At 73.2% G+C, this 55951-nt stretch carries 52 protein-coding genes; 26 read left to right on the forward strand and 26 right to left on the reverse strand.

Features of this window, described 5'->3' with window-relative positions; all coding sequences use genetic code 11:
• Positions 1 to 141: 141 nt before the first annotated feature.
• From AAH979_RS02650 to AAH979_RS02665, 4 genes are all read left to right on the forward strand, one after another.
• Positions 142 to 1140 (forward strand): sugar kinase, encoded by a 999-nt coding sequence (locus tag AAH979_RS02650; protein WP_346256359.1) that lies wholly within the window; start codon positions 142 to 144, stop codon positions 1138 to 1140.
• A gap of 14 nt (positions 1141 to 1154) precedes the next feature.
• The gene (locus AAH979_RS02655; protein ID WP_346256360.1) at positions 1155 to 1907 is read left to right on the forward strand and encodes an IclR family transcriptional regulator; all 753 of its coding nucleotides are present in this window, start codon (positions 1155 to 1157) and stop codon (positions 1905 to 1907) included.
• Positions 1904 to 2530 (forward strand): bifunctional 4-hydroxy-2-oxoglutarate aldolase/2-dehydro-3-deoxy-phosphogluconate aldolase, encoded by a 627-nt coding sequence (locus AAH979_RS02660; protein ID WP_346256361.1) that lies wholly within the window; start codon positions 1904 to 1906, stop codon positions 2528 to 2530. Before AAH979_RS02655 ends, AAH979_RS02660 begins: the two co-directional genes overlap by 4 nt.
• Positions 2531 to 2629: 99 nt before the next feature.
• Positions 2630 to 3727 carry a CapA family protein gene (locus AAH979_RS02665; RefSeq protein ID WP_346256362.1) on the forward strand — a complete coding sequence of 366 codons (1098 nt, stop codon included), beginning with the start codon at positions 2630 to 2632 and terminating at the stop codon, positions 3725 to 3727.
• A gap of 18 nt (positions 3728 to 3745) precedes the next feature.
• Here AAH979_RS02665 and AAH979_RS02670 read toward each other — a convergent pair whose 3' ends face one another.
• The 4 genes from AAH979_RS02670 to AAH979_RS02685 form a co-directional block, all read right to left on the reverse strand.
• On the reverse strand, positions 3746 to 4828 hold the full coding sequence (locus tag AAH979_RS02670; protein WP_346256577.1) for an ABC transporter permease: 1083 nt from the start codon (positions 4826 to 4828) through the stop codon (positions 3746 to 3748).
• 59 nt (positions 4829 to 4887) lie between these two features.
• Positions 4888 to 5772 carry an ATP-binding cassette domain-containing protein gene (locus AAH979_RS02675; protein ID WP_346256363.1) on the reverse strand — a complete coding sequence of 295 codons (885 nt, stop codon included), beginning with the start codon at positions 5770 to 5772 and terminating at the stop codon, positions 4888 to 4890.
• 169 nt (positions 5773 to 5941) lie between these two features.
• Entirely contained in the window at positions 5942 to 6673 is a 732-nt protein-coding gene (locus tag AAH979_RS02680; protein ID WP_346256364.1) for a response regulator transcription factor, read from the reverse strand.
• Between the two features lie 73 nt (positions 6674 to 6746).
• The gene (locus tag AAH979_RS02685) at positions 6747 to 7970 is read right to left on the reverse strand and encodes a sensor histidine kinase (RefSeq protein WP_346256578.1); all 1224 of its coding nucleotides are present in this window, start codon (positions 7968 to 7970) and stop codon (positions 6747 to 6749) included.
• A gap of 348 nt (positions 7971 to 8318) precedes the next feature.
• Here AAH979_RS02685 and AAH979_RS02690 point away from each other — a divergent pair, with 348 nt between their 5' ends.
• From AAH979_RS02690 to AAH979_RS02700, 3 genes are all read left to right on the forward strand, one after another.
• Positions 8319 to 9419 (forward strand): LLM class flavin-dependent oxidoreductase, encoded by a 1101-nt coding sequence (locus tag AAH979_RS02690; RefSeq protein WP_346256365.1) that lies wholly within the window; start codon positions 8319 to 8321, stop codon positions 9417 to 9419.
• Positions 9416 to 10030, forward strand: coding sequence for an FMN reductase (locus AAH979_RS02695; RefSeq protein ID WP_346256366.1), 615 nt, complete (start codon positions 9416 to 9418; stop codon positions 10028 to 10030). Before AAH979_RS02690 ends, AAH979_RS02695 begins: the two co-directional genes overlap by 4 nt.
• A 100-nt stretch (positions 10031 to 10130) precedes the next feature.
• Entirely contained in the window at positions 10131 to 10598 is a 468-nt protein-coding gene (locus AAH979_RS02700) for a hypothetical protein (RefSeq protein ID WP_346256367.1), read from the forward strand.
• 65 nt (positions 10599 to 10663) lie between these two features.
• Here AAH979_RS02700 and AAH979_RS02705 read toward each other — a convergent pair whose 3' ends face one another.
• The 3 genes from AAH979_RS02705 to AAH979_RS02715 all read right to left on the reverse strand — a co-directional run bounded on the left by AAH979_RS02705 (position 10664) and on the right by AAH979_RS02715 (position 13136).
• On the reverse strand, positions 10664 to 11503 hold the full coding sequence (locus AAH979_RS02705; protein WP_346256368.1) for an aldo/keto reductase: 840 nt from the start codon (positions 11501 to 11503) through the stop codon (positions 10664 to 10666).
• A 125-nt stretch (positions 11504 to 11628) separates the two neighbouring features.
• Positions 11629 to 12618 carry a xanthine dehydrogenase family protein subunit M gene (locus AAH979_RS02710; protein WP_346256369.1) on the reverse strand — a complete coding sequence of 330 codons (990 nt, stop codon included), beginning with the start codon at positions 12616 to 12618 and terminating at the stop codon, positions 11629 to 11631.
• Positions 12615 to 13136, reverse strand: coding sequence for a 2Fe-2S iron-sulfur cluster-binding protein (locus AAH979_RS02715; protein WP_346256370.1), 522 nt, complete (start codon positions 13134 to 13136; stop codon positions 12615 to 12617). Before AAH979_RS02715 ends, AAH979_RS02710 begins: the two co-directional genes overlap by 4 nt.
• A gap of 210 nt (positions 13137 to 13346) precedes the next feature.
• Between AAH979_RS02715 and AAH979_RS02720 the strand changes: the two genes are divergently transcribed.
• From AAH979_RS02720 to AAH979_RS02730, 3 genes are all read left to right on the forward strand, one after another.
• On the forward strand, positions 13347 to 16679 hold the full coding sequence (locus AAH979_RS02720) for a BTAD domain-containing putative transcriptional regulator (protein ID WP_346256371.1): 3333 nt from the start codon (positions 13347 to 13349) through the stop codon (positions 16677 to 16679).
• Positions 16680 to 16793: 114 nt separating this feature from the next.
• The gene (locus AAH979_RS02725; protein WP_346256372.1) at positions 16794 to 17777 is read left to right on the forward strand and encodes an ATP-binding cassette domain-containing protein; all 984 of its coding nucleotides are present in this window, start codon (positions 16794 to 16796) and stop codon (positions 17775 to 17777) included.
• A gap of 58 nt (positions 17778 to 17835) precedes the next feature.
• A complete protein-coding gene (locus AAH979_RS02730) occupies positions 17836 to 18711 on the forward strand; it encodes an ABC transporter permease (protein ID WP_346256373.1) in 876 nt (291 codons plus the stop codon).
• 170 nt (positions 18712 to 18881) lie between these two features.
• Here the strand turns inward: AAH979_RS02730 and AAH979_RS02735 are convergent, their stop codons facing one another.
• Entirely contained in the window at positions 18882 to 19460 is a 579-nt protein-coding gene (locus tag AAH979_RS02735) for a TetR/AcrR family transcriptional regulator (RefSeq protein WP_346256374.1), read from the reverse strand.
• Between the two features lie 91 nt (positions 19461 to 19551).
• Between AAH979_RS02735 and AAH979_RS02740 the strand changes: the two genes are divergently transcribed.
• The 3 genes from AAH979_RS02740 to AAH979_RS02750 all read left to right on the forward strand — a co-directional run bounded on the left by AAH979_RS02740 (position 19552) and on the right by AAH979_RS02750 (position 22572).
• Positions 19552 to 20253 carry an SDR family oxidoreductase gene (locus tag AAH979_RS02740; RefSeq protein WP_346256375.1) on the forward strand — a complete coding sequence of 234 codons (702 nt, stop codon included), beginning with the start codon at positions 19552 to 19554 and terminating at the stop codon, positions 20251 to 20253.
• A gap of 134 nt (positions 20254 to 20387) precedes the next feature.
• Positions 20388 to 21443 carry an SPFH domain-containing protein gene (locus AAH979_RS02745; protein ID WP_346256376.1) on the forward strand — a complete coding sequence of 352 codons (1056 nt, stop codon included), beginning with the start codon at positions 20388 to 20390 and terminating at the stop codon, positions 21441 to 21443.
• Positions 21444 to 21612: 169 nt separating this feature from the next.
• Positions 21613 to 22572 (forward strand): hypothetical protein, encoded by a 960-nt coding sequence (locus tag AAH979_RS02750; protein WP_346256377.1) that lies wholly within the window; start codon positions 21613 to 21615, stop codon positions 22570 to 22572.
• A gap of 17 nt (positions 22573 to 22589) precedes the next feature.
• Here AAH979_RS02750 and fmdA read toward each other — a convergent pair whose 3' ends face one another.
• The 3 genes from fmdA to AAH979_RS02765 form a co-directional block, all read right to left on the reverse strand.
• Positions 22590 to 23843 carry a formamidase gene (fmdA, locus tag AAH979_RS02755; RefSeq protein WP_346256378.1) on the reverse strand — a complete coding sequence of 418 codons (1254 nt, stop codon included), beginning with the start codon at positions 23841 to 23843 and terminating at the stop codon, positions 22590 to 22592.
• Positions 23844 to 23863: 20 nt separating this feature from the next.
• On the reverse strand, positions 23864 to 24145 hold the full coding sequence (locus AAH979_RS02760) for a zinc ribbon domain-containing protein (protein ID WP_346256379.1): 282 nt from the start codon (positions 24143 to 24145) through the stop codon (positions 23864 to 23866).
• 100 nt (positions 24146 to 24245) lie between these two features.
• Positions 24246 to 24530: a DUF427 domain-containing protein gene (locus tag AAH979_RS02765; protein ID WP_346256380.1), complete on the reverse strand. Its 285-nt coding sequence runs from the start codon at positions 24528 to 24530 to the stop codon at positions 24246 to 24248.
• A 153-nt stretch (positions 24531 to 24683) separates the two neighbouring features.
• Between AAH979_RS02765 and AAH979_RS02770 the strand changes: the two genes are divergently transcribed.
• The 4 genes from AAH979_RS02770 to AAH979_RS02785 all read left to right on the forward strand — a co-directional run bounded on the left by AAH979_RS02770 (position 24684) and on the right by AAH979_RS02785 (position 29910).
• Positions 24684 to 25805, forward strand: coding sequence for a sensor histidine kinase (locus AAH979_RS02770; protein WP_346256381.1), 1122 nt, complete (start codon positions 24684 to 24686; stop codon positions 25803 to 25805).
• A gap of 226 nt (positions 25806 to 26031) precedes the next feature.
• Complete coding sequence (locus tag AAH979_RS02775) at positions 26032 to 26754, forward strand: response regulator transcription factor (protein ID WP_346256382.1); 723 nt, start codon at positions 26032 to 26034, stop codon at positions 26752 to 26754.
• Between the two features lie 128 nt (positions 26755 to 26882).
• Complete coding sequence (locus tag AAH979_RS02780) at positions 26883 to 28979, forward strand: MMPL family transporter (protein WP_346256383.1); 2097 nt, start codon at positions 26883 to 26885, stop codon at positions 28977 to 28979.
• A 190-nt stretch (positions 28980 to 29169) separates the two neighbouring features.
• Positions 29170 to 29910, forward strand: a complete 741-nt coding sequence (locus AAH979_RS02785; RefSeq protein WP_346256384.1) for a D-Ala-D-Ala carboxypeptidase family metallohydrolase — start codon at positions 29170 to 29172, stop codon at positions 29908 to 29910.
• Between the two features lie 103 nt (positions 29911 to 30013).
• Here AAH979_RS02785 and AAH979_RS02790 read toward each other — a convergent pair whose 3' ends face one another.
• The 8 genes from AAH979_RS02790 to AAH979_RS02825 all read right to left on the reverse strand — a co-directional run bounded on the left by AAH979_RS02790 (position 30014) and on the right by AAH979_RS02825 (position 36810).
• Positions 30014 to 31240 (reverse strand): HAMP domain-containing sensor histidine kinase, encoded by a 1227-nt coding sequence (locus AAH979_RS02790; RefSeq protein WP_346256385.1) that lies wholly within the window; start codon positions 31238 to 31240, stop codon positions 30014 to 30016.
• A gap of 77 nt (positions 31241 to 31317) precedes the next feature.
• Entirely contained in the window at positions 31318 to 31998 is a 681-nt protein-coding gene (locus tag AAH979_RS02795) for a response regulator transcription factor (protein ID WP_346256386.1), read from the reverse strand.
• A 9-nt stretch (positions 31999 to 32007) separates the two neighbouring features.
• Positions 32008 to 32916 (reverse strand): trypsin-like peptidase domain-containing protein, encoded by a 909-nt coding sequence (locus AAH979_RS02800; protein WP_346256387.1) that lies wholly within the window; start codon positions 32914 to 32916, stop codon positions 32008 to 32010.
• A 39-nt stretch (positions 32917 to 32955) separates the two neighbouring features.
• Positions 32956 to 33915: a VWA domain-containing protein gene (locus AAH979_RS02805; protein WP_346256388.1), complete on the reverse strand. Its 960-nt coding sequence runs from the start codon at positions 33913 to 33915 to the stop codon at positions 32956 to 32958.
• A gap of 13 nt (positions 33916 to 33928) precedes the next feature.
• Positions 33929 to 34954 (reverse strand): DUF58 domain-containing protein, encoded by a 1026-nt coding sequence (locus AAH979_RS02810; RefSeq protein ID WP_346256389.1) that lies wholly within the window; start codon positions 34952 to 34954, stop codon positions 33929 to 33931.
• A gap of 88 nt (positions 34955 to 35042) precedes the next feature.
• The gene (locus AAH979_RS02815; protein ID WP_346256390.1) at positions 35043 to 36098 is read right to left on the reverse strand and encodes an AAA family ATPase; all 1056 of its coding nucleotides are present in this window, start codon (positions 36096 to 36098) and stop codon (positions 35043 to 35045) included.
• Positions 36099 to 36108: 10 nt separating this feature from the next.
• Positions 36109 to 36333: a hypothetical protein gene (locus AAH979_RS02820; RefSeq protein ID WP_346256391.1), complete on the reverse strand. Its 225-nt coding sequence runs from the start codon at positions 36331 to 36333 to the stop codon at positions 36109 to 36111.
• A 225-nt stretch (positions 36334 to 36558) separates the two neighbouring features.
• On the reverse strand, positions 36559 to 36810 hold the full coding sequence (locus AAH979_RS02825) for a flavin reductase (protein ID WP_346256392.1): 252 nt from the start codon (positions 36808 to 36810) through the stop codon (positions 36559 to 36561).
• Positions 36811 to 37250: 440 nt separating this feature from the next.
• Here AAH979_RS02825 and AAH979_RS02830 point away from each other — a divergent pair, with 440 nt between their 5' ends.
• Positions 37251 to 38147 carry a helix-turn-helix transcriptional regulator gene (locus AAH979_RS02830; protein WP_346256393.1) on the forward strand — a complete coding sequence of 299 codons (897 nt, stop codon included), beginning with the start codon at positions 37251 to 37253 and terminating at the stop codon, positions 38145 to 38147.
• 144 nt (positions 38148 to 38291) lie between these two features.
• Positions 38292 to 39578, forward strand: coding sequence for a lipase (locus AAH979_RS02835; RefSeq protein ID WP_346256394.1), 1287 nt, complete (start codon positions 38292 to 38294; stop codon positions 39576 to 39578).
• Positions 39579 to 39597: 19 nt separating this feature from the next.
• Here the strand turns inward: AAH979_RS02835 and AAH979_RS02840 are convergent, their stop codons facing one another.
• On the reverse strand, positions 39598 to 40197 hold the full coding sequence (locus AAH979_RS02840) for a TetR/AcrR family transcriptional regulator (RefSeq protein ID WP_346256395.1): 600 nt from the start codon (positions 40195 to 40197) through the stop codon (positions 39598 to 39600).
• Positions 40198 to 40249: 52 nt separating this feature from the next.
• Here AAH979_RS02840 and AAH979_RS02845 point away from each other — a divergent pair, with 52 nt between their 5' ends.
• Positions 40250 to 40699, forward strand: a complete 450-nt coding sequence (locus AAH979_RS02845; protein ID WP_346256396.1) for an SRPBCC family protein — start codon at positions 40250 to 40252, stop codon at positions 40697 to 40699.
• 85 nt (positions 40700 to 40784) lie between these two features.
• Here the strand turns inward: AAH979_RS02845 and AAH979_RS02850 are convergent, their stop codons facing one another.
• Complete coding sequence (locus tag AAH979_RS02850; RefSeq protein WP_346256397.1) at positions 40785 to 43829, reverse strand: BTAD domain-containing putative transcriptional regulator; 3045 nt, start codon at positions 43827 to 43829, stop codon at positions 40785 to 40787.
• Positions 43830 to 44134: 305 nt separating this feature from the next.
• Here AAH979_RS02850 and htpG point away from each other — a divergent pair, with 305 nt between their 5' ends.
• Together htpG and AAH979_RS02860 are read left to right on the forward strand one after the other, a co-directional pair.
• Complete coding sequence (htpG, locus tag AAH979_RS02855; protein ID WP_346256398.1) at positions 44135 to 46048, forward strand: molecular chaperone HtpG; 1914 nt, start codon at positions 44135 to 44137, stop codon at positions 46046 to 46048.
• A gap of 76 nt (positions 46049 to 46124) precedes the next feature.
• Complete coding sequence (locus tag AAH979_RS02860; RefSeq protein ID WP_346256399.1) at positions 46125 to 47078, forward strand: diacylglycerol kinase family protein; 954 nt, start codon at positions 46125 to 46127, stop codon at positions 47076 to 47078.
• Between the two features lie 21 nt (positions 47079 to 47099).
• Here the strand turns inward: AAH979_RS02860 and AAH979_RS02865 are convergent, their stop codons facing one another.
• Positions 47100 to 47846: an HAD family hydrolase gene (locus AAH979_RS02865; RefSeq protein ID WP_346256400.1), complete on the reverse strand. Its 747-nt coding sequence runs from the start codon at positions 47844 to 47846 to the stop codon at positions 47100 to 47102.
• 121 nt (positions 47847 to 47967) lie between these two features.
• Between AAH979_RS02865 and smpB the strand changes: the two genes are divergently transcribed.
• Positions 47968 to 48501 (forward strand): SsrA-binding protein SmpB, encoded by a 534-nt coding sequence (gene smpB / locus AAH979_RS02870; RefSeq protein ID WP_318396552.1) that lies wholly within the window; start codon positions 47968 to 47970, stop codon positions 48499 to 48501.
• 64 nt (positions 48502 to 48565) lie between these two features.
• On the opposite strand, the gene AAH979_RS02875 is transcribed toward smpB, so the two are convergent.
• Positions 48566 to 49051, reverse strand: coding sequence for an FBP domain-containing protein (locus tag AAH979_RS02875; RefSeq protein WP_346256401.1), 486 nt, complete (start codon positions 49049 to 49051; stop codon positions 48566 to 48568).
• 60 nt (positions 49052 to 49111) lie between these two features.
• On the opposite strand from AAH979_RS02875, the gene AAH979_RS02880 reads away from it, so the two are divergent.
• Together AAH979_RS02880 and AAH979_RS02885 are read left to right on the forward strand one after the other, a co-directional pair.
• Positions 49112 to 49687, forward strand: a complete 576-nt coding sequence (locus tag AAH979_RS02880) for a WHG domain-containing protein (protein WP_346256402.1) — start codon at positions 49112 to 49114, stop codon at positions 49685 to 49687.
• A 163-nt stretch (positions 49688 to 49850) separates the two neighbouring features.
• Positions 49851 to 51227: an SGNH/GDSL hydrolase family protein gene (locus AAH979_RS02885; protein ID WP_346256403.1), complete on the forward strand. Its 1377-nt coding sequence runs from the start codon at positions 49851 to 49853 to the stop codon at positions 51225 to 51227.
• Between the two features lie 10 nt (positions 51228 to 51237).
• On the opposite strand, the gene AAH979_RS02890 is transcribed toward AAH979_RS02885, so the two are convergent.
• Both AAH979_RS02890 and AAH979_RS02895 read right to left on the reverse strand, forming a co-directional pair.
• Complete coding sequence (locus AAH979_RS02890) at positions 51238 to 52254, reverse strand: phosphotransferase (RefSeq protein WP_346256404.1); 1017 nt, start codon at positions 52252 to 52254, stop codon at positions 51238 to 51240.
• A gap of 274 nt (positions 52255 to 52528) precedes the next feature.
• The gene (locus AAH979_RS02895; protein WP_346256405.1) at positions 52529 to 53338 is read right to left on the reverse strand and encodes an alpha/beta hydrolase; all 810 of its coding nucleotides are present in this window, start codon (positions 53336 to 53338) and stop codon (positions 52529 to 52531) included.
• A 480-nt stretch (positions 53339 to 53818) separates the two neighbouring features.
• Between AAH979_RS02895 and AAH979_RS02900 the strand changes: the two genes are divergently transcribed.
• Positions 53819 to 54124 (forward strand): hypothetical protein, encoded by a 306-nt coding sequence (locus AAH979_RS02900; RefSeq protein WP_346256406.1) that lies wholly within the window; start codon positions 53819 to 53821, stop codon positions 54122 to 54124.
• Between the two features lie 12 nt (positions 54125 to 54136).
• Here AAH979_RS02900 and AAH979_RS02905 read toward each other — a convergent pair whose 3' ends face one another.
• Positions 54137 to 55951 (reverse strand): hypothetical protein, encoded by a 1815-nt coding sequence (locus AAH979_RS02905; protein WP_346256407.1) that lies wholly within the window; start codon positions 55949 to 55951, stop codon positions 54137 to 54139.

Consider the following 55951-nt stretch of genomic DNA (forward strand, 5'->3'; position numbering starts at 1 on the left):
CCGGGCAGTGTTCATGGCCACTCGTCGGCGCTCCATCCGCTCCGGCTGTCGCGGTGCCGCGGTCGCTGATCTAGCCTATGTCCAGCGGTGGGTGCAGATGATGAGGCGGCAGTTGCAACATATGCAACGGAGGGGAATGCGGTGAGCCCGGTCACGACGACCGACGCCGAGCCGGCGACGGTGCTCGACGCGGTGTGCGTCGGCGAGACGATGGTGATGGTGACCCCGACCCCCGGCGGGCGGCTGGACGCCGAGTCGACCTTCGTGCTCCGGGCCGGCGGCGCCGAGTCCAACGTCGCGATGTTCCTCGCCGCGCTGGGCCACCGGGCCGGCTGGGCCAGCCGGGTCGGTGCCGACCCGCTCGGCGAGCTGGTCGTCGGGCAGGTCCGGGCGACCGGGGTGGACACCTCGCTGGTCGAGGTCGACCCGACCCGGCCGACCGCCGTCTACCTCAAGGACCCCGGCCCGGACGGCACGAAGGTCTACTACTACCGGCGCGGTTCCGCCGCCGCCAGCATGGATCCGGGGTACGCGGCCCGGGTCGACGCGGTGCCGGCGGCCGTACTGCACCTCAGCGGCGTGACCCCGGCGCTCTCGGAGAGCTGCCGCGCGCTGGTCGAGCGGCTGATCAGCGCGCGACCGGCGGGACGGCGGCTGGTCTCCTTCGACGTCAACCACCGGCCCGCACTCTGGCCCGACCTCTCCACCGCCGCGACCGAGCTGCTCCGGCTGGCCCAGGCCGCCGACGTGGTCTTCGTCGGGCTGGACGAGGCGGCGCGGCTCTGGGACGTCAAGGAGCCGGAGGACGTCCGTGCCCTGGTCGACCGGCCCGGGACCCTGGTGGTGAAGAACGGTGCGGTGGAGGCGGTCGCGTTCTCCGCCGACGGGGTGACCGTCGAGCCGGCCCGGCCGGTCGAGGTGGTGGAGCCGGTCGGTGCCGGCGACGCGTTCGCCGCCGGTTGGCTCTCCGGCGCGCTGCGCGGCCTCGCCCCCGCCGCCCGGCTGCGGCTCGGGCACCTGGTCGCCGGTGCCGCGCTCGGCTCCGTCTCGGACTTCGCCGAACTGCCACCGGTGCCGACGATCTGCGCGGTGCTGGACATCACGCCGGACGACTGGCACCGGCCCACCGGACCGGCCTGAGCCGGGGAGTCGAGATGTCCCAGACCGTCGAGCGCGCACTGCGCATCATCGAACTCTTCGCCGAGCGACCCCGCTCGCTCGGCGAGCTCGCCGACGACCTCGGGGTGCACAAGTCGACCGCGCTGCGGCTGGTGCAGACCCTCGAACGGGGCGGGTTCGCCCGCCCGGTCGACGGCCGCTACACGATCGGATTCCGGATGGTGGCGATCGCGCAGCACGCGGTGGAACAGCTCGACCTGCACCCGGTCGCCCACCCGCACCTGGTCCGGCTCGGCGACCGGTACGGCCACACCGTGCACCTCGCCCAACTCGTCGACGACGAAATCGTCTATGTGGCCAAGGTGGATGGTCGCGGCGCGCTGCGGATGCGGTCCCGGGTCGGCCAGCCGGTCGACCCGCACACCTCGGGAGTTGGCAAGGCGATCCTGGCCCACCTCGACGAGCCGGCCCGGGAACGTTTCCTGGCCCGGCTGACGTACCCCCGGCACACCGACACCTCGATCACCGACCCGGCCGAGTTCCGGGCGGAGCTGGCCCGGATCGCCGAGCGCGGCTGGGCCGAGGACGACGGCGAGTTCGAGGACTTCGTGAGCTGTGTCGCCGTACCGGTCCGGGATGCCCGGGGCCGGGTGGCCGGCGCGGTGTCGATCACCGCGTTGCGCGCCCTGGCCCCGCTGGAGCGCCTCCGCGAACACCTGCCGGAGCTGACCGGAACCTGCGCCGCGATCTCCCGGGACCTCGGCTGGACCGGAGAACACCGATCATGAACGGAGCGACCGTGCCCAACCCCTCGACGACCTTCTTCGACAGCCTCTTCGCCAGCCAGCCGGTGATGGCGATCCTCCGTGGCTTCGACCCGGACCGGACCGTCGAACTCTGCCAGCGGGCCTGGGACGCCGGCATCGACGTGGTCGAGGTACCGGTGCAGAGCCCGGACGCGCTGCCCGCGCTGCACGCCGCCATCGCCGCCGGCCGGGAGCGGGACCGGCCGGTCGGCGCCGGCACGGTGCTCACCCCGGAACAGGTCCACACGGTGTACGAGGCCGGCGCGGTCTTCACCGTCGCCCCCGGGTACGACCCGGAGGTGGCCGCCGAGTGCTCCCGGCTCGGCCTCGCCCACCTGCCCGGAGTCGCCACCTCCTCGGAGATCGGCCAGGCGCTGCGCACCGGGCACACCTGGCTCAAGGCGTTTCCGGCCAGCGAACTCGGCACCGGCTGGCTGCGGGCCCAGCACGGCCCGTTCCCGGCGGTGAAGTTCGTCGCCACCGGTGGGCTGGACGCCGACAACGCCGACGACTTCCTCGCGGCCGGTGCCCGGGTGGTGGCGGTCGGGTCCGCGTTGCAGGACTCCCGCCAACTCGACCTGCTCGGCCGGCTCGTCCGGCGGTAACCCCCGGACGAGGGCGTCGACCGAGCGGGGAACGTCGACACGCCGTCCGTGACCGGTCGCCGGGCGGCGGGCCGGCCCGCCGCCGCGTACCCTCGCCGGATGGGCGGCGGCGCGGTGCGGGCGTGGCGGGCGATGCTGGCGGCGGTCACGGCCGGGGCCGTCCTGGCCGGATGCTCGGCGCAGCCGGACACCGGTCCGGCGACACCCGGGACCTCGGCGAGCGCACCCGCTCCGGCGCCGACCAGCCCGGCGGCGGCACCGACCCCGGCCGCGCCGGTCGAGCTGCGGCTGGCGTTCGCCGGTGACGTCCACTTCACCGGGCGTACGCTGCGGCTGCTCGACGAGCCGGCGACGGCGTTCGGCCGGATCGCGTCGACCCTGCGGGACGCCGACCTGACCCTGCTGAACCTGGAGACGGCGGTGACCGGTCGGGGCACCCCGCAGCCGAAGCGTTTCCACTTCCGGGCGCCGAAGAGCGCCTACCCGGCGCTGCGGGCCGCCGGGGTGGACGCCGCCTCGGTCGCCAACAACCACGTACTGGACTACGGGCAGGTAGGGCTCCGGGACACCCTCGACGCGGCGGCGGAGGCGGATTTCCCGGTCTTCGGCGCGGGCCGCGACGCCGACGCGGCGTACGCGCCCTGGCTGACCACGGTGCGCGGGGTGCGGATCGCCGTACTCGGCATGTCGCAGGTGCACGAGCTGGCCGGGCAGTGGAAGCCGACCGCGACCCGGCCCGGGGTGGCGATGGCGTTCGACACCGCCCGGGCCACCGCAGCCGTACGGGCCGCCCGGGAGCAGGCCGACCTGGTGATCGTCTTCATGCACTGGGGGATCGAGGGGAACTCCTGCCCGAGCGGCGAGATGAAGAGCTTCGCCGGCCGGATGTCCCGGGCCGGCGCCGACATCGTGCTCGGTACGCACGCGCACACCCTGCTCGGCGACGGCTGGCTCGGCCGGACGTACCTGCACTACGGGCTCGGCAACTTCCTCTGGTACGGCGACTCCAAGAGCACCGACTCCGGAGTACTCCGGCTCACCGTCCGGGGCCGTACGGTGATCCGCAACGAGTTCCTGCCCGCCACGGTCTCCCGGACCGGCCAGCCGGTACTCGTCTCCGGCGCCGCCCGGGAGCGGATCGAGGACCGGATCGCCGCGGCGAGGCGCTGTTCCGGCCTCGCCGCGAAACGATCCTGATCCCGGCCGACGGGGTGCTCAGGAGACCCGGGTCTCCCGCTCCCGCCACGCGGCCCGCACCGAGGTCTTCCCGTTGGTACGCAGCAGCGACCCCTCGTAGAGCCGGGCGGCGAGCGTGATGCAGAGCGCGGCGGCGCCGAGCAGGAGCAGCAGCGCCAGCACCGGCTCCCAGCCGGCGGCGTCGCCGAAGAAGAGCCGCAGCGGCATCGCGGTCGGCGCCGAGAACGGCACGTAGGAGAGCGCCGTCATCGCCGTCGGGTTGCCGTTGAGGAAGATCACCAGGAAGAACGGCACCATGATCACCAACTGGGCCGGGCCGGACGCCCCGCTGATGTCCTCCTGTCGGCTGACCAGCGCGCCGGTGACCGCCCAGAGCGAGGCCAGCAGCACGAAACCGACCACGAAGAACGGGATGAACCAGGCGATCGCCGGACCGAGCTGCCCCAGCAGGCCGGTGTCGCCGCCGACGGCCTGCATGGAGACCACCGCGACCAGCGCGATCAGCACCACCTGGCCGAGCGCGAGCGCGCCGTTGCCGAGCACCTTGCCGGCGAGCAGGGCCCGGACCGGCACCGCCGCCACCAGGATCTCCACGATGCGGGTCTGTTTCTCCTCGGTGACGCTCTGCGCGATCTGTACGCCGAAGGTGATGGAGAGGAAGAAGAAGACCATCGAGAAGGACATCGGCACCAGGAAGGCCAGCACCGGGTCGACCGCGTCCGGGTCGAGGAGCTGCACCGGGGGAGCGCTGCTCAGCGCCCGGACCACCGAGTCCGGCGTACGGTCCATCGCCAGCACCCGGATGCCGCCGGCCCCGTCCCCCGGCACCACGGCGGCGTCCACGTCGCCGTCCCGGACGAGTTGCTCCGCCTGCGCGACGTCGGTGGCGGCCACCACCTCCATGCCGGCCCGGTCCAGCAGGCCGCCGGCGTCGCCGGTGCCGACCACGGCCACCGTCGAGCTGCCGTTGCCGAAGAGCGCCGGCAGCACCGTGGCGCCCGCCGCGATCACCAGGAAGAGGACGGTACTGATCAGGAACGTCCGGTCCCGGAGCTTGACCGTGATCTCCCGGCCGGCGACCAGCTTTGTGGCGCTCCACAGCGAGGTGCCGGTGGCGGTCGGTCCGGCCTGCTGCCGGTCGCGGGACGGTGCGAGCGTCGTCACTGGGTTACCTCCCGGAAGATCTCGGCGAGCGAGGGGACGATGGGGCCGAAGGCGCGTACCGGGCCCCGGGCGAGGGCCGCCCGCAGCACCGCCTGGTCGTCGGCGGGATCGGCGAGTTCGATCACGACCCGTGCGCCGTCGAGGTCCACGATGGAGATTCCGGGCAGGTCGCGGACCCAGCCGGCGTCGGCGTCGAGGACGAGCTGGTAGCGCGGGGTCGCGTACCTGGTGCGGAGTTCGGTGCGGCTGCCGGCGGCGCGTACCGCCCCGGCGGCGATGATCACCAGGTCGTCGCAGAGCCGCTCCACCACGTCGAGCTGGTGGCTGGAGAAGAGCACCGGTACCCCTCGGGCGGCGCGCTCCCGCAGCACCCCGGCGATCACCTCGACGGCGATCGGGTCGAGCCCGGAGAAGGGCTCGTCCAGGATCAGCACCTCGGGGTCGTGTACCAGCGCCGCCGCGATCTGGGCCCGCTGCTGGTTGCCGAGGGAGAGCTTCTCCAGCGGATCGCCGGCCCGCTCGGCCAGACCAATCCGGTCCAGCAGCTCGTCGACGCTGCGCCGGGCGGCCGGCGCGGTCAGCCCGTAGAGCCGGCCGAGGTAGACGAGCTGTTCCCGGACTTTCATCTTCGGGTACAGGCCGCGTTCCTCGGGCATGTAGCCGAAGCGCTGCCGGACGGCCCGGCTGACCGGCTCACCGTGCCAGGTCACCGTGCCGGAGTCGGCGGCGAGCAGGCCGAGGATGATCCGCATCGAGGTGGTCTTGCCGGCACCGTTGGCCCCGACGAACCCGGTCATCCGGCCCGGGACCACCTCGAACGAGATGTCGTCGAGCACTCTCCGGCCGCCGAACGACCGATCGACGGACGCCACGCGCAGCATCCGGCCTCCTTCACCAGGTCTTCCGCCGGCGCACCCGCACCGGCGGGGACGAGGTTAGTCCGGCGGGACTCCGCTGACGTCCGTCGCGCGGCGGAACCGCAAGGATGATCCACTTACCGCCTGGTGCGCCGCCGGGATGAGCCGGCACCGCGCCCGGCGGCCGGGCCGGTCAGCCGCCGGCACCGCCCGGGGTCACCACCCCGTGCTCGTACGCGAAAACCACCGCCTGGGTACGGTCGCGCAGCCCGAGCTTCATCAGTACCCGGGAGACGTGCGTCTTCACGGTCGCCTCGCCGAGCAGCAGCCGCTCGGCGATCTCGGCGTTGGAGGCGCCCCCGGCGAGCTGCACCAGCACCTCCCGTTCCCGCTCGGTCAGCTCGGCCAGCCGGCGCCGGTCCAGGTCGGACGGTCCGCCGCCCGCGCCGGGCCGGCCGGCGGTCGGGGCGACCGCTCCGGCCGGGGTGGCGAAGGTCGCGATCACCCGACGGGTGATCTGCGGAGCGAGCAGCGCGTCGCCCCGGGCGAGGATCCGCACCGCCTCGACCAGATCCTCCGGTGAGCCGTTCTTCAGCAGGAATCCGCTGGCCCCGGCCTGGAGCGCGGCGAACAGGTAGTCGTCCCGGTCGAACGTGGTCAGGATCAGCACCGCCGGCCCGTCCGCCCCGGTGGCCGCCACGATCTGCCGGGTCGCCGCCAACCCGTCCAGGTGCGGCATCTCCACGTCCAGCAGGACGACGTCGGGCCGCTCGGCCAGGGCGAGTTCGACGGCCCGGCGGCCGTCCGCCGCCTCGCCGACCACCTCGAAGTCCTCCTCCGTCTCCAGGATGATCCGCAGGCCGGCCCGGACCAGGTGCTGGTCGTCGGCGAGGAGGACCCGGATCGGGGTGTTCGGCTCCGTCATGACCACTGCTCCGCTCGCTCGTCGTCCCGTCGAGCCGCCGGGGCGGGCCGGCCGGGGCCGGCGCTGCGCCCGGTCACGCCGTCGCCGTCGCGGGGGAGGCGTCGGCGGCACCGGCCGGGGCGATCGGGAACCGGGCCCGTACCCGGAAACCGCCGTCGGCCCGGGCGCCCACCTCCAGGCTGCCGTCGTGCGCGGCGACCCGTTCCCGCATGCCGATCAGGCCGAGCCCACCGCCCCCAGCGGACCGGCCCGGTACGGCGGCCAGCCCGGTACGGCCGTCGTCGGTCACCTCCACCTCGACCTCCCGGCGCAGGTACCGGATCCGTACGTCGACCGCGCTGGCCCGGGCGTGCTTGATGGTGTTCGTCATCGCCTCCTGGACCACCCGGTAGCCGGCCAGCGAGACCGACTCCGGCACCGGCACCGGCGTACCGTAGATCTTGTACTCGACGGCGAGCCCGGCGTCCCGGGCCCCCTGGAGCAGGCTGTCGACCTGCTCCAGCCCGTAGCCGAGGGCCCCGTCGGCGGCGCCCGCGTCGCGGAGCACCCCGAGCATCCGGCGCAACTCGTCGACGGCGGTACGCGCGCTCTGCTCCACCGCGGCGAGCGCGGTCTTGGCCTTGTCCGGGTCCTTGTCCATGACCCGCCGGCTCGCGCTGGCCTGCACGCCCATCACCGAGACGTGGTGGGCGACGACGTCGTGCAGCTCGCGGGCGATGCGTACCCGTTCCTGGTTGACCGCCCGCTCGGCGTTCTCGGCCCGGGACCGGCGCAGCTCCTCGGCCTGCACCTCCAGCTCGTGCTGCCGCAGCGCGGAGGTCCAGGTGCGGTTGCCGAGCAGGTAGGCGAGCAGGAAGAAGGCGCCGTTGAACAGCACGGTGGTGATCGCGACGGCGACGAGCGGGGAGATCGGGCCGGCCGCGCCCGGGAAGTTCGACTCCGCCGACGCGATGCTCAGCCCCGCCGCGATGACCAGCCAGACGAACATCGCGACGATGACCCCGACCCTGATCCAGGCCGAGAGCCGGCGGTCCCGCCCCCAGGCGCCGAGGCTGTAGACGGCGACGAAGAGCGTCGCGGAGGCGACCCATACCTCCGGAACGTGCCGGACCTGGGCGGTGATGAAGATCGCGGCGAGCACGCTGGTGCTGATCTCCGGATGGCTGCGTCGCCAGATCAGCGGCAGGCCGCCCGCGACCGCCCACCCGAGCTGCTCGGGCCAGGACGGCGGGGTGCCGAGCGGGAAGCTGCCCATGCTGTTCGACAGCACCACGCTGAGCAGGCCGAGCGCCGCCATCGACAGGCCCAGGTAGAGGTCCCGTTGGCGCTGCTGCCGGGTCGGCCCGGGGCGGGCCCACGGGCGCGCCGGGTCGCTGTCCGGCCCGCCGGTCGGTGCCGGGTCATCCTGTCGCGCGCTGCCAGCCTCCACCCGACATGAATAACGTATCGGCCGCGTCCCGCGCATCTTCGACCTGCCGGCATGGCGGATATCACGGAGGGTAGTGGGTTGCTGTCCGCCGCGGGCCACTGTCCCGGGCGATCTCCGCCGCCCCGGTCCCGCTGGACGCCGGAATAGTTGACTCGGCAAGTATGTTGTGCGGGGCGATCCGGGGACTGGCGCCCGGGACCGAGTGAGGAGCTGGCGATGCAGTTCGGGATCTTCAGCGTGGGTGACGTGACCACCGATCCGACGAACGGACGGGAGCCGTCCGAGGCGGAGCGGATCAAAGCCATGGTCGCCATCGCGTTGAAGGCGGAGGAGGTCGGTCTCGACGTCTTCGCCACCGGTGAGCACCACAACCCGCCGTTCGTGCCCTCCTCACCCACCACCATGCTCGGGTTCGTCGCGGCCCGGACCAGTCGGCTGCTGCTCTCCACCGCGACCACCCTGATCACCACCAACGACCCGGTGAAGATCGCCGAGGACTACGCCATGCTCCAGCACCTGGCCGACGGCCGGGTCGACCTGATGATGGGTCGGGGCAACACCGGACCGGTGTACCCGTGGTTCGGGCAGGACATCCGCAACGGCATCCCGCTGGCGATCAACAACTACGACCTGCTGCGCCGGCTGTGGCGGGAGGACGTCGTCGACTGGGAGGGCAAGTTCCGCACCCCGTTGCAGTCGTTCACCTCGACGCCCCGGCCGCTGGACGGGATCCCGCCGTTCGTCTGGCACGGCTCGATCCGCAGCCCGGAGATCGCCGAGCAGGCCGCGTACTACGGCGACGGGTTCTTCGCCAACCACATCTTCTGGCCCAAGGAGCACACCCAGCGGATGGTGGGCCTCTACCGGCAGCGGTTCGCGCACTACGGCCACGGCGACGCCGACCGGGCCATCGTCGGCCTCGGCGGCCAGGTGTTCATGCGGCGCAACTCGCAGGACGCGGTACGCGAGTTCCGGCCGTACTTCGACAACGCGCCGGTCTACGGGCACGGCCCGTCGCTGGAGGACTTCACCCGGGAGACCCCGCTGACCGTCGGCAGCCCGCAGCAGGTGATCGACCGCACCCTCACCTTCCGGGACTACGTCGGCGACTACCAGCGGCAGCTCTTCCTGGTCGACCACGCCGGACTGCCGCTGAAGACCGTACTGGAGCAGTTGGACATCCTCGGCGAGGAGGTCGTACCGGTGCTGCGGCGGGAGTTCGCCGCGCTCCGCCCCGCGCACGTACCCGAGGCACCGACGCACGCGTCGATGAAGGCCGAGCGGGACGCGGCGGCCGAGGCGGGGGCGGTCCGATGACGGCCCGGACCCTCGTGGTCGTCTCGGCCGGGCTACGGGTGCCGTCCTCCACCCGGCTGCTCGCCGACCAGCTCGCCTCGGCCACCGGCGCCGAACTCGACCGCCGGGGTGTGCCGGTCCGGACCGAGGTGGTCGAGCTGCGCGACCTCGGCCACGACGTGGTGAACCACCTGCTCGCCGGCTTTCCGTCGGAGGCGCTCAACCGGGCACTGGAGACCGTCGCCGCCGCCGACGGTCTGATCGTGGTGACCCCGATCTTCAACGCCTCCTACAGCGGACTGTTCAAGGCGTTCTTCGACGTGCTCGGCGACGACGCCCTGGTCGACCGGCCGGTGCTGATCGGCGCGACCGGCGGCACCGCCCGGCACTCGCTGGCGCTCGAACACGCGCTGCGGCCGATGTTCAGCTATCTGCGCGCGGTGGTGGTGCCGACCTCGGTCTTCGCCGCGCCGGAGGACTGGGCCGGCGGCAGCGCCCAGGGCACGCTGCGCGGCCGGATCGACCGGGCCGCCCGGGAACTCGCCGAGCAGGTCGCCCGCCGCGAACCGGCCGAGGCCGTCGACCCGTTCCGGCTCACCACGACCTTCGACCAACTGCTGACCGGCGACTGAGGTTCCATCCGGCGCGGCTCCGGCGACTGAGCTCCGCCGGCCCGGCTGACGGGGGTGCCCGGGGCCCGGCCGGTGCGGGTACGTCCGGTTGAATGTCCTGATGATCCCACCGGTGCCCCGGGCCATCACGCAGGCCACCGTCCGTGCCGTCGAGGCGGTCCGGGCGCAGGACCCGGACGCGCTCGACGAGGCGGCCGGCGACCTCGCCCTGCTCCCCGGCGAACAGGTCGGGCTGGTGCTCGGCGCGGTGCTGCGACTGCTGCTGGAGCAGGCGCACCCGGACGGGCTGGCCGGGGAGGACGTGCAGGCCGTGCTCGTGCGGTGTGCCCGGAGCAACGCCGGCTGGCTGCCGGGACTGGACGTCGGGGTGCTGGCGCTGCTGCTGACCGGCGCGCTCGGCGTACACCAGATGGCGGACGAGGCACCGCCGCCCGATCCGGCGGCGGTGGCCCGGCACGCCCCGCTGCTCGTCGCCGACCTGCTCGCCGTCACCGGCGGAGCGGCCGGCGACTACCTGGCCGCCGCACTGTCCGAGATCGCCGTCGCGGAGACGATGGAACTGCCGTGACCCGGTGCCGATGCGCTGCCTCGGTACCGGTCAGGCCGGGCCACCGCCCGGCCTGACCGGGTGGTTCAGTGTCCGACGGTGTCGGAGTCGGCGGCGGCCTGTTCACCGCGGTCGAGCGCGGAGAGCGCGGCGACGTCCTCCGGGGCGAGCGTGAAGTCGAAGACGTCGATGTTGCTCTTCATCCGGTCCGGCGAGGCGGTCTTCGGGATCGGGACCAGCCCCAGGTCGAGGTGCCACCGCAGCACGACCTGCGCGGGCGTCCGGCCGTACCGGTCGGCCAGCCCGGTCACCACCGGGTTGGCGAGGAGTTCGCCGCCATGCCCGATCGGCCCCCAGGACTGGGTGGCGATGCCGTGCTCCCGGTGGTACGCCCGGGCGGCGTCCCGGGTCAGCGTCGGGTCCAACTGGATCTGGTTGACGTCCGGCGTCACGTCCGTCGCGGCGCGGATCCGGTCGATGTGTGCCGGCTTGAAGTTGGACAGCCCGACGGCCCGTACCCGGCCGTCCCGGAGCAGGTCGGACAGGCCCAGGAAGGCGTCGACGTACCGGTCCTGCCAGGGCATCGGCCAGTGGATCAGGTAGAGGTCGAGGTAGTCGACGCCGAGCTTGCCGATGCTGTCCTGGAACGCCTCCCGCACCCTGTCCCGACCGTGCCACTCGCCGTTCAGCTTGCTGGTGACGAAGAGTTCTTCCCGGGGCACCCCGGAGGCGCGCAGGCCACGGCCGACGCCCACCTCGTTGCCGTACTTGTAGGCGGTGTCGATCAGCCGGTAACCGACCCCGATCGCCTCGGCGACGGCCCGCTCGGCCTCGGCGTCGGACAGCGGCCAGGTCCCGAAACCGAGCTGCGGTATCCGGGCACCGTTCGCCAGCGGAAGGGTCGGCACGGTCGGCTCTGCGTTCATCTGGTTGATCTCCTGCGGTCCAGTCCGGCCCAGGGGTGCGGGCCGGTGCGGTGCGGCGTTCCTCCAGATCAACCTACTCGCGCCGGCGTACCGGCCGTCAGGGTGGCGGTGCCGGGGAGCCGAGGTCAGGCGGGCCCGTCGACCAGGTCGAGCAGGGTACGGGTCAGGGTGTTGCGGGCCAGCGGCACCTTGAAGGCGTTTCCCGGCAGCGGCCGGGCCTGCGCGAGTTCCGCCTCGGCGGCCGCCCGGAACCGGTCCTCCCGGGCCGGGCCGCCGCGCAGCAGCTCCTCGGCCCGGGTGGCCCGCCACGGCTTGTGCGCCACCCCGCCGAGCGCGATGCGGACGTCCCGGACCGTACCGTCCGCCACGTCGACCGCCGCCGCCACCGAGACCAGCGCGAACGCGTACGACGCCCGGTCGCGTACCTTGCGGTAGCGGGACCGGGTGCCGAAGGAGAGTGCTGGCACCTCGATCGCGGTGATCAGTTCACCGTGTGCCAGTACGGTGTCCCGGTGCGGTTCGCCGTCCGGCAACCGGTGCAGCTCGGCCATGGGAATGCGCCGCGCGCCGGCCGGACCCTCGGTGTGCACGGTGGCGTCCAGCGCAGCGAGTGCGACCGCGAAGTCCGACGGATGGGTGGCGACGCACTCCGATGAGGTGCCGAGGATCGCGAGTTCGCGGTGATATCCGTCGATCGCCGAGCAGCCGGTGCCGGGATCCCGCTTGTTGCACGGGGTGGTGACGTTCTGGAAGTACACGCACCGGGTGCGTTGCAGTAAATTTCCGCCGGCGGTCGCCAGGTTGCGCAGTTGGCCGGAGGCACCGGAGAGCAGTGACTGGGAGAGCACCGGATAGCGCCCCCGGACCAGTGGATGCGCCGCCAGCTCGCTGTTCGGGGTGGCGGCGCCGATCCGGATGCCGCCGCCGGGTAGCTCCTCGACCTGGTCGGAGGTGAGCCGGCGTACGTCCACCAGCAGGTCCGGCGTGGCCACGTCGAGCTTCATCAGGTCGACCAGGTTGGTCCCGCCGCCGAGGAAGGCGCCGTTCGGCGAGCCGGCGAGCAGCGCCACCGCACCGGTCACGTCGTCGGCGCGGGCGTACCGGAAGGGCTTCATCGCCGGGCCAGTTCCTGGATCGCCGGCACGATGTTCGCGTACGCGGCGCAGCGGCAGAGGTTGCCGCTCATCCGTTCCCGGATCTCGTCGGCGTCCAGCCTCGCCCGGCCCCCGTCGCCGGCGGATGCACCGTCCACGGTCACCGCGCTCGGCCAGCCCGCCTCGGCTTCCCGGATCATCGCGACGGCCGAGACGATCTGCCCCGGCGTGCAGTAGCCGCACTGGAAGGCGTCGTACTGGATGAAGCAGCGCTGCATCGGGTGCAGTTCGCCGTCGGGTGCCAGGCCGGCGGCGGTGACGATCTCGGCCCCGTCGTGTGCCACCGCGAGGGCGAGGCAACTGTTCACCCGCCGCCCGTCCAGCAGGATCGTGCAGGCGCCGCACTGCCCGTGGTCGCAGCCCTTCTTCGGGCTGGTGTTGCCCAGCCGCTCCCGCAGGGTGTCGAGCAGGGTGGTCCGGGTGTCGACGGTCAGCCGGTGATCGGCCCCGTCCACCCGGAGGTTGACCTCGGCATCCATCCTTCCGGCCTCCTCGTGGGATCGAGTCGCGGATGAACACCCCCCAAGCTAACGACACCAATGCGGCAAAGGGGCGAAATGCGCAAAGCCACTCGCAACGCTCCGTACGCCTTCGGCGCGGCGGTGCCGACCGTTCGCCCCGGCACCCCGGCCACGGTGCCGACCGAGCGTGTGGCGGGCGCCGGGCGGGGGTAGGCGACAATCGACGCCATGCGGTTCGGCATCCTGGGCGCGACCGAGGTGTACGCGGGCGACGGCCGGCGGCTCGTCGTCGGTGGCCCGCGCCTGCGCGCCCTGCTGGTGCTGCTGCTCCTCGACGCCGGCCGGGTGGTCTCGGCGGACCGGCTGATCCAGGGCCTGTACGGCGACAGCCCGCCGGCCCGGGCCGCGAACGCGTTGCAGTCCCAGGTCTCCCGGTTGCGCCAGGTGCTCTCCGGCGTCGGCGGGCCGGAGCCAGGCGTCGACGGCGGGTCGGAGCCACTGGTGGAGTTCCATCCGGCGGGGTACCGGATCGCGGTGGACCCGGAGGACGTCGACCTGCACCGGTTCACCCGGCTGGTGGCCGAGGGTCAGCGCGCGCTGGCCGGTGGTGACCTGCGGCACGCCGTCGAGCTGCTGCGCGCGGCGTCGCGGCTGTGGCGCGGGGAGCCGCTGGCCGACGTCCGGGAGGCGCCGTTCGCCTGGGCCCAGGCGGTCCGCCTCGACGAGCTGCGGCTGGCCGCCGTCGAGGACCGCGTGGCGGCGGAACTCGACCTTGCCGGGCCCGGACCCTCCGTGGCCGAGCTGCGCGAGCTGGTGGCGGCGTACCCGCTGCGGGAGCGGCTGCGCGGCCAGCTGATCCGAGCCCTGCACGCGGGTGGCCGGCGGGCCGAGGCGCTGGCCTCCTTCGAGGAGGCCCGCCGGCTGCTCGCGGAGGAACTCGGCACCGACCCGTCGCCGGAGCTGGCCGCGCTGCACGTGGCCGTGCTGCGGGACGATCCCGCCCTGCTCCCGCCCGGGCGCCGTCCCGGCCCGGCCCGGCCGGTGCCCGCCGGTCCGACTCCTGCCGATACGGTCTCCGCTCCGGCGCCCGCCGGGACGGTCGCCGGTCCGGTGCCTGCCGGCGCGGCGGCCCCCGTCGGCGGGCCGCCCGGTCCGGTTGCCGAGCCGTCCCGTCCGGCCGTCGGGCTGCCCGGGCAGCTCAGCAGCTTCGTCGGGCGGGAGGAGGAGCTGGGCCGGGTCGGCAAGCTGCTCGGTGAGGCGCGGTTGGTCACCCTGCACGGTCCCGGTGGTGCCGGCAAGACCCGGTTGGCGATCGAGGCGGCCGGTCAGCAGCCCGGCGAGGTCTACCTGGTCGAACTCGCGGCGGTGACCGCGGGCGCGGACGTCGCCTCGGCGGTACTGGCCGCGCTGCACCTGCGGGACGCCGCGCTGCGCGGCCAGGGTGGTCCCCGGGACGCCGCCGACCGGCTGGTCACGGCGCTCGCCGAGCGGAGCCTGCTGCTTGTGCTGGACAACTGCGAGCATCTGGTCGCCGACGCCGCCCGGCTCGCCGCCCGGTTGCTCGGCGCCTGCCCGAAGGTGCGGGTCCTGGCGACCAGCCGGGAGCCGCTCGGGCTCACCGGCGAGGCACTGTGCCCGGTCTCCGGACTGACCCTGCCACCGGCCGAGACGACCGCCGAGGCGGCCCCGGCGTACGCGGCGGTCCGGCTCTTCGTCGAACGGGCCGCTGACGTGTCGCCGGGATTCGCCGTCGGTCCCGACAACCTCCCCGCGGTACTGCGGATCTGCCGTACCCTCGACGGCCTGCCGCTCGCCATCGAGCTGGCCGCGGCCCGGCTGCGGGCCCTGCCGGTCTCCGAGGTCGCGGCCCGGCTCGACGACCGGTTCCGGCTGCTGACCCGGGGCAGCCGGATCGCCCAGCCGCGGCACCAGACGTTGCGCGCGGTGGTGCGGTGGAGCTGGGACCTGCTGGACGAGGCCGAACAACGGCTGGCGCGCCGGTTGACGGTCTTCGCCGGCGGCGCTGACCTGGACGCCGTCGAGCGGGTCTGCGAGCCGCTCGACGCGGACGTGCTCGACCTGCTTTCCAGCCTGGTCGACAAGTCCCTGGTGGAGGCGGGGGGCGGGCGTTTCCGGATGCTGGAGACGGTGCGCGCGTTCGGTGCCGAACGGTTGGCCGAGGCCGGCGAGGCGGACGAGCTGCGCCGGGCACACGCGGCGTACTTCCTCGAACTGGCCCGTGCCGGCGACCTGCGGCTGCGGGGCGCGGACCAACTGGACTGGCTGCGCCGGTTGGACGGCGACCGCGACGACCTGCACGCCGCGTTGCGCCGGGCGATGGCCGGCGGGGACGTCGCGACCGCGCTGAAGCTGGTCTCCGCGCTGTCGTTCTACTGGTGGCTGCGCGGCCTGCGGGGTGAGGGGGCGGCGCTGGCTGCCCAGCTCGTCGAGCAGCTCGACGGCACCCCGCCACCCGACCTCGCCGAGGAGTACGCGCTCTGCCTGCTGCACGCCTCGCTCGGCGGGTACGGCTCGGGCCCGCAGGGCGTCGAGCCGGCCGCCACCATCCTGTGGAACCTGGGCCGGCCGCCCCGGCAGCCGTTTCTGCTCTATCTGTCCGGGGTGGCCAACGGTCCACCACCGGAGCTGGTGGAGACCATGCTCGCCACCCCGGAAGGCTGGGCCGGACTGCTCGGAACCGACCCGTGGAGCCGGGCGCTGGGGGCGCTCGGCCTGGGAACGGTCTGGATGCTCGGGGGCCGGTACGAGGCGGCGCGCGCCAAGCTCGGCGAGGCGTTGGCCGACTTCCGGACCCTCGGAGAGCGCTGGGGGACCATCCTGGTGCTGACGACCCTGACCGAGCTGGCCTACCGGCGCCGCGACCACGCCCACACGGCACTGGTCGACGAGGCGCTGCGGCTGGCCGACGAACTCGGCTCGACGCTCGACATGACCGAGCTGTTGCGTACCCGGGGGGACGGCCGGCTCAGCGTCGACGACCTGGAAGGGGCGGATGGCGACTACCAGCAGGTGGTGGAGCTGGCCCCGCCGGCCGGGGCGCCGGAGTTGCTCGCCGCCGCTCACCTGGGGCTCGGCGAGATCGCCCGGCGGCGCGGCGACCTGGACCGGGCACGCCGGCTGTGCGAGCAGGCGCTGGCGGAGTGCCCGACCGGCTGGTTCGGCGCGGAGGGGATCCGGCTCGCCGCGCTGGTCGCCCTGGGGCAGATCCTGGCGGCGATCGGTGACACGGTCGGGGCCCAGGCGAAGTTCCGTCAGGTGCTGCGCGCCACCGTGGGGGTCTGGGAACTGAGTACCCTCACGATCGCGGTCGACGGCCTGGTCGGACCGGTGCTTCGCCGCGGCGACGCCGAGCGGGCCGGCCTGCTGCTCGGCGCCATCGCGGTGTTGCAGGTCGGCGTCGGCAGCGCCGGGGCGATCGACGCCGCGCCGGTCGCCGCCGCCACCCGCGCCCGGCTCGGCGACCCGGCGTACCAGCGCGTGCTGGCCCGGGGCGCGGCCCTGACCCGGGAAGAGGCGCTCGCGACGCTCGACATAGCCTGACCGGAGGCGATGGCGCCGGCGGCGGACGAGGCGGCGGTGGTGGTGCGTGGCCGGTCAGCGGGGCCGTCAGCGATCGGTGCGTGACCGGTCAGCGCGCCCGGCGACCGTCGGGGCATGACAACACAGACATCAGCGGTCGTGGCCGAGGGACTGCACAAGCGGTACGGCGCGACCCGGGCCCTCGACGGGTTCGACCTCAGTGTGCCGGCCGGCACGGTGTGCGGGCTGCTCGGACCGAACGGCGCCGGCAAGACCACGGCGGTCCGGATCCTCTCCACGCTGCTGCGCTTCGACGCCGGCCGGGCCTGGGTGGCCGGGTACGACGTGGTTCGCCAGCCCGACCTGGTCCGTGGGGTGATCGGGTTGACCGGGCAGTACGCGGCGGTCGACGAGGTGCTCAGCGGCCGGCAGAACCTGATCCTTTTCGGTCGGCTGCACCACCTGCCGGCGCGGGTGGCCCGGCGCCGCGCGGACGAGCTGCTGGAGCAGTTCGGGCTGACCGGCTCGGCGGGCAAGTCGGCGGCGGAGTACTCCGGCGGGATGCGCCGCCGGCTGGACCTGGCGGCCAGCCTGATCATGGCGCCCCGGGTGCTCTTCCTCGACGAGCCGACCACCGGGCTCGACCCGCGCAGCCGCAACCACCTCTGGTCCGCGGTGCGGAGTCTGGTCGCCGACGGCACCACGGTGCTGCTCACCACCCAGTACCTCGACGAGGCGGACCAGCTCGCCGACCGGATCCTGGTGGTCGACTCCGGGCGGGTGGTCGCGGAGGGCACCTCGGCCGAACTGAAGGCGCGGATCGGGGCGGACCGGATCGAGGTGGTGGTCCGGCACGCGGCGGAGCTCGGCACCGCCGCCGGGATCGTCGAACGTTCCTCCGCCGGGCCGGTGACGCTCGACGCGGAGATCCGCCAGCTCAGCGCCCCGGTCGTGGACCGGGTGGCGGCGCTCGGCGACGTGATGCGGGCGCTGCGGGACGCCGGGGTCGCGGTCGAGGACATCGGGTTGCGCCGGCCCACCCTCGACGAGGCCTTCCTGCACCTGACCGGGCACCAGCCTGCGGCGGCGCGGCCGACCTCGGCGGAGGTGCCGGCGTGACCGGGCGGGGTGCGGGCCGGCCGGGCGGGTACGACGACGAGTGGAACGAGGTGACGGCATGACCAGTACGTTGCAGGCGCAGCACCGGACGCCGGAGGTGTCCCCGGCCGGGCGGACCGCCGGGCGGGCGGCCGGGCCGCTGACCCGGTTCCGCTGGGCGGTGGCCGACGGCTGGGTGATGACGGGCCGGAACATGGCGCACGTGATCCGGTCGCCCGAGGAGATCGTGATCTACTTCAGCCTGCCGATCATATTCGTGCTGGTCTTCGGTTACGTCTTCGGCAGTGGCATGGCGGTGCCCGGCGCGGGCAGTTACCGGGAGTACCTCCTGCCGGGGGTCTTCGTGATGACCATGCTGTACGGCCTCGGCGCCACCGCCAGCGGCATCGCCATGGACGTCAGCCGGGGTGTGGTGGACCGGTTCCGGTCCATGCCGATGGCCCGGACCGCGCTGGTCACCGGGCGGACCGGTGCCGACCTGCTCCGTGCGCTGCTGGAGATGACCATCCTGGTGGTCTGCGGCCTGCTGGTGGGCTGGCAGTGGCGCAACGGCGTGCTCGACGCCCTCGCCGCGGTGGGGCTGATCCTGCTGCTGCGGCTCGCGCTCACCTGGGTCGGCATCTTCCTCGGCCTGATGGTGCCGAATCCGGACACGGTCGGGGTGATCGTCTTTCCGCTGGCCTTTCCGCTGACCGCGCTCTCCAACGTCTTCGTCGCACCGGACCTGATGCCGGACTGGCTGGGTGCGGTCTCGTCGTGGAACCCGCTGTCGGCGACGGTGGCGGCCAGCCGGGAGCTGTTCGGCAATCCCGGGACCGGTGGGGACTCCTGGGCGGCGCAGCACCCGACAATCCTGGCGGTCGGCTTTCCGCTGCTCCTGATCGCCATCTTCGCGCCGCTGGCCGTCCGGCGCTACCAGCGGCTGAGCCGCTGACAGCGGACCGCGTACCGCCGCGCGCCGGGGGATAGCGCTCGGAGGGCGCACGGGGGGATCCGGCCCGTATCCGCACGTCTGGCGGGTACGGGCCGGACCGCGTGCGGGCGGCGGCGCCGGTCACCGCCGCTGGGAAGCCGGTGCGGGCGGGAGATCGTGTCGCGAGCGGCTCAGGAGGCGCCGAGGTGGGCGTCGAGCAGCGCCGAGGCGGTGAGCGTGGCCAGCCCGTCCAGTCCGGCGCCCTGGGTCACGGCCCGGCTGGCCGACCCGTCGTAGACGATGGTGAGCTGCCTGGCCAGCGTCTCGGGGTCGCGGGCACCGGCGAGCCGGGCCTGGCCGGCGAAGAAGTCGGTCAGCCGCTGCTTGTAGTCCCGGGCGATCACGCTGGCCGGATGGTGCGGGTCCCGGAGTTCGACCGCGGTGTTCAGGAACGGGCAGCCCCGGAACTCCGGTGACCCGGACAGCTCGTCCAGGTGGGCGAAGACGGCGAGGATCCGGTCGCGGGGGCCGAGTCCGGACGTCTCGTCCGGCAGGTGTGCCGCGACCACCGCCGGGCCGCACGCGGCAAGGCTCTCCGCCACCAGGGCGTCCTTGGTCTCGAAGAGCTGGTACATGGTCCGCTTGGAGACCCCGGCGACCTGGCAGAGCCGCTCGACCCCGGTGGTCGCGATGCCCTCCCGGTGGAACAGTTCGGCCGCCGCCCGCAGTAGCCGGTCTCGGGGCGTCGCCTGGTCGGTGGTCGAGGTCATGTTCGCAGCCTACCCCGGGACTTGCGAGTGGAAACCGATCGGTTTACGGTGGTGGAAACCGATCGGTTTCCTACTCCTCGGAGGTCCCACCATGCAGGTCAAAGATGCCGTCGTACTCGTCACCGGCGGCAACCGGGGGCTCGGCCGGGCCATCGCCGCCGAGGCCCTGGCCCGGGGTGCCCGCAAGGTCTACGCCACCGCCCGCGATCCCCGTACGGTCACCAACCCGGACGTCGTGCCGCTGGCCCTGGAGGTGACCGATCCCGAGTCCGTCGCCGAGGCCGCCCGGCAGGCACCCGACGTCACCATCCTGGTGAACAACGCGGCCGGCCTGGTCGCCGCCAACTTCCTGGACTCGCCGGTGCAGGACGTCCGCCGCGAGTTCGAGACGAACTTCTTCGGTCCGCTCGCCGTGACCCGGGCCTTCGTGCCGGGCCTGGTCGCCGCCGGTGGCGGTCACATCCTCAATATCCACTCGGTGCTCTCCTGGGTGGCGATGTCCGGCTCGTACGCCGCCTCCAAGGCGGCGCTCTGGTCGATGAGCAACTCGCTGCGACTGGAACTGCTCGGCAGCGGGGTCGGGGTGACCGGGGTGCATGTCGGGTACGTCGACACGGACATGGTCGCGCACGTCGACGCGCCGAAGGTCGCACCGGACGACGTGGCCCGGCAGGCGCTCGACGGCGTCGAGGCCGGCGCCTTCGAGGTGCTCGCCGACGACGTCACCCGGCGGGTGAAGGCCGGACTCTCGGCCGACCTGGCCGCGCTCTATCCGCAACTCGCCGGCGCCTGATCCGGCCCCGGATCGTCCGGGGAGGAGTTGGCCGAGGTCGACGGGGGGTACTCGACCGGATTTATCGGCGACTTGACGCGAAATGGATCTGCCCTTTATCGTCGTGGCGACGAAAACAGGGGAGGTGGCGCGTCATGGCCGACGTGACCAGGCGGCTGTTCCTGCGACACCTGCGCGGGGCGCCGACCACGTGGGTCCGGCACTCCGTGCGGGGCAGGGTCCGGCACGAGGGAGTCGGGCAGTCCTTCTGGTACCGGCCGCTGGTCGGCGTACTGAGCGAGGTGCCGGTCGACGACCGCGAGCTGCCGCTGCTGTTCCACGCCCGGACCAGCGACTTCGCCGACGTCACCGTGCAGGCCACGGTGACGTACCGGATCGCCGACCCGGCGCTGGCGGCGAGCCGGCTGGACTTCTCGGTCGACCCGCACAAGGGCGTCGCCCGGGCCCGCCCACTCGACCAGGTCGCCACGCTGCTGGCCGAGCTGGCCCAGCAGCCGGCGCTCGACCTGCTGGCCCGGGTGCCGCTGGCCGAGGCGCTCACCGACATCGCCGCGGTCCGCGAGGCGGTCTCGGCGGCGCTGCGCGACGAGGCCCGGCTGACCGACGTCGGTGTCGCGGTGGTCAGCGCCCGGGTGGTGGCGGTGCGGCCCGAGCCGGAGATGGAGCGGGCGCTCCAGACGCCGACCCGGGAGACGGTGCAGGTCGAGGCCGACCGGGCCACCTACGCCCGGCGGGCGCAGGCGGTCGAGCAGGAGCGGGCGATCGCCGAGAACGAGTTGCAGAACAAGATCGAGCTGGCCCGCCGGGAGCAGCAACTGGTGGAGCAGCACGGCGCCAACTCCCGGCGCAAGGTCGAGCTGGAGGCCGCCGCCGAGCTGGCGGTCGCCCAGGGCAAGGCCGAGCGGGAGAAGGTGGCGAACGCGGCGGCCGCCGAGCGGGCCCGGGTGCTGGCCGCCGCCGAGGCGGAGAAGGAGCGCATCCTCGCCGGAGCCAAGGCCGACGGGGTACGCGTGGTCGGGCTCGCCGAGGCCGACGCGGAGGCGGCCCGGCTGGCGGCGTACCGGGACCTGCCGCCGGAGGTGCTGCACGCGCTCGCACTCCGCGAGGTCGCCGGGCACCTGCCCGAGATCGGCCAGCTCACCGTCACCCCCGACGTGCTGACCGGCCTGCTGGGCCGGCTGTCCCGGTGACCGGCACCGCTCCGGTCACGAGGAGGCCGGGCAGCCGCCCGTCGGCGCTGGACGGCCGCCGGTCGAGGATGTGCAGCCATGCGTCGGCGCCGGGGAGTCGCCGGTCGAGACCGGACCGTCGTGGGTCGGGGTTGGACAGCCCTGGGTCGAGAGCGGTGGGGTGGGCCGGGTGAGCGCCACCCTCGCGCCGAGAGTCGTCGTGGTGAGCCGGCGCAGCGAGCTGGACGAGCTGCTGGCCCACCACGGCACCCGGGCGGCCGCCGGCTACTACCTGCGCCAGCGCGGGCGCGACCTGGCCGAGGTGGTGACCCGGCACGAGGCGCTCCAGGCGGCGCTGACCACCGTCGGGGCGGCCATCCCGGCAGACTGGCGGCGCGGTCAGGCGGATCGGGACGACCTGACCCGGTTCCCGTTCGCGGCCGAGGACATCGTGGTGGCGGTCGGCCAGGACGGGCTGGTCGCCAACGTCGCCAAATACCTCGACGGGCAGCCGGTGATCGGGGTGGACCCGGAGCCGGGACAGAACGCCGGAGTACTCGTCCGGTTCGGGCCGGAGGCGGTCAGCCGGCTGCTGCCCGCCGTGGTCGCCGGGCGGGCTCCGGTCCGCGAGCGGACCATGGTCCGGGCCGCGCTCGACGACGGCCAGGAGCTGATCGGGCTCAACGAGGTCTACGCGGGGCACCCGGGCCACCAGTCCGCGCGGTACCTGCTCTCCACCGCCGATGGCCGACGGGAACGGCAGTCCTCCTCCGGACTGGTGGTCGGCACCGGGACCGGCGCCACGGGCTGGTGCGCCTCGATCGCCCGGGAACGCACCGCCGCGCCGCCGCCGCCGGCGCCGGACGAACCGGCACTGTGCTGGTTCGTCCGGGAGGCGTGGCCGTCCCCGGCGACCGGCGCGTCGCTGACCGCCGGGCGACTCGGCCCGGACGAGACGCTGGAGATCGTGGCGGAACGGGAGCGGCTGGTGGTCTTCGCCGACGGGCTGGAGACCGACCACCTGACGATGGCCTGGGGGCAGCGGCTGACCGTCGGCCCGGCCACCCGGCGGCTACGCCTGGTCGAGCCGGCGTTCGTGCCGACCGACCCCTCGCGGCACCCGACGCAACGTCGCCGCCGCCGTCGCTGACAGCGTCCCCGGCGGAGTCAGAAGGTCGACTTCGGGGCGCCCTGGCCCGGGCTGACCCGGGTCGGCCCGGCAGCCGAGGGGCGTACGTCGACGTCGAAGATCGCGGTTGGCAGGTAGACCGTCGCGCACGAGTTCGGGATGTCCACCACCGCGGAGAAGCGCCCCTCGATCGGGGCGGCGCCGAGGATCAGGTACGCCTGCTCGGGGCTGTAGCCGAATCGGGTCAGGTAGTCGATCGCGTGCAGGCAGGCGCGCTGGAACGCGAGCTGCGCGTCGAGGTATCGCTGCTCCCCGTCCGTGGTGACCGAGATGCCGGAGAAGGCCAGCCACTGGCTGTACTGCGGAGCCACGATCCCGGGTAGGAAGATCGCGTTCTCCGACACCCCGTACGTGGTCATCCCGCCCTTGATCACGTCCACGTGCAGGTCGACGAAGCCGCCCATCTCGATCGCGCCGCAGAAGGTGATTTCACCGTCGCCCTGGGAGAAGTGCAGGTCTCCGACGGAGAGGTTGGCGCCGGGGACGTACACCGGATAGAAGACCCGGGTCCCCTTGGTCATGTTCTTGATGTCCTGGTTGCCGCCGTTCTCCCGGGGCGGCGCGGTCCGGGCCGCCTCCGCCGCGACCCGGTCGAAGTCGCCGCCGGTCAGCGAGCCGAGGATCGCCCCGTCCGGCAGCGGCGGCAGCGACAGCGGCGGTACCCGGTCCGGGTCGGTGGCCCGCAGCGCTCCCTCCCGTTCGTTCCACTTCGCCAGCAGTGCCGCCGACGGCGCGGTACCCATCAGCCCGGGGTGGATCATCCCGGTGAAGGTCACCCCGGGAACGTGCCGGGACGTGGCCTGCTGCCCGCTGAAGTCCCAGATCGCCTTGTACGCGTCCGGGAAGTAGTCGGTCAGGAAGCCGCCGCCGTTCTGCTTCGGGAAGATGCCGGTGTAGCCCCAGCCCTGCCCGGCGAGCGGACCCGAGTCCTCCTGCGGGATCGGCCCCACGTCGAGGATGTCGACCACCAGCAGATCGCCGGGCTCCGCACCACTGACCGAGAAGGGGCCGCTGAGCGCGTGCACGATCGGCAGCGGCGCGTCCCGGACGTCGTCGGCCGAGTCGTCGTTGTGGATCGCGCCGTCGAACCACTCCCGGCAGTGCACCCGGAACGTCTGGCCGGGCCGGACGGTGACGACCGGCGGGATCTCCGGATGCCACCGGTTGTGGCCGAGCAGCTCCTGCTCGGTGAACTTTTTCGTCGAGTCCAGCGGAAACAACAGCTCGGGCATCGCGGCTTCCCTTTCACCCGTCAGGGTCGTGGCAGACGGGCGTGCCCGGGATGGACCGGCCGGGCCGCCGCGCCGCGTCGGCCGGGAACCCGGGTCACCACCTCCGGCGCTTCGGCGCTGCGGCCGGCCCGGTCGAGGGCCGCGACCAGTGGCCGCGGCATGGCGCGCAGCGACGGCGCCGAGAAGATCCGGGCGGCCTCCGCCGCGCAGGTCACGCAGCGGACGCGCGCGGGGGCCTGCCCGATCGGAAACCGGGCCGGGAAGATTCCGTCCCGGGGACACCGGTACTCGTACGTCGCCACGGCTTCAGGATCGTGCCCGCTGCGGCGACTCCGCAGGCTATTGCCGCAAGTAGCGCCTTTCGGTGCCGGTCTCCGTCACCTCGGCCGGGACGGCGGGGGATCAGTCGACGACCTCGACGTCCTTCCAGAAGGCGACCCGGTCCCGGACCATCTCGGCGTCCGGCTTCGGCTCCGGGTAGTACCAGACGGCGTCGACACTGCGCCGCCCCTCGTGCTCCAGCGTGTAGTACGACGCGGTGCCCTTCCAGGGGCAGACGGTGTGCGTGTCCGAGTCCCGCACCAGATCGTCGCGCAGGGCCGTACGCGGGAAGTAGTGGTTGCCCTCGACCACGACGGTGTCTGCGCTCTCCGCGATGACCAGGTCGTTCCAGATGGCTTTCGGCATGTCCCCAGACTATGCCGGCCGCCCCGGGGCGGCCGGCGGTGCACCCGGGGCGGGACGGGGCCGGTGCCGCAGCTCGCGCGGGTGGTCCTCGGGGGCCCGGAACTCGCTCCCGGGAGGGAGGTGCCGGCGGGCGCGGCTGGCGATACTGGGGCGATGCGCGCCTGGTGGGACCGGCTGACCGAGTGGGGACGGTCCACGCCGCCGCTGGTCGTGGACGCGCTGGTCGCGGTCGCCTGCTATCTGATCATCATCATCAACGCCTTCACCAAGGACCGTGCCGAATGGTGGGTGTTCGTCCTCGCGGGTCTGAACGCGATCCCGCTGATCTGGCGCCGGCGGTATCCGTTCTGGGTCACTCTGCTGACCGGAATCGGCACGACCTGGCTAGCCCTGGAGCACGCGATCGGCGAGATCCCGGTCGCCCAACTGGTTGCCACCTACACGTTCGCGGCGATCTGCCCGCTGTCCCACCGGGCCGTCCTGCTGCTCGGCACCCTGGTCGGGGTGGGCATCTCGCTACCCAAGGGCGAGCTGCTCTCCTTCGGGCCGGCCGCGATCGCGTTCGTGGTCGCCTACGCGATGGGCACCAGTGCCCGGGCACGCCGGGACCGGATCGCGATGCTGGAGGAGCGGGCCCACCGGCTGACCGAGGAGCAGCACGCCGCCGCCGCCCGGGAGCGGGAGCGGATCGCCCGGGAGGTGCACGACATCCTGGCGCACTCGATGAGCCTGGTGGTGGTGCAGGCCGAGGCCGGTCCGGTGGTGGTCCGATCGGATCCGGGCAAGGCCGAGGAGGTCTTCGACACCATCTCCGACACCGCCCGGGAGGCGCTGGTGCAGCTCCGCCGCGCGCTCGGGGTGCTCCGCTCGGATGGGCCGGCCCGGGCGCCGGTGCCGGACCTGGACGCGGTACGGCCGCTGGTCGAGAGCGCCCGGCGGGCCGGCCTGGTCGCCACCCTGGAGGAGTACGGGCAGCGGCGGCCGGTGCCGGCGGACCTGGGGGTGACGGCGTACCGGATCGTGCAGGAGTCGCTGACCAACACGCTGCGGCACGCGCGGGCCGGCGCGGTGCGGGTCCGGATCGACTGGGCCGACGCCGCGCTCCGGCTGGAGGTGAGCGACGACGGGCGCGGGCCGTCCGGCGACGGCCGGCCGGGCGGGCTCGGGCTGATCGGCATGCGGGAGCGGGTCTCGGCGGTCGGCGGCGCCCTCAGCACCGGACCGGGGTTGGACGGCACGGGGTTCCGCGTCGCGGCGACGCTGCCACTACGGTAGGAACGCACCACCACCGGACCACTGCCGGCCGACCACCCGTCGCCGGGCCACTGCCGGCCGACCGCCACCCCCCGTCGCCGGACCACTACCGCCGGGCGACCCGTCGGCGGACCACTGCCGGCGGACCGCCGCAGGGCCGTGGGCGGCAACGGTGACGACGGTGGCGACACGACCGAGGCCCGCGCCGGTGCGGTGCCGGCGGGCCGGCCAGCGCGGGGGAGGGCAGATGTCCGAGGGAAGCACACTGCGGGTGCTCATCGCCGACGACCAGGCACTGGTGCGGGACGGCTTCGGCATGATCCTGGCCGCCCAGCCGGACATCACGGTGGTCGGCGAGGCCGCCGACGGTGCCGAGGCGCTGCACCGGACCCGCGACCTGGGCCCGGACGTGGTGCTGATGGACATCCGGATGCCGAACATGGACGGTATCGCGGCGACCGCCCGGATCTGCGCCGAGACGCCGGCCCGGGTACTGGTGCTGACCACCTTCGACCTCGACGAGTACGTCTACGACGCGCTGCGGGCCGGGGCGAGCGGCTTCCTGCTCAAGGACATGCGCCGGGAGGAGCTGGTCAACGCCGTCCGGGTGGTGGCCGCCGGTGAGGCACTGCTGGCGCCGACGGTGACCCGCCGGCTGATCGCCGACGTGGTGTCCCGGGGCCGTCCGGCCCGACCCGATCCCGCCCCGGACCGGCTGGCGGTGCTCACCACCCGGGAGACGGAGACACTGCGCCAGGTCGCCCGGGGACTCTCCAACGCCGAGATCGCCGCCGCGCTCTTCGTCAGCGAGCACACCGTGAAGACGCACGTCAGCAACCTGCTGGCCAAGCTGGGGCTGCGGGACCGGGTGCAGGCGGTGGTGCTGGCGTACGAGTCGGGTCTGGTGCTGCCCGGCGATCTCGGCGTACCGGGGGAGGCCGGTCCGGTGGCGGCTCGCTCCGCGGAGTGAGGTGACCGGGGGCGACCCACCCGAGCGGCGGACCGGAGATCCACTCCGTACGGCGATCCGACGCGACCGCCTCCCGGACCACCATCATGGCAGCTCCCGGAGTCGGGAGGTCCATATTGGAGAGTGCCATGTCACGTCTGATCACCGGGTACGTCATCCGGCGACCCGTCGTCGTACTCCTGCTCTGGCTGGCCGTCCTGGCCGGCGGGTTCGGAGTCGGAGTGGGAGTGTTCGACCGCCTGGTCTCCGACGTCGGCGGCGTGCCGGGCAGCGAGTCCGACGTCGCCGAGCAGCGGTTGGCCGACGCCCCGCCCGAGCCGGTCCGGATCACCGCCGTCGTCACCGGCAGACCCGCCACCGATCCAGCCGTCCGGGCCAGCGCCGCCGCCGCGATCGCCGAGGTACGCACCATGCCGGGCATCGCCGAGGTCTCCGACCCGGTGCCGTCCACGACAACCGGGCAGGCGCTGCTGATCTCGGTCACCCTGACTCCCGGGGACGACGAGACCGAGGCGGCCGAGGCGGCGGCGGCCCGGCTGCACCGGATCGAGGCGCCGTCGGTGGTGGTCGGCGGCGGGCCCATCACCGACCAGGAGTTCAACTCGCAGGCCCAGCGGGACGTGGCCCGGGCGGAGGCCCTGAGCATGCCGGTGGTGCTGGTACTGCTACTGCTGATCTTCGGCGGCCTGGTCGCGGCCGGGCTGCCGCTGCTGGTGGCGGTGGTCGGCATCGGCGGGACCTTCGGCCTGCTCTACGCCTTCAGCCTCGTCTCCGACGTCTCGGTCTATGCCGTGCAGGTCACCACGATGCTCGCGGTCGGGCTCGCGGTCGACTACGCGCTGCTGATGGTGAGCCGGTTCCGCGAGGAGCGGGTCACCGCGCCGGACGTGCCGACCGCGGTCGCCCGGACGGTGGCCACCGCCGGCCGTACCGTGCTGTTCGCCGGGCTGACCGTGGCGGTGGCGCTCACCGGCCTGCTGCTCTTCCCGGACCCGTTCCTCCGCTCGATGGGGCTGGCCGGTGCCGCCGTGGTCGCGGTGGACATGCTGGCGGCGCTCACCCTGCTGCCCGCGCTGCTGGTGCTGGTGGGCCGGCGGATCCCGGCGGCGAAGCCGCGTACCGGGGGCGGGGTGTTCGCCCGGGTGGCCGGGCTGGTGCAGCGCCGGCCGGTGCTGACCCTGGTCGCCACGGTCGGGGTGATGGGCACGCTCGCCGTACCGGTGCTGGACCTGCGGCTGTCCACCGGGGACCCCCGGCTGCTGCCGACCAGCACCCAGACCCGGCAGATGTGGGACGCGTTCGGCACGCACTTCCCGGACCGTACCGCCCCGAGCGACATCGTGGTGCTGGCCTCGGTGCCGTCGACCGATCCGGAGTTGGCCCGCTGGCAGGACCGGGTCGCCGCCGTGCCCGGAGTCACCCGGGTCGAGGCGGTACCGGCGGGTCCGGAGCTGACCGTGCTGCGCGCGGCGCCCGCCGCACCGCCGGTGGAGGCGGCGGCCCGGGAGACGGTCACCGCGATCCGCGCGCTGCCCGCGCCCTTCGAGGTGGTGGTCACCGGCAACGCCGCCCGGCTGGTGGATTACCGGCAGATGCTCGCCGACCGGCTGCCCTGGGCGGTCCTGGTGGTCGTGCTCGCCACCCTGGTGCTGCTCTTCGCGCTCACCGGCTCGGTACTGCTGCCGATCAAGGCCGTCCTGACCAACGTGCTCAGCCTCGGCGCCGCGCTCGGGGTGGTGGTCTGGGTGTTCCAGCAGGGGCACCTGGCCGGCCTGCTCGGCACGGTACGGCTCGACTCGACCCACCTCACCGTGCCGGTACTGGTCGGTGCGATCGCCTTCGGGCTCTCGGTGGACTACGAGGTCTTCCTGCTGTCCCGGATCCGGGAGCGCTGGCTCGCCGGCGCCGATCCGCAGCGGGCGGTGGCCGAGGGGTTGCAGCGGACCGGTGCGATCGTCACCTCGGCGGCCCTGCTGCTGGTGGTGGTCTTCGCCGGGTTCCTGGTCGGCGGCTTCGCCCCGGTCAAGGCGATCGGGCTCGGCCTGGTGCTGGCGATCGCCCTGGACGCCACCGTGGTCCGGATGCTGCTGGTGCCGGCCACCATGACGCTGCTCGGCCGGTACAACTGGTCGGCTCCGGGGCCGTTGCGCCGGCTGCACGCCCGGATCGAGGTGCGGGAGGCCGAGCCGGCACCGCCGGAGCCCGCCCCGGCCCTGGTCCGGTAGCCGCCCGGGCTCCGGCCCGGCACCGCCTCGCCGTCACCAGCGTCCGGTGGCGGCGGGGCGGTGAACGGGGTGTCTCCGACGGGTGAAGGAAACTGCCGTATCGCAAAAGGTCGTCGGAAGATATTGACTTGTGATCGACAAGCAGCCATCCTCGTCGATATTCAAACCCCCGCTCGGTATGGAGGACCCCTTGTTCAGACGTACCGTCAGAATCCTCGCGGCGCTCACCATGGCGGCCGCGGCCACCCTCGTCACCACCGTGACCACCGCCGCCCCCGCCCAGGCCGACGGCTGCTACACCTGGGGCCGGACCCTCTCCGAGGGAATGACCGGTGAGGACGTACGGCAGTTGCAGATCCGGGTCGCCGGCTACCCCGGCTACAACGCGGTACTCGTCATCGACGGCGTCTTCGGACCGGCCACCCGGGCCGCGGTGGTGCGCTTCCAGCAGGCGTACGGCCTCGGGGCCGACGGCATCGCCGGCCAGCAGACGTTCAACCGGATCTATGCGCTCCAGGACGACGACTGCACCCCGGTCAACTTCAGCTACGCCGAGTTGAACAACTGCAACTCCACCTGGGCCGGCGGCGCGGTCTCGGCCGCCACCGCCCGGTTCAACGCCCTGGTGAACATGTGGAAACTCCAGGCCATGCGGCACGCCCTCGGCGACCAGCCGATCCGGGTCACCAGCGCGTTCCGCAGCCACGCCTGCAACGACGCGGTCGGCGGCTCGCCCAGCAGCCGGCACCTCTACGGCGACGCGGTCGACCTCGGCGTCTCGCCGCACTCGTTGTGCCGGCTCGCCCAGCAGGCCCGCAACCACGGCTGGCGGGAGATCCTCGGCCCCGGCTACCCCGGACACAGCGACCACACCCACGTGGCGCACGACCCGATCCGTACCTGGTCGGCGAGTTCCTGCGGCGTCTCCTGACCGCGCCGCCGCACACCCGTCGGCGGCGGGACGGGGAGCGGCGGTCCAGCGCTGACAGCGGGGCCCTTCCGACCCGGATGGGCCCCGCCCGCGCGCCAGGGGATCAGGACAGCGGATCCGACGACGGCGGCTCGGCGTCGTCGGTGCGGTCCGCCGCCGGCAGCCACAGCACGAAGGTGCTGCCCCGGCCGACCGAGGAGAAGAGCGCCACCTGCCCGCCGTGCGACTCGGTGATCTGCCGGACGATCGCCAACCCCAGCCCGGTACGCCGCTCGGACCCGGCCGCCGGATCGGCCCGCCCGCGCCAGAACCGGTCGAACACCCGGGACTGGTCGGCGGTGGCGATCCCCGGTCCCTCGTCGGCGACGCCGACCCAGAGCCAGCCGCCGATCCGCCCCGCCGCCACCGTGACCGTGCCGCCGGCCGGGGAGAGCCGTACCGCGTTGGAGAGCAGGTTGCCGACCGCCCGGCGCAGCGCGTCGTGGTCGCCGATCAGCAGCAGGTCGGGGCTGACGTCGTACGCGATGAAGACCTGGCGGGCGGCGGCGACCGCGGCGAACTCCTCGCCCGCCTCCCGGGCGACCTCGCCGAGCAGCACGTCGGTGTCGGCGAGCGCGTCGGCCCGGCGGCGCGCCGTGGCGAGCAGGTCCTCGACCAGCCGGGACATCCGGTTGGTGGCCCGGTCGATGACCGCGACCGCCCGGACCCGCTCCGCCTCGGTGGCGTCCGGTGCGTCGAGCAGCGAGGCGTCCAGGTTGGCCCGGATGATCGCCAGCGGGCTGCGCAGTTCGTGCGACGCGTCGTCGATGAGCTGGCGCTGGGTCCGGAACGCCTCCTCCAGCCGGTCCAGCATCGAGTCGATGGTGTCGCCGAGCTCGCGCAGCTCGTCCCGGGCGCCGGCCAGCCGGATCCGCCGGGACAGGTCGGTGGCCTGGATCTCCCGGGTGGTACGCGCGATCGCGCCCACCGGCCGCAGCGCCCGCCCGGAGAGCACCCAGCCGATGCCGAGGCTGGCCACGAAGAGCCCGGCCAGCGCGATCAGCGAGTAGTTGCGCAGCGTCTCCAGGGTGCGGAAGTTGACCTCCGACTCGATCTCGTCCACCTCGGCCACCGTCAGCGTCCCGACCGTCCGGCCGTGCTTCACCACGTCCGCCTCGTACTGGTTGGTGATCGGCTTCGGGTTGGTGCTGTATTCCACCGCCAGGTAGGTGACGGCGAGCCCCGCCCCGGCCAGCGCGAAGAGCAGCGTGGAGTAGAGCACCGTGAGCCGGAACCGGATCGACTGCACGAACGGCAGCCAGCGGCGCAACCGCCGGCCCGGCGCGGACATCACGCCACCTCCGGCAGCCGGTGTCCCCGGCCCGGACGGCACGCCGTCTCCCGCAACCAGGACCTCCGGCTCGGACGTCACGCCGTCTCCCGCAGCCGGTAGCCGCGCCCGACGACGGTCTCGATCGCCTCGCCGCCGAGCTTGCGGCGCAGCGTGCCGACGGTGACCCGGACGGTCTGGGTGAACGGGTCGGCGTTGGCGTCCCAGACGTGCTCCAGCAGCTCCTCCGCCGAGACCACGTGACCGGGGCGGGTCATCAGGTATTCCAGCACCCCGAACTCCTTGCGGGTCAGGTGCAGCCGGGTGCCGTCCCGGCTCGCCTCCTGCCGGGCCACGTCGAGATGGAGCGGGCCGACCCGCAACACCGCCGAACCGCCGCCGGAGTCCCGGCGCAGCAGCGCGCGTACCCGGGCCAGCAGTTCGGCCAGGGCGAACGGCTTCACCAGGTAGTCGTCGGCGCCCTCGTCCAGCCCGCGTACCCGGTCGTGCAGCGCGCCCCGGGCGGTGAGCATCAGTACCCGCAGGTCGCTGCCGCCCTCGACGGGTACCTCGCCCCGGCGGATCGCGTGGCAGACCGCGAACCCGTCGCCATCGGGCAGGTTCAGGTCGAGCAGCATCAGGTCGTACGCGTTGACCGCCAACCGCTCGTACGCCCCGGCGACGTCGGTGGCGACGTCCACCGCGTACCCCGCGCGGACCAGGCCGAGCCGTACCGCGTCGGCCAGGTCCTCCTCGTCCTCCACCACCAGTAACCGCATGATCCGACGCTATCCGCCGTTCCTGATGATCCGCTCGGCCGCCCGCTGGGCCCGGTCGATCGGGATCGCGAAGCCGATACCGATGTTGCCGCTGCCGTCCAGGGTGGCGATCGCGGTGTTCACCCCGACCACCTCGCCCCGGGCGTTCACCAGCGGCCCGCCGGAGTTGCCGGGGTTGATCGAGGCGTCGGTCTGGATCGCGCTCTGCCGGGCGCCGCTGTTGCCGAGCCGCACCTGCCGGTCCAGCGCGCTGACGATGCCGGCGGTCACGGTGCCGGAGAGCCCCAGCGGGGAGCCGACCGCGAGCACCGGCTCGCCGACCCGGACGTCGGCGGCGGCGAGCCGCAGCGGCCGCAACGCCCCGGCCGAGCTGACCCGGAGCACCGCGATGTCGCTGCCCGGATCGCGGCCGACCACCTCGGCGGAAAGCCGCCGGCCGTCCTGACCGACCAGGCTCACCGTGGTAGCGCCGGCCACCACGTGGCTGTTGGTGATGACGTGCCGCTCGTCGACGGCGAAACCGGATCCGCCGGCCCGGCCGGCCCGCACCGACAGCACCCCCGGCAGCGCGGTGGCGGCGGCCCCGACCAGGTCGTTCGGCACCGGCCCGCCGCTCGGCGCGGGCGCCGGCGACAACGGAGTGGCCGGCGGGGGACCGGCCAACTCCGCCGCCGGTGGCGGCTCGTCCGCCGCCACGTATCCGCCGGCCAGCGCGCCGGAGGCGGCCGAGAGCGCCACCACGGCGAGCCCGGCCAGCAACGTCCGCCGCCACCGCGCCGCGCCGGCCGCCGGCTCCCGCTCGGGTACGCCGACCGGGGCGGCCGGCGCCGGCCAGGCGTCCAGCGCCGGGGAGACGAAGCCCGGTCCCCGGGGGCGGCCCAGTCCCGGTGGCGCCGCCGTCAGCTCTGCGTGCTCCATCTCTCCGCCACTCCCTCCACTGTGGAAATACCTGCCCGGTCAGGGGATCCGGGCGAACCAGAACATCGACGCGGCGGCGGCGAGCAGCGCCAGGATCAGGCCGATCCCGATGAACCGGGCGGAGACGTCCTGCCGCTCCAGGGTGTAACCGACCGAGCTGCCGATGTCGGCGTACGCGGCCCGCAACTCGTCGCTGCTGCCCGCCTCGTGGTAGCCGCCACCGGTCCGCTCGGCGACCATCCGCAGCGTCTCGCCGTCCACCGGTACGGTCATCGGCCGGCTGCCCTGCTCGATCACCCCGTCCGAGGTGCCGAACGCGATGGCGTCCACCGGTACCCCGACACTCGACGCCTCGGCCGCCGCATCCTCCGGGTCGCTGCCGGAGGTGTTGGCGCCGTCGGAGAGCACCACCACCCGGGCCGGCGGCGGATCCTCGGCGGCCTGCCCGTCCAGGGTGGCGATCGTCTCCAGCGCGGTGGCGATCGCGTCCCCGATCGCGGTGCCCTGCTGCCCGGTGCCGCCCTCGGCCAGCCGGTCGATACCGGCGTCCAGCATCTGCCGGTCGGTACCCGGTGCGACGAAGACCGACGCGTTGCCGGCGAAGGCGACCAGCCCGACGTTGAACTCCTCGGGCAGCCCGTCGACGAACTCCCGGGCCGCCGCCTTGGCCGAGCTGAGCCGGTCCGGCGGTACGTCGTCGGCGAGCATCGACAGCGACACGTCCACCGCGATCACCACGGTGGCCCGCTCGCGCGGCACCCGTACCTCGTCGGTGGGGCGGGCGAAGCCGACCACCAGCAGCCCCAGCATGGCCAGGAAGAGGCTCGCCGGCACGTGCCGCCGCCAGCCGGGCCGACTCGGCGCCACCCGGTCCAGCAGGCGCAGGTTGGTGAAGCGGACGGCGTACCGGCTGCGGCGGCGCTGCATCACCAGATACGCCACGGCCAGCACCACCACCCCGGCCAGCAGCCACAGCCGGCCCGGACTCTCCAGCGTCATCGTTCCTCCTCCTTCACGCCGCGCCGCCGCTCGGACCGCCGGCCGGGCCGGGGGTACGGGCCGCCGCCGCGAGGCGGCGCTGGGCGTACACGTGCCGGACGATGTCGGTCACCCAGTCGCGGTCGGTACGCAGCGCCAGGTGCGCCGCACCGGCCCGGCGCAGTGCCGCCCGGACCAGTGCCCGCTGCTGACGCGCCGCCTCGGCGTACCGCTCCCGCAGCCGCCGGCTGCCGGTGGAGACCTCGCGGCGCCGCCCGCTCTCCGGGTCGACCAACGTGATCAGCCCGACGTCCGGCAGTTCCAGTTCGCGCGGGTCGGTCACCTCGACCGCCAGCACCTGGTGCCGGACGGCGAGCCGGCGCAGCTCGGTCTCCCACTCCGGCCGCTGCGTCTCCCACCCGGGCCGCTCCTCGGCCGGGTCTCGACCCGGCGCGCCATCCGGCAGCCCGTCGAGCCAGTCGGAGACGACCACCACCAGACCTCGGCGCGGCGCCGCCCTGTGCAGCCCGGCCAGCGCCTGCGCCAGCGACGGTGGTCGGGACCCGGCCGGGCCACGCGGCGCGGCCAGCAGCGTGTGCAGCAGGCCGAGCAGGTGCTCCCGACCGGTACGCGCCGGAAAGCGCCGGATCCCGTCCGCGCCGAGCAGGTGCCCGCCGAGCCGGTTGCCGAAGTTGGCCGTCAGGTAGCCGATCGCCGCCGTGGCGGCCACCGCCAGCTCCCGCTTCTCCAGCTCGGCGGTGCCGAAGTCCATGCTCGGGGTGGAGTCGACCAGCAGCCAGGTGGTCAGTTCCCGGTCGGCGTCCACCTCCCGGACATGCGGCACCCCGGTACGCGCGGTCACCGCCCAGTCCATCCGGCGCACCTCGTCCTCGCCGGGCCGGTACTCCCGGCTGCCGGTCAGCTCGCTGCCGGCCCCCGGCAGCAGGCCCAGGTGCTGCCCGTGCAGCAGCCCGTCGAGCCGCCGGGTGATCGCGAGTTCCAGCCGGCGCAGCCGGCGGTGCGGCGCGAGCTGGTGCACCGTGGCGTATCCCTCGTTCATCGAGTGCGTCTCCCGTTCCTCCGGTCCGTCCGGCGCGGCGGGCGGCGGGACCACCGTCGCCCGCCCCGCCCGCCCGGTCGGCGGCGACTCACGCCGCCCGCTCCGCCTGCTCCGCCTGCTGCGTCTGCTCCGCCTGCTGCGGGGCGATCTGCGGCGGCGGTACCGCGGCGACCAGCCGGCGCACCACAGACTCCGCCGAGATCCCGTCGGCGACGGCGTCGAACGACAGCACCAGCCGGTGCGCCAGTACGTCGACCGCCAGCTCGGCCACGTCGGCCGGCAGCACGTACTCCCGGCCCCGCAGCAGGGCCAGTGCCCGGGCGGCCGCGACCAGCCCGAGGGTGGCCCGGGGACTCGCCCCGTAGGCGAGCCGCGCCGAGAGGTCGCCCGCGCCGAACCGGTCCGGATGCCGGGTGGCCACCACCAGCCGCACCACGTACTCCGCGATGGCGTGGTGCACGAACACCCCGCGCGCCCGCTCCTGGAGCCCGCGCAGCCGGGCCGGGTCCAGCACGGTGCGCGGCTCCGGCCGGGCGGTGCCCATCCGGTAGAGGATGCCCAACTCCTCGTCGTCGCTGGGGTAGTCGACGAGAATCTTCAGCAGGAACCGGTCGCGTTGTGCCTCCGGTAGCTGGTAGACCCCCTCCGACTCGATCGGGTTCTGGGTCGCGAGGACCAGGAACGGTTCCGGCACCGGATAGCTCCGGCCGCCGATCGAGACCTGCCGTTCGGCCATCGCCTCCAGCAACGCCGACTGCACCTTGGCCGGTGCCCGGTTGATCTCGTCGGCCAGTACCAGGTTCGCCATCACCGCACCCAGCTCCACGTCGAAGCTCTCGGATGAGGCGCGGTAGATCCGGGTACCGACGATGTCCGACGGCACCAGGTCCGGAGTGAACTGGATCCGGGAGAAACTCCCGCCCACCGCGACGGCCAGGGTCTGCGCGGCGAGGGTCTTCGCCACCCCCGGTACGCCCTCCAGCAGGCAGTGCCCGTCGGCCAGCAACGCGGTGAAGAGCCGCTCCACCATCTTGTCCTGCCCGACGATCACCCGTTTGACCTCGAACATCGCCTGTTCGAGCGCGATGTGCGGCGCCTCCGGCAGGACGCGTGCCGCCTCCGGGCCGGCTGCGGTGATGCTCATCGGCGGTACCTCACAGGCCGGCTTCGGCGGGCGTGGCCGCGCCGCCGTTCTTCTCGGGGCAGTCCTCGGCCACGTCGGTCGAGGTGCCGAAGACGTTGCCGTTGTTCTCGGTGACGATCCGTACGGTCTTCTCCGAGCCGGCCGGGTCGTCGGCGTACGCCGCGGTGGCGATGCCGACGGCCGTGACGGCCGCGGCACCGGCGAGGGTCAGCCCGGCGATCCGCTTGATCCGCATGGTCCCTGTTCCTTCCGTCGAAGATGGTGCTCAGGGCGGGCGCCCGGATCAGGGGAGAGTGGAGAACCGGGCGCCCGATGGAAGCCATGACATCAGGCAGGACCGAAAAGGAGCCGAAGGTCGGTTCGCCCTCGGCGGGAGCCCGCCGACGAGTGGGACGGGCCCGCCCCGGATCGCCGTGGGGGAGGGCGGCGACCCGGGGCGGGCCGGTCGGGTGATGAGGCGTCAGTTCTTCCGGGGCAGCCAGCCGAGGAAATGCACGGCCAGCGTGAGGGCGTCGCTGTCCGGCTGGTCGGCCAGGGCGGTCAGCATCGTGCGGGCGAGGTGCAGCCGCAGTCCTTGCCGGTCGTCCCGGTACATGTGCAGCAGGACGAGTCGGGCCGGCTGACAGGGCCATTTCGCCCCACAGGCGCGGCAGAGAAAGAGCGGGCGGGTGTGGGTGTGCGGGCGACGGCGGGCGAAGAGCGGCCGGGTCACGGTGTGCCGCCGGACTCGTACCGGCTCATCGCAGCCGGCGTCCCGCCCGGCCGCCCCGGTCCGCCCGGCGGGTCCGGGTCGGGGTCGACGCGCTCGCGCGGCCGCTCTCGGGCGAGCCGGTCGGCGAGGTCCGGAACGGGAACCGGCTGTTCGCGGCAGGGACGCGCGGCGGCGGATACGGCCTCGGGACGAGTGCGACGGAGTCCGGGCAGCGCCAGCGAAACCCGCATCGGCAGTACCGCCAGAGCCGCCGCCAGTCTCGGCGATGGCGCGGTTTTGTTCGACCCACCGGAATCATCGTTGCCTCCTTTCTCGAAATTGGAAGCGGGGGCGGCGCCCGGATCCCTGTTCCCTTCCGGTGCCACCCCCGCGGCAGCCCTCGCCCGGCCTTCAGTCACCTTCCCGGAATTGGTTTCGAGCGCGGGCGCCTCCCTTCCACAGTGGCCCGACCGGCCCTATCCTCGGAAGGCATCGCGCCGCATTGTGTCTGGTCACGGCACATCGTGTTCGGTGTGTGGCGCGCCGGTCGGACCTGTGAGGACGGTGTGATTATGGATGATCGAATCCGCTATCTGCTCGACGAGTTGCGACTGACCCGGGATGCGCGCGGAATGACGCAGGAGGATCTGGCCCGCCATATCCCGTGGGCGGCCTCCACCATCGGAATGATCGAGAGTGGCCGTCGCAAACCCCCACCCGGTTTCTGGGTCGCCGTCGACGGCGCCCTACAGACCGGCGGTGCGCTCGCCCGCCTCGCCGCCCGCCTCGGCTCGTCGTCTTGGTTCGTTGATTGGTGGACCGTCGAGGAGGGGGCGGTGTCGCTGCGGTCGTTCCAGGCTCTGGTCGTGCCCGGCCTGTTGCAGACCGAGGCGTACGCCCGGGCGGTGCTGACCGAGGCGGGGTTGACCAACCTTGAGGAGGCGGAACGCCGGCTCGCCATGCGCCTCGCCCGCAAAGCGTTGCTGACTCGGGACAATCCGGTAGACCTCACGGCCGTGCTCGACGAGGAGTTGCTACACCGCCCTGTCGGTGGGCCGGCTGTCATGCGTGAACAGTTGGACGCACTGCTCGCCGCGTGTGCCCTGCCACACGTGCGACTGCACGTCGTCCCGATATCGGCCGGCGCGTACCCCGGGCTGAACGGACCATTCGCGATCGCGACGGCGCGGGACCGGACCGAGACCGGCTATCTCGACAACCAGTTGAGTTGGCAGGTGATCGAAGACCCGGAGGATCTGGCGTTGCTACAGCGGGCATGGGAGGCCGTTCGGAGCGAGGCCCTTCCGTGGCAGCAGTCCGCCGAGTTGATAAAGGAAGTGGCAGAGAAGTGGATCTGACCGGCGCCAAGCGAGGGCGTTGCCGTGTCCGGTCGCCGGGCCGGACCCTGGTTCCGGGCGGGGACAACCCCTGAGATTTCTCCGGGTTCCGCTGGCCACCTTCGACAGATGTGCCCGGGTGCTCTGACCGGACAGTCTGCGGGTATGCGAAATCCTTCTCGACGCTGGCTGCTCGGCGGGCTGGTGGCGCTGCTGGCGGTGCCGGCCGCCGCGCCGGCCGCGTTCGCCCGGTCCGAGTCACCGGCACCCGACCCGACCGGGCGGGCCGCGTCCACACCGCTGCGGCTGAGCCTGCCCGCACCGACCGGACCGCACCCGGTCGGCAGCACCGAACTGCACCTGGTCGACGCTGACCGCCCCGACCCGTGGGTGGACGGCCGGCCCAGAGAACTGATGGTGAGCCTCTGGTATCCGGCCCCGGCCACCCGTGGCGGGCAGCCGACACCGTACCTGCCGCCGCTGGCCGCGGAGCGGTTCGCCGAGCGCACCGACGCGCAACTCGGGCTGGCCGCCGGCCAGGTCGACTGGGCCGGGATCGCCACGCACGCCCGGACCGGTGTGCCGGTACGTCCCCGGCACGGCGGCCACCCCGTCGTCGTCTTCTCACCCGGTGGAGGTGTACCGAGGGCACACGGCACCATGCTGGTGACCGAGCTGGCCAGCCGGGGATACGTGGTGGTGACGGTGGACCACACCTACGAGACGCCGGAGGTCGAGTTTCCCGGTGGTCGGGTCGAGACGCAGCGGCTACCCGAGATCGACCCGACCGAGCTCAACCACCGGATGCTCGAGACCCGGGTCCGGGACACCCGGTTCGTTCTCGACCAGCTCGCCGTGCTCGCCCGAGGCGGCAACCCGGACGCCGGGCGTCGGCGGCTGCCGCCCGGCCTCGGCGCCGCACTGGACCTGTCCCGGGTCGGCATGTTCGGCCACTCGGCCGGAGGCTTCACCGCCGCCGAGACGATGCTGGTGGACCGCCGGTTGGACGCCGGGGTGGACATGGACGGCAGCCTGGCGTACAGCTTCTCGGCCGGGGACTTCGGCGACGTCGTACACCAGGGGTTGGACCGGCCGTTCCTGCTGATGGGTGCGGGGCAGAGTTCCGGGGCGCCGCACACCCACCAGCACGCCCGGGACTGGGCGGGCTTCTGGGCGCACTCCACCGGCTGGAAGCTGGACCTCCACGTGGCCGAGGGCGAGCACTTCACCTTCACCGACCACCAGGCGTTGCTGCCGCAGCTCGCCGAGGCGTTTCCGCTGCCGCCGGGTCTGGTCGAGGGCTCGATCGGCTCTGTCGACCCGGACCGGATCGTCGGGTCGCTGAAGGCGTACCTGAGCGCGTTCTTCGACCGGCATCTGCGGGGTCGGCCGCAACCGTTGCTCCGCGACCCGTCGCCGGAGCACCCCGACGTCACCTTCGTGCGTCCCTGATCTACCGCGCGGGTGCCCGTCACGTCCGGCGGGCACCCGCGGTGGCTGGCGTCGGGACCGGCAGGCCCGCCTCGTAGCCGGCGGCGAAGGCTTCCAGCGCGGCGTCGGTGCCGGCCCGGTCGCCGGTGGCGAGCAGGTCGAGCAGCAGTCCCCGGACCACCGCCAGGCCGAGCCGGGCGTGCGTGCGGGCCAGCTCGGCCGGTACGCCCCGCCGGGCGGCCAGCTCGACGTTGAGGTCCAGCCAACTGTCCACGACCCCCTCCAGCAGGGCCGTGGTGCCCGGATAGCCCTGCACCGCCTGGCCGTACAGCTCGAAGAAGAGCCGCTCGTACGGCCACAGCGCCGGGTCGGCCAGCCGCCGCCACATGCTCCGGATGACGTCGGCCGGTGAGTCGGCCGGGTCGAACTCCAAACTGGCCAGCTTGGCCCGCTGCCGGCTCTCGACTTCTCGGACCACCTCGACGAGCAGTCCCTCCTTGGAACCGAAGTGGTAGATCAGCATCCGGTGGCTGGTGCCGAGGTCCGCCGCCAACCGGCGCAGGCTCAACGCGCTGACGCCCTGTTCGGCCATCCGGTCCACGACGCGGGACAGCAGTTCCCCTCGGACTTCACCAGACATGTACCGTACGGTACATGTACCACCTGGTACATGCAGCGGAGGAGGATGCGACGTGGCGCGGAAAGAGATCGACGTACGGGTGCACACCACGGCCAGCCCGGCGGTGGTCTACGCGTTGCTCATCGACGGAGCCGGTTGGCCCGGCTGGTCACCACTGGGCTCCTTCGAGCTGGAGCGCCCCGGCGCGGACGAGCCGGAGGGCGTCGGCGCGATCCGGGTCTTCCGGACCGGCCGGGTGACCAGCCGGGAACGGGTGGTCGAGCGGGTGCCGGACCGCCGGTTCAGTTACGAACTCCTCTCCGGGTTGCCGCTGCGCGACTACCGGGCCGACGTCGACCTCACGCCGGAGCGCGGTGGCACCTCGATCCGCTGGCACTCCACCTTCACCGCCAAGGTGCCCGGCACCGGCTGGCTCTACCGGCGCGCACTGGGCCGGTTCATCGGCCGGGTCGCTGCGGGCCTCGCCGCGCACGCTGCCACCACGGCCGCCCGCCCGAGCTGATGCCGCGCCCGCGCCCGCCGGCCCCCACAGCCGCCGGCCGGAGCAGGGCCGCGCCGGTAGCCGATAGCCGAGCGCGGGGCGCGGGTCAGCGCAGGGTCCGCTGGACCGGTATCCCGGGGAACAGCTCGGCCACCCGACTCGCCGCCGGCTCGTTGTCGATCTGCCGGAACAGCGCGTACGCGGCGGACCAGGCCGACGCGGCGGCAGGGTTGTCGTCGACACTGGCGTACGCGTGCCCGAGTACGGTCAGCGTCCGTGCCCGGATGAAGTGGAACCGCGCCTCCCCGAGCAGTTGGAGCACCCGGCGCAGCAACGCCACCGCCCGGCGCGGCCGGCCGTCGATCAGCTCCAGTTCGCCGAGCCCGATCAACGAGATCGCCTCGCCGAACGCCAGCCCGTCGGCCTGACTTCGGGCCAGCGCCACCGCCAGGGTGTGCCGGGCGGACCGGTGACCGATTACGGCGTAGAGCTGACCCAGCCGGGCCAGCGCGTACGTCTCCTGCACCTCGTCGCCGGTATCCCGGGCGACCGCCACCGCCTGCCGCAGGTACGCCTGCCCCGGCTCGGGCCGGTCCAGGTCCCCGTAGGTCAGGCCGAGCAGGGTCAGCGCGGTGCTCTCGTCGCGACTGGCCCCCATCCGGCGGGCGAGGTCCAGGTAGCGGTGACCGAGGTCCCGGGCGACCTCGTCGCGCCCCTGCTCCCGGCTGATGATGGCGCGCTGCGCCAGCGCGTGGCACTCGCCGAGCTGGTAACCGGCGGCGGCCGAGATCGACAGCGCCTCGGCGAGCAGCGGCGCCGCCTCGCCGTGCCGGCCGGTGACCCGGTATACGTCGGCGCAGAGCCAGAGCGCGTCCGCCACCCCGCGCGGCTCGTCGACCAGCCGGAAGATCCGCAACGCCGCCTCGGCCGCGTCGAGCTTGTCCCGCAGTTCGGCGCCGGGCCGCGAGGTCCACAGGTCGGCGAGGTTGCGCAGCAGTACCGCCTCGCCGAGCCGTTCTCCCGCCCGTCGGCAGGCCCGCAGCGCCGCCTGGTGTAGCTGCCGCGCCTCGTCGTGCATGCCGCGCAACTCGTAGCAGGGCTGTGTCGTCGCGGCGAGGTTCCAGGCCAGCTCGGCCAGGTCGAGCCCGGCCGCCTGCCGGATCGAGGCGACCAGCGCCGGACGCTCACGGTCGAACCAGCCGACCGGGTCCTCCACCGGTGCCGCCGGGCCGGCCGGCGGCCAGCGGCGGGCCGGGCCGGAGATCCGGGCCAGTGTCCGGGCCGGCAGCCACTCGTCCGCCGCCTCCGCCCGGCTCAGCCAGGCGCCGAACGCCCGCTCCAGCGCGGCTCGCCGGACCTCGTCGGACTCCTCGGCGGCGGCCCGCTCCCGGGCGAAGAGCCGGACGAGGTCGTGCATCCCGTACCGGGGCTCGCCGCCGGCCGGGTCGAGCAGCTCCAGCAGGCAGGCGTCGACCAGCGACTCCAGCAGGCTCTCCGCCTGGGCCAGCGGCACGTCGAGCATCGCGGCACCGGTCCAGGCCGGCACGTCGGGCGCGTCGAGCAGGCTCAGCAGCCGGAGCATCCGGCGGGCCGGTTCGGCCAGCGCCCGGTAGCTGAGCCCGAGACTCGCCCGTACCTCCAGATCGTCCGTGGCGAGTTCGTCGAGCCGGCCGAGTTCGTCACGGAGCCGCTCGGCGAGCTGCCCGAGCCGCCAGTGCGGCCGGGCCGCGAGCCGGGCGGCGGCGATGCGCACCGCCAGCGGCAGGTACCCGCAGAGCCGGACGATCTCCGCGACCGCCGCGGGTTCGGTCCCGGCCCGGTCCGGCCCGACGATCCGCTCCAGCAACCGGATCGCCTCGTCCGGCGCGAAGGTCGCCAGCCCCAGGTGGGCGGCGCCCTCCAGCCCGGTCAGCCGGGCCCGGCTGGTGACGATGACCGCGCCCGGGGCGCCACCGGGCAGCAGCGACCGGACCTGCGCGGCGGACCGGGCGTCGTCGAGTACGACCAGCAGCCGCCGCTCGTGCACCGCGTCCCGGAACTGGCCGGCGCGTTCCTCCAGGCTGTCGCTGTGCAGGCTGTCGGGGATGCCGAGTACCCGCAGGAAGCGCCCGAGTACCGCGAACGCGTCGGCCGCGTCCGGCCAGCTACCCCGCAGGTCCGCGTAGAGCTGCCCGTCCGGGTACTCCCGACGCAGCCGGTGCGCCACGTACCAGGCCAGGCTGGACTTGCCGACGCCGGCCGGACCGGAGAGCGCGACAACCCGCAGCCGGTCGGCCGGACCGGTGAGGCCGCGCTCCACCCAGCCGACGGCGTCGTCGCGACCGGTGAAGTCGGCGACCGTCGGCGGCAGTTGGTGCGGGCGGGGCGGGCTCGACACCGGCGGGGCGGCCTCGATGCCGTCGCCGGACGGGCTGGCCAGCTCCGGGTCGGTGTGCAGCATCCGCAGATGCAGCCGGCGCAGCTCCGGGCCGGGGTCGACGCCCAGGGTGTCGGCCAGCCGGTGCCGGAGCCGGCTGTAGTGCTCCAGGGCGTCTGCCTGCCGTCCGCTGCGGTACAGCGCGAGCATGAGCTGCCCGGCGAGGCGCTCGTCCAGCGGATGCTCACCGGCCCGCCGGGTCAGCTCCGGCAGCAGCTCCGCGTGCCGGCCCTGGCGCAGGGCGATGTCGCAGCGGTCGAGTTCGGCCGCGAACCGCTCCTGCCCCAGCGCCGTACGCAGGGCGCTGAGCCATGGCGTCTCCAGATGCGCGAACGCCTCGCCCCGCCACAGCCCGAGCGCCTCGTCGAACAGCCCGAGCGCCCGGGCGTCGTCCGGGGTGCTCCGGGCCTGCCGGACCAGCCCCCGGAACCGGTGCAGGTCGACGGCGTCCGGCTCGACGGTCAACTGGTAGCCGGCCGATCGGCGCAGCACCGTGACGTCTCCGGCGGGGGAGAGGCAGCCGCGCAGCCGGGAGAGATAGCTGTAGAGCGTTTCCCGGGCCCGTTGCGGGCGGCGGTCGCCCCAGACCCGGTCCAGCAGTTGGTCGACGGAGACCACTCCGTTCGCCTCGACCAGGAGCGCGACCAGGACGCAGCGCTGTCGTGCCGGGCCCACCTCGATCCGGTGCCCGTCGACGCGGACGTCGATGTCCCCGAGCAGCCGAAACTCCAGCACCGTCCGCGAACCTCCGCCTGGTCGGGGCAACCCTGCCCGGTGGTCGGGTTGGACGACCGGTTCAAGGATCACACAGCGGCCGTCCGTGGCGAATTCGACGCCCGGGCTGTCCCACATCGCAGGGGAGCCGACGGCGACGCCGGCCGGACGAGGCGAAACCGACCGGTCGGTGGTACGGGTCCGCGTGGTCACCGTGCCGGGGTCATTTAGGATGGCGCCGGCTATCCGGAACGTATCCCCGGTGTGGGCCAGGATCACCGGCGTCGCTCCCTGTCGGCGCACTGGGCATTTTCGTGGAGGGTCACATGAGCACCGGAACCGAGACCTTCGAGTTCCAGGCCGAGGCGCGTCAGCTACTTCAGCTGATGGTCCATTCGATCTATTCGAACAAGGACATCTTCCTTCGGGAACTCATCTCCAACGCCTCGGACGCGCTCGACAAACTGCGGTTGGCGGCCTTCGCTGACAAGGAGCTGGCGGTCGACACGTCCGACCTGCACATCTGGATCGAGGTCGACCGGAAGGCGCGTACGCTCACCGTCCGGGACAACGGCGTCGGGATGTCCCGGGACGAGGTCATCATCCTCATCGGCACCATCGCCAAGTCCGGCACGGCGGAACTCCTGGAAAAGATCAAGGAGTCCAAGGACGCGGCCGGCTCGCAGGATCTCATCGGACAGTTCGGGGTCGGTTTCTACTCCAGCTTCATGGTCGCCGACAAGGTCACCCTGCTGACCCGGCGCGCAGGCGAGTCCACCGCGACCCGCTGGGAATCCGACGGCGGGGCCACCTACGCGGTCGAGACGGTCGACGACGCCCCGCAGGGCACCTCGGTGACCCTCCACCTCCGGCCGGAGGACGCCGAGGACCAGCTCTTCGACTACACCGCCGAGTGGAAGATCCGGGAGATCGTCAAGCGCTACTCGGACTTCATCGCCTGGCCGATCCGGATGGCGGTCGAGCGGACCGACAACGACGGCAAGACGACCACCGAGACCGAGACGCTCAACTCGATGAAGGCGCTCTGGGCGCGCTCGAAGGACGACGTCAAGGACGACGAGTACAAGGAGTTCTACCGGCACCTCAGCCACGATTGGACCGACCCGCTGGAGACCATCCACATGCGGGCTGAGGGGACCTTCGAGTACGAGGCGCTGCTCTTCATCCCGTCCCGCGCACCGTTCGACCTGTACACGCGCGGCGCCAAGCGCGGCGTGCAGTTGTACGTCAAGCGGGTCTTCATCATGGACGACTGCCAGGAACTCATGCCCGAATACCTGCGCTTCGTCAAGGGTGTGGTGGACGCGCAGGACCTGTCGCTGAACATCTCCCGGGAGATCCTCCAGAAGGACCGGCACATCCAGTTGATGCGCCGCCGCCTGGTCAAGAAGGTGCTCTCCACGGTCAAGGAGATGCAGGCGGGCGACGCCGAGCGCTACCAGACCTTCTGGTCGGAGTTCGGCAAGGCGGTCAAGGAGGGCCTGCTCGACGACTTCGACAACCAGAACACGATCCTGGAGATCTCCTCGTTCGCCTCCACCCACGACCCGGAGAAGCTGACCACCCTCGCCCAGTACGTCGAGCGGATGAAGGAGGGGCAGACCGACATCTACTACTCCACCGGCGAGTCCCGCACCATGATCGAGAACTCGCCGCACATGGAGGCGTTCCGGGCCAAGGGCTACGAGGTGCTGCTGCTGACCGACCCGATCGACGAGATGTGGGTCTCCTCGGTGCCGGAGTTCGACGGCAAGAAGTTCCAGTCGATCGCCAAGGGGCAGGTCGACCTCGACACCGACGAGGAGAAGGAAGGCACCGAGGCGGAGCGGGAGCAGCAGCAGAAGGACTTCGCCGACCTGCTCGGCTGGCTGACCACCCAGCTCGGCGAGAACGTCAAGGAGGTGCGGCTGTCGTCCCGGCTGACCACCTCACCGGCCTGCATCGTCGGCGACGCCCAGGACATGACCCCGACCCTGGAGAAGATGTACCGGGCGATGGGGCAGGACATGCCGGCGGTGAAGCGGATCCTGGAACTCAACCCGACGCACCCGCTGGTGACCGGGCTGCGGGAGGCGTACGGGCAGCGCAAGGACGACCCGACCGTCGCCGAGACCGCCGAGCTGCTGTACGGGATGGCGCTGCTCGCCGAGGGCGGCGAACTCGGCGACCCGGCCCGGTTCACCCGGCTGCTCGCCGAGCGGCTCGCCCGTACCCTCTGATCCCGACCGCGGGCACGGACGGCCCGGGACGCCAGGCACCGCTTGGCGGCCCGGGCCGCTGGGTAAGACCAGCGCCATGAGCACGACGTCGACCGCCGAGCCGGCCGCCGCCCCGACGCCCGGACCGGCCGTGACCCCGGCCCAGGTGGCCCGGGTCGCGGTCGTCGCGCACCGGAAGAAGTCCCTCGGCGACGGCCTCGACGAACTCCGCTCCCGGCTGCGCGGCGCCGGAGTCGAGGACCTGCTCTGGTACGAGGTGCCGAAAAGCCGCAAGGCGCCGAAGAAGGTACGCAAGGCGCTCGGCAAGGGTGCCGAGCTGATCTTCGTCTGGGGCGGGGACGGCATGGTGCAGCGCTGTTCTGCCGCGCTGGCCGGTTCGGACGCCGCCCTGGCAATCCTGCCCGCCGGCACGGCGAACCTGCTCGCCACCAACCTCGGCATCCCGGAGGACCTGGCCGAGGCGGTCCGGATCGGGCTGACCGGGCCGCGCCGCCGCATCGACCTCGGGCGGCTCGGCGGTGAGCACTTCGCGGTGAAGGCCGGCGCGGGTTTCGACGGGGAGCTGATCCGGGACGCCGACCGCGACCTGAAGGACCGGCTGGGCCGGCTGGCGTACGTCTGGACCGGGCTGCGGCACGTCCGCAGCGAGGCGACCCGGATGCGGATCCGGGTGGACGGCGCGGACTGGTTCGAGGGGGAGGCGAGCTGCGTACTCTTCGGCAACGTCGGCACGATCACCGGCGGCATCCCGGCCTTCGACGACGCCCGTCCCGACGACGGCTGCCTGGAGGTGGGCGTGGCGACCGCCAGCGGGGTGCTGGACTGGGCCCGCACGCTCGGCCGGATGGCGGTCGGGCGGTCCGACTCCTCGCCGTTCGTCCGGATCACCCGGGGCCGGAAGATCAACGTCCGGTTCGCCGAGCCGATGACCTACGAGCTGGACGGCGGCGCCCGCGCCCGCGTCAGCCGGCTGAAGGCGCGGATCGCCCCCGGCGCGCTGACGGTCTGCGTACCCGGGGACGGGTCCTGACCCGGGGCCGGTGCCCGCCGGTCACCGCGCGGAGCCGGCGAGCCGGTCGTCGGCGGCCTGCCGGGTCCGCAGCCGGCCGGGCAGGTCGAGGATCGAGCCGAGCCGGCGCGCCTCCGGCACCGGTGCCCGGCGGTCCGGGTCGATCAGGTACGCCGGGATGCCGGCCTGCTCGGGTCCGACGAAATCGGGCCCGTAGCTGTCGCCGACGAAGACGGCCGAGCCGGCGTCGATGCCGAGGGTGTCGAGGGCGGTGGCGTAGATCATGGGGTGGGGTTTGCGCCAGCCCAGCTCGACCGAGGTGACGACGGCGTCGAAGTACTCGGCCAGCCCCATCGCCGCGAGGTGGCCGGGGACCAGGCCCGGCTGGTGCGTGTTGGAGACGACCGCGAGCCGGTGGTCGCGGTGCAGGTCGCGGACCAGATCAGCGATGGCGGCGGAGTAGTGCACGCCGGTGTTCCACTCCCGGACGTACTCCCGGACGAACGCGTCGACGTCGTCCGGTGCCGGCCGGCGGCCGAGGAGGTCGGTCAGGAATGCCGTGCCGACCTCGGTCATCGAGAACTCGGAGTCGTCCGCGTCGCTGCGCCGGTCGAACGCTTCGCAGGCCCGCGACCAGGCGGTCAGGAAGTCGGGATAGCCCAGGTCGGCGCCGAGGTGCCGGAGCAGTGCGTGTGAGCCCGGGTAGCCCTGCTCGGTGCGGCTGGCCGAGTAGTCGACCAGGGTGCCGAAGAAGTCGAAGAGGATGTGGGTACGGCCGGCGGCTGGCATCGCGACATTGTCCCATCCGGTTTCGGCGCTGGCGCCCTCGGCGGCGGCGGGGAAAATCCGTCGATCCGGTACCGACCGCTGCGTATAGTCTGGCTGCTCGGTGGGGCCGGGCGGCCCGGGATTGCCGGGTCGAGACGCTGGGGAGGTCGTCGCGTCCAGGGAAGGCGAGCGCAGGCTCATCGCCTCGAACAAGAAGGCCCGGCACGAGTACGCGGTCCTGAAGACGTACGAGGCGGGGATCGTGCTGCGCGGCACCGAGGTCAAGTCGCTGCGGGCCGGGCAGGCGTCGCTGGTCGACGCGTTCGCCCAGGAGCGCGACGGCGAGTTGTGGCTCTACGGGCTGCACATCGCGGAGTACGCCTACGGGACCTGGACGAACCACCAGCCGAAGCGGATGCGGAAACTGCTGCTGCGCCGGGTGGAGATCAACAAGATCCTGGACCGGATCCACGATCCCGGCCTGACCCTGGTGCCGCTGTCGCTGTACTTCTCGAACGGCTGGGCCAAGGTCGAGCTCGGCGTCGCCCGCGGCAAGCGGTCGTACGACAAGCGCCAGGCCCTGGCCGAACGGGACGCCAACCGGGAGATCGCCCGGGAGCTGGGGCGGCACCTCAAGGGCATCTCCCAGCGGTCCCGGGCGGCCCGCGGCTCCTGAGCCCGGTTCCCGAAGCACCACGGCGAGGCGGCCCGCCGGGGCGGCCGGCCGGTGGCGGCCGGGGTCAGCCGCGGACCCGGTCCAGGAAGGCGGCGAGGCTGGCCGTGGTCCGTTCGATCTTCTCCGGCAGCGTGATGGTCTCGTCGAGGCGCCGCCCGGCGTCCTTCTTTCCGCGCAGGTAGAGCGAGCAGGCCAGGTCGGTGCAGAGGTACGCGCCGACGGAGTTGCCCTGCCGGCCCTCCCGCCCGGCCTTGCGCGCGGTCATCAACGAGACGCCGTCCCCGGTGTGTGTGGTCAGGCAGAGCGAGCACATGCTGCGCCGGACCCGCCCGGTCTGCGGCGCCGCCCGCAGCGCCACGCCGACGAGCCCACCGCCGGACTCGGCGACCAGGTAGGCCCGCTCGTCCGCGGCAGGATCCCGCCAGCCGAAGAAGTCGAGGTCGGCCCAGGGCGCCTCGTCGAGGTCCCTCGGCACGGCGAGACGCTTCGCCTCGCCCTTGGTGCAGTTGACGAAGGACGCGCGGATGTCGGGCTCGGTCAGGGGTACCATAGGAACCAGCCTAATATCTCTAGGCAAACGAACAACAACCCTAGGCGTGAGGTGTGGCACATGACCCGAGCGGGGCTCACCGCCGAGCGGCTCACGCTGGCCGCGGCGGAGCTGGCCGACGAGGTCGGCTTCGAGAACCTGACCGTCTCGGCGCTCGCCCGCCGCTTCGGCGTCAAGGACGCCAGCCTCTACTCCCACATCCGCAACGCCCGCGACCTGAAGGTCAGGGTGGCGACCCTGGCCCTGGCGGAACTCGCCGACCGGGCCGCCGCCGCGCTCGCCGGCCGGGCCGGCCGGGACGCGCTGGCGGCCTTCGCCGACGCCTACCGCGACTACGCGAAACAACACCCCGGCAGGTACGCGGCGGCACAGCTGGAACTCGACCCGGAGACGGACACGGCGGCCGCCGACGCCGCCCGCCGGCACGCGGCGCTGACCCGGGCGATCCTGCGCGGCTACCGGCTGGCCGAGCCCGACCAGACCGATGCGGTACGCATGCTGCACAGCACCTTCCACGGTTACGTCTGCCTGGAGCGGGCCGGCGGATTCCGGCACCATCCCCGCGCGGTCGACGATTCCTGGGCCAGAACGGTGGACGCCGTGGACGTCGTGCTGCGGAACTGGCCGGCGCAGTGACCCCGGCACCCGAGGGCACGGGCCGCACCACCAGACCGTCGCCGCGCACCCGGACCAGCCCGGCCCGGCCCGGCCCGGCCGGACCCTATATTGGTCCGCAGCCGAACCCGCCCGCTCCCGGCCTCCCGCAGCGGGCGGCCGGAGGATCCGACACGAGCCGGAGGTGGCCTTGCTCAGCCTGGTGACGGTGGGAATCCGCACCGCCCTGGCCGTCGCCGGCTCGTCCCGGAGCGCGGCCGTGACCAAACCCCGGCCGGCGACCGACCCCTCGGACGGTGCCGACCAGCCGGAGCCGGCCGGTCCCGGCGAGGACGTCGAGCCGCAACCGACCGGCCACGCCCACTCCGGCCCGGCCGGGCAGCGCTGGGCGACGAGCTGGGCGTCGATGCCGCAGCTCGCCGAGCCGGACAACATGCCGCCGGCACCGTTCACCGAGCACGACCGGGTGCTGGCCGACAGCACGCTCCGGCAGACCATCCGGGTCTCGGTGGCCGGGTCACGGATCCGGTTGCGCCTCTCCAACGCCTTCGGCGGGGCGCCGCTGCCGGTCACCGCTGCCACCGTGGCGCTGCCGGAGGGTGGCCGGGCCGGGGTCAGCGCTATCCGGCCCGGCAGCGCGCGGCCGGTCACCTTCAGCGGGCGCGCGTCGGTGACCGTCCCGGTCGGTGCGCAGATCGTCTCCGACCCGATCGACATCTCCGTGCCGGCCCGTGCCAACCTCACCGTGACGCTCTATCTCGCCGAGGGGCAGGCGTCGGACCGGATAACCTCGCACCCCGGCTCCCGGACCACCTCCTACCTGCTGCGCGGCAATCACGTCGCGGCACCGACGCTGCCCGGCGCCACCCCGGTCGACCACTGGTACTTCCTCAGCGGGCTGGAGGTGCCGGCCGGGCCCGGCACCAGGGTCGCGGTGCTGCTCGGTGACTCGCTGACCGACGGGCGCGGCTCCACCACCAACGGAAACGACCGCTGGCCCGACCAACTCGTGGCGCGGCTGCACGCGTACCGGCCGACCCGGGACGTCGCGGTGGCGAACCAGGCGGCCGGGGGCAACCGGGTACTCAACGACGGGCTCGGGCCGAACGCGCTGGCCCGGCTGGACCGGGACGTACTGGCGCAGAGCGGCGTCACCTGGCTGGTGGTGTTCGAGGGGATCAACGACATCGGCACCGCCGAGGCCACCGAGGCGGCCCAGCGGGCGGTCACCGACGACCTGATCACCGCGTACGACCAGATCGTCACCCGGGCGCACGCGCAGGGCATCCGGGTGTACGGCGCGACCCTGACCCCGTTCGGCGGCAACCCCGACTACGACGACCCGGCCCGGCTCCGGGAAGCCACCCGCCAGGCGGTCAACCGGTGGATCCGCAGCAGCGGCCGGTTCGACTCGGTGATCGACTTCGACCGCGCCGTACGGGATCCGGCCGACCCCCGTCGACTGCTGCCGGCCGCCGACACCGGCGACCACCTGCACCTCAACCCGGCCGGCTACCAGATGCTCGCCGACGCCGTCCCGGCCCGCCTCTTCCGGCAGTGACCCGGATCGGTCAGCCCGCCGGCTGATCCGGATCGGGTTCGGTGAGCGCCTCCAGCCAGGCGGCCGGCGCGGTCGTGTGCTCGGGGGCGATCCGCGCGGGCCCGCCGAGGGCGCGCCGCCAGTCGGGCGCGGTCGCGCCGCGCAGCGCCCGCTGCCAGGACACCGCCCGACCGACCTTCGCCACCCGCAGCGCCAACCGGACCGAGTGGCGCAGGTCGGCGCGGTCCCGCAGGTCGGTCCAGGGTTCCAGGTAGGCGTCCCGGAGCCGGGACAGCTCCGGACCGGCCGGGTCGGCGTCGAGCTGGTCGGCGGCGATGTTCAGCGCGACGAGCAGGCTGCCGAACGGGTGGGCCAGGCAGGCGTCGCCCCAGTCGAAGAACCGCAGGCCGGCGGCGCCGACGAAGACGTTGCCGTCATGCAGGTCGTCGTGCTGGATCGACGCCGGCAGCCCGTCGGCGGCGAGGTCGGCGCACCAGCGGTCGTACTCCGGCCGGAGCCTGACCAGGGCGGCCCGGTGCGGCTCGGCGAGCCGCACCGTCGGATCGGCCAGCAGCCCGGCCAGTGCGGCCGGCATCCGTGCCGGCCGCAGGTCCGGCACGCCGAGCCCGACCAGCCGGTCGGCGTGCGGGGCCACCGCGCGTTGCAGACCGGCGTACGTCCGCAGCAGCTCCGCCCAGCGGACCGGATCGGGCCGCTGGGCCGTCTCCCGCAGGATCGTCCCGCCGTCCGGTCCGAGCAGCCAGCCCCGGTCCCGATCCACCGCCAGCGGTGGTACGACCAGCTCCGGCACCCAGGCTGCCAGCGCCTCGACCACGGCCGCCTCGAAGCCGTTGCTCGGCACGTTCGCCTTGAACCAGATCCGGCCGGCGCTGGTCTCCAGCCGCCGCACGATCGACCAGGCGCGGACCCGGACGGTGTGCACCGGACCGGTCGCGGCGATGCCCTGCCCGGCGAGCCGGTCCGCGATCCAGGCGTCGTTCTCGGCCCGCCATTCGGCGCCGAGCCGATCCTCCGCCGAGCTCTCCACTCGGACCTCCTCAACCTCTCCTTGCGGTCCGTCGGCCGCAGATGGAAATCCCGGCGCCGGCGACGGTGATCGGCACATCGTGCACCGATGGGCGAACCGACGGCCAGGCGAATACGGTGGGCAGGAGGCTGATGCTCGCCGTGAGCAAGGCGACGGCCCCGGCCACGGTCGACCAGGGTGAGGGCGACGCATTGGGGTGGGCGGGGCCTGAGTGGACATGTCCTCTCCTGCAGAGGGCAGAGTTCATCGCCGGGTGAGCGGGGGTGCAGATGGGCTACAAGGAGATCGAGGTCGGCTTCCCGTCGGCGTCGAAGTGCCTGCTGTTGCCGGGGTAGTGGAATCCGTGTTCGGCGTGTTCGTACTCAAGTAGCGTGCACTCGTTGCCGGAGCGCACCATCGCATCCCGGAACTGCCGCACAGAGTCGATCGGCTCGACCTCGTCGCGGGTGCCGTGGTGGATCTGCATCGGCGGATTCCCCGGCCGCACGAACTCGATCAGCGAGTACTCGATCAGTCGGCCCGCAGCGATACCGACCTGCTGTTCGAGGCGGCGCTGCACTTCCGGCGCGAAGGAGCGCAGATTCAGCCCCGCAGGATTGAGGGCCACCACGGCCGCGATGCCGGGCTCCGGTGCCGTGGCGGACGCCTCCGGGGTCATCGCCGCAACAATCGCGAGATGGGCACCGGCTGAGCTGCCACCCGAGGCCAGGTGCGGCGCTTCGAGCCCGCGCAACGCTGCCAGCCGGCCGAACTGCTCGACCGCGCGCCGAACATCAGCGATGCAGTCGTCGATGCTGACAGCGCCACGACCCAACAGCCGATACCCGGCGGACACGGCGAAGATTCCACGCGACGCCAATTTCCGGCAGTGCGGGGCGAGCCCGTCGGCCGACCCCTCGCGCAAGGCGCCGCCATGGAACAGGACGATGCCAGCACGCGGCTGTGTGCCGTCGCCCGGCTCGAAGAGCAGCAAGGGCAGCTCCCTGCCGTCGGCGGCTTGGAAGAGCATCGAGGACTCTCGACAGGCCGTCATCATCAACGGCATTCGATCATTGACCACATGCGCCTGCAAGCGAAACGGCATGGTGGAACACCGGGACGCGTCGGCTCAGCGGCTGGTGGCACGGGGATGCGGTGGCGATCCAAGCCCGGTCCTACCAGCGTCGGCCCTTCGAGCCGTTTCCGCACGAGCGGCGGTTCCAGCCCGCGGTTCGACCAGGCCAACCGCCTGGTCGGCGCGCATCGCCACGCTACCGGGGTGGTGACACCATGATGATCACGGAGCGGCCCGCACTCCTGAGGGCCGCCCCATACCATCCACCGTGCGGAAAATCCTTGCAGCTCAATGACGCCGACGACACGTCAACCGACGATGTCCGACGGCCGTAATAGATCCTCCTCAAACACCTGTTTGCGGCACAGATCTCATATTCCGGCCGATACTCGTCGCGACGATCCGCTGGGCGAGGGTTGTGACCGGGGGCCGGGCTCGGGGTGGGATCCGTTCGACGGCCCGCGCGGGTCCGACGAGTAGCGGCGGAACGTTTCGGGTATGGATCACGACATGAGTGAAGAGCCGAGTGACCGGGTCGAGAACCGGGCCGCCCACCTGCTCCCCGAGGAAGAGTCAGTGGGCAGCGACGACCCGGAGGCGCAGGCCGCGGCGGTGCTGGCCGAGTCCGATCGGCGCGAGGCGGGCGCGGCGGTGCTGGCCGAGTCCGACCCGCGGACGACGGAGTCGGAGCGCCGGATCGCCGAGGCGGCTGCCGCGCCGGACTCGTTCCTGGAACGGCGCACCTCGGAGCAGACGGTGGCACCGGAGCAGACGGCCGGTTCCGGGCAGACGGCGACCCCGGAGCCGCCGGACTGACGGCGGCCCGGATCAGACCAACGGAAACTCGTCGAACAGCAGTACCGGGGCGTCCGGGTCCCGGGTGTCGAACCGGTAGGACCGGACCACTCCGGCGCCCGAGTCGAGAATCGAGAAGACCGTGATGTCGTCGCTCGCCACGTACGGCAGCGGGGTACCGGTCGGCCCGGTCAGCGGCGCGATCGTCGGGACGACCGGTGCCAGCCCGCCCGGATCACCCTGCCGGACGTAGTCCGGCCCCGCCGGCAGGTGCCGGGCGGCACCGGACGACACGTCGTACGCGCCGTAGTTGTTGCCGACGTTCGAGGTCTCCAGCCAGTTGACCCCGGCCGGATTCCGGAACCGGTTCCACAGGTGCGCGTGACCGTTGTGCACCAGGTGCACCCCGGTGGCGGAGAAGAGCGGTTCGAGGTCGCGCAGGATGTGGTCCTCGGCCAGCGGATACGCGTACCGGACCGCAGTGACCGCTCCGGTGACCGGGTCGCGCTCGACGGTCCGCACCGGGTCGGTGTACGGCGGTGCCGAGTTGCCGCCGAGCCCGTGGCTGGGATGGTGGAACATCACCACCCGGAACCGTGCCGCGCGGGCCTCGGCCGACGTCAGCTCCTGCTCCAGCCAGCGGTACTGCGCGGAGCCCCGGTGCACCGGCTCGAAGATGAACTGGCCGTGCCCCCACCGCTCGGGGTGGGCCAGGTCGGCCACGTCCTCCTGGAACTTGCCCCGCCCGACCGGCACGTGCGGTCGCCAGATCGACGTGACGAAGAGCGTCACCAGGTGCACGTCGCCGATCGTCCGCGACCACCAGCGCGGGCCACCCGCCGCACTGCGCGGGTAGGGGAACAGTTCCTCGTAGGTCGTGACGTCCCAGGACCGTCGGCCCAGGTCCGCCTCGTCCACGTCCACGTCCGCGTGCTCGTTTACGCCTCCGCGCTCGTTTACGCCCCCGCGCTCGTCCGCGCCGGAGCCGGCCGAGCCGGTCGAATCGGCGGAGCCGTCCGGGCCGCCCAACCCGATCGAGTTGCCCGCCCGGTGCCGCTCGCGGGCCACCTCGCGGGGCTGCGGGTCGTTGAACTGGCTGTCCAGGGTGGCGGTCTCGGACCACCGGCCCATCACCTCGTGGTTGCCGATCGCCGGGAAGATCGGTGTGTGCGGCAGGAGCGGCGCACCCCGGTAGGTCCGGCCGGCGATCGGCGTCTCCGCCCGCCCGGTCATGCTGGCGAAGAAGGCCGGACCGCTGGCCGAGTCGAACCAGTCGCTGGCCCGGTCACCGACGTTGACCATGTCGCCGGCCATCAGCACGCCGTCCAGCCGTACGCCGACGGTCTCGGCCACCTTCTCCAGGTTGGCCGCCGTCATCGGCTTGAGCTGGTGGTCACTGGTCAGCAGCAGCCGTACCCCCGCCCCGGCCGGCGCCGCCGGAGCCAGCGAGTACGCCGCCGTGACCGTGGCCCGACCGGGATCCTGCAGCGCCACCACCCGGTACGGCGTACGGCCGGGTGGTAGCCCGGTGACCCGGGCCAGGTGCCGGTACACCGGTCGACGGGTCACTGTCGGATAGCTCCGGCCCGGTACCCGGGACTCGGCGTCCTCCCGGGTACGGGAGAGCGGGCGGGTCTCCGCCACGAACCGCCGCCACCCCGGGCCGGACGGCTGGCCGCCGGACGCGGCGTCCCGGGCCTGCCGGGGCGACATCCCGGCCACTCCCGGGCCGACCAGCACGAACCCGCCGGTGCCGGGCTCCTCGGTGTGCCAGGCGACCCAGACGTCGTCCGGGCCCGGATCGAGCAGGTACGGCTCGCAGAGCAGTGGCGCGGAGTACTCCGTCAT

This window comes from Plantactinospora sp. ZYX-F-223 (genome assembly GCF_039649625.1).
Lineage (GTDB): Bacteria > Actinomycetota > Actinomycetes > Mycobacteriales > Micromonosporaceae > Plantactinospora.

Excerpts from the sequence above, each read along its gene's own strand:
- AAH979_RS02655 (WP_346256360.1), top strand. The coding sequence starts at position 1,155 with ATGTCCCAGACCGTCGAGCGCGCACTGCGCATCATCGAACTCTTCGCC.
- AAH979_RS02660 (WP_346256361.1), top strand. The coding sequence starts at position 1,904 with ATGAACGGAGCGACCGTGCCCAACCCCTCGACGACCTTCTTCGACAGC.
- AAH979_RS02665 (WP_346256362.1), top strand. The coding sequence starts at position 2,630 with ATGGGCGGCGGCGCGGTGCGGGCGTGGCGGGCGATGCTGGCGGCGGTC.
- AAH979_RS02675 (WP_346256363.1), bottom strand. The coding sequence starts at position 5,772 with ATGCTGCGCGTGGCGTCCGTCGATCGGTCGTTCGGCGGCCGGAGAGTG.
- AAH979_RS02680 (WP_346256364.1), bottom strand. The coding sequence starts at position 6,673 with ATGACGGAGCCGAACACCCCGATCCGGGTCCTCCTCGCCGACGACCAG.
- AAH979_RS02685 (WP_346256578.1), bottom strand. The coding sequence starts at position 7,970 with ATGGCGGCGCTCGGCCTGCTCAGCGTGGTGCTGTCGAACAGCATGGGC.
- AAH979_RS02690 (WP_346256365.1), top strand. The coding sequence starts at position 8,319 with ATGCAGTTCGGGATCTTCAGCGTGGGTGACGTGACCACCGATCCGACG.
- AAH979_RS02695 (WP_346256366.1), top strand. The coding sequence starts at position 9,416 with ATGACGGCCCGGACCCTCGTGGTCGTCTCGGCCGGGCTACGGGTGCCG.
- AAH979_RS02700 (WP_346256367.1), top strand. The coding sequence starts at position 10,131 with ATGATCCCACCGGTGCCCCGGGCCATCACGCAGGCCACCGTCCGTGCC.
- AAH979_RS02705 (WP_346256368.1), bottom strand. The coding sequence starts at position 11,503 with ATGAACGCAGAGCCGACCGTGCCGACCCTTCCGCTGGCGAACGGTGCC.
- AAH979_RS02710 (WP_346256369.1), bottom strand. The coding sequence starts at position 12,618 with ATGAAGCCCTTCCGGTACGCCCGCGCCGACGACGTGACCGGTGCGGTG.
- AAH979_RS02715 (WP_346256370.1), bottom strand. The coding sequence starts at position 13,136 with ATGGATGCCGAGGTCAACCTCCGGGTGGACGGGGCCGATCACCGGCTG.
- AAH979_RS02720 (WP_346256371.1), top strand. The coding sequence starts at position 13,347 with ATGCGGTTCGGCATCCTGGGCGCGACCGAGGTGTACGCGGGCGACGGC.
- AAH979_RS02725 (WP_346256372.1), top strand. The coding sequence starts at position 16,794 with ATGACAACACAGACATCAGCGGTCGTGGCCGAGGGACTGCACAAGCGG.
- AAH979_RS02730 (WP_346256373.1), top strand. The coding sequence starts at position 17,836 with ATGACCAGTACGTTGCAGGCGCAGCACCGGACGCCGGAGGTGTCCCCG.
- AAH979_RS02735 (WP_346256374.1), bottom strand. The coding sequence starts at position 19,460 with ATGACCTCGACCACCGACCAGGCGACGCCCCGAGACCGGCTACTGCGG.
- AAH979_RS02740 (WP_346256375.1), top strand. The coding sequence starts at position 19,552 with ATGCAGGTCAAAGATGCCGTCGTACTCGTCACCGGCGGCAACCGGGGG.
- AAH979_RS02745 (WP_346256376.1), top strand. The coding sequence starts at position 20,388 with ATGGCCGACGTGACCAGGCGGCTGTTCCTGCGACACCTGCGCGGGGCG.
- fmdA (WP_346256378.1), bottom strand. The coding sequence starts at position 23,843 with ATGCCCGAGCTGTTGTTTCCGCTGGACTCGACGAAAAAGTTCACCGAG.
- AAH979_RS02765 (WP_346256380.1), bottom strand. The coding sequence starts at position 24,530 with ATGCCGAAAGCCATCTGGAACGACCTGGTCATCGCGGAGAGCGCAGAC.
- AAH979_RS02770 (WP_346256381.1), top strand. The coding sequence starts at position 24,684 with ATGCGCGCCTGGTGGGACCGGCTGACCGAGTGGGGACGGTCCACGCCG.
- AAH979_RS02775 (WP_346256382.1), top strand. The coding sequence starts at position 26,032 with ATGTCCGAGGGAAGCACACTGCGGGTGCTCATCGCCGACGACCAGGCA.
- AAH979_RS02780 (WP_346256383.1), top strand. The coding sequence starts at position 26,883 with ATGTCACGTCTGATCACCGGGTACGTCATCCGGCGACCCGTCGTCGTA.
- AAH979_RS02790 (WP_346256385.1), bottom strand. The coding sequence starts at position 31,240 with ATGTCCGCGCCGGGCCGGCGGTTGCGCCGCTGGCTGCCGTTCGTGCAG.
- AAH979_RS02795 (WP_346256386.1), bottom strand. The coding sequence starts at position 31,998 with ATGCGGTTACTGGTGGTGGAGGACGAGGAGGACCTGGCCGACGCGGTA.
- AAH979_RS02800 (WP_346256387.1), bottom strand. The coding sequence starts at position 32,916 with ATGGAGCACGCAGAGCTGACGGCGGCGCCACCGGGACTGGGCCGCCCC.
- AAH979_RS02805 (WP_346256388.1), bottom strand. The coding sequence starts at position 33,915 with ATGACGCTGGAGAGTCCGGGCCGGCTGTGGCTGCTGGCCGGGGTGGTG.
- AAH979_RS02810 (WP_346256389.1), bottom strand. The coding sequence starts at position 34,954 with ATGAACGAGGGATACGCCACGGTGCACCAGCTCGCGCCGCACCGCCGG.
- AAH979_RS02815 (WP_346256390.1), bottom strand. The coding sequence starts at position 36,098 with ATGAGCATCACCGCAGCCGGCCCGGAGGCGGCACGCGTCCTGCCGGAG.
- AAH979_RS02820 (WP_346256391.1), bottom strand. The coding sequence starts at position 36,333 with ATGCGGATCAAGCGGATCGCCGGGCTGACCCTCGCCGGTGCCGCGGCC.
- AAH979_RS02835 (WP_346256394.1), top strand. The coding sequence starts at position 38,292 with ATGCGAAATCCTTCTCGACGCTGGCTGCTCGGCGGGCTGGTGGCGCTG.
- AAH979_RS02840 (WP_346256395.1), bottom strand. The coding sequence starts at position 40,197 with ATGTCTGGTGAAGTCCGAGGGGAACTGCTGTCCCGCGTCGTGGACCGG.
- htpG (WP_346256398.1), top strand. The coding sequence starts at position 44,135 with ATGAGCACCGGAACCGAGACCTTCGAGTTCCAGGCCGAGGCGCGTCAG.
- AAH979_RS02860 (WP_346256399.1), top strand. The coding sequence starts at position 46,125 with ATGAGCACGACGTCGACCGCCGAGCCGGCCGCCGCCCCGACGCCCGGA.
- AAH979_RS02865 (WP_346256400.1), bottom strand. The coding sequence starts at position 47,846 with ATGCCAGCCGCCGGCCGTACCCACATCCTCTTCGACTTCTTCGGCACC.
- AAH979_RS02875 (WP_346256401.1), bottom strand. The coding sequence starts at position 49,051 with ATGGTACCCCTGACCGAGCCCGACATCCGCGCGTCCTTCGTCAACTGC.
- AAH979_RS02880 (WP_346256402.1), top strand. The coding sequence starts at position 49,112 with ATGACCCGAGCGGGGCTCACCGCCGAGCGGCTCACGCTGGCCGCGGCG.
- AAH979_RS02895 (WP_346256405.1), bottom strand. The coding sequence starts at position 53,338 with ATGCCGTTTCGCTTGCAGGCGCATGTGGTCAATGATCGAATGCCGTTG.
- AAH979_RS02900 (WP_346256406.1), top strand. The coding sequence starts at position 53,819 with ATGAGTGAAGAGCCGAGTGACCGGGTCGAGAACCGGGCCGCCCACCTG.
- AAH979_RS02905 (WP_346256407.1), bottom strand. The coding sequence starts at position 55,951 with ATGACGGAGTACTCCGCGCCACTGCTCTGCGAGCCGTACCTGCTCGAT.